Here is a 57,671-nt window from a genome sequence, read left to right as displayed (position 1 = left end):
CGGGTTTGAAACCGTAACAGAAACCGTTGGCGATGTAGCAAAAAATGTAAGCAGTTCGGTATCTGACGCTGTAAAACATGTAGATTTTGAAAAACAAGGCAATAAAATAAAATCGACTTCAAAAGGTTTTTTTGATACTATTGGAAACATTATTATGTTCTTCTTTAAGGTATTTGCCAAGTTTATTGGTGTTATACTCATTTTGGTAGGTGCCACTTCGCTTATAGCATTAATAGTTGGTTTGTTTTCTGTTGGTGCAGTTAACTTTATTCACATACCTGGTTTAGATATGATTGATGTTGTTAATTCTGGCAACACTCCAGTTTGGTTAGTATCGTTACTTGCTTTTCTTACCGCTGGTATTCCTTTGTTTTTTATTTTTTACTTAGGTCTTAAAATACTTATTAACAATTTAAAATCTATTGGTAACATTGCCAAGTATAGCCTATTCGGTCTTTGGATTATGTCTATTATTGGTTTATTTATTATAGGTATAAGGCAAGCTAGCGAGCACGCTTTTAACGAGTCTGTTGTAGAGAAAAACGAACTTTATATTACAAAAAACGATACCTTAAAAATAAAAATGATAGGCAGCGATTTGTATAGAAAAAATAAATATGGACACCGAGACTCTTTTAAAGTTATTAAAGATGATAATGGTAATAAGTCCATATACAGATCGGATGTTAGAATTATTGTTAAGTCTACCACAGACACCATTGGTAGTATAAGTATAGAAAAAAGCGCAGACGGTAGAGACCATGATAAAGCTAGAGAACGTGCAAAAAACATTAATTATAGTTACCAAATTAATAGAAATGAACTTTTACTAGACTCTTACCTAACTACTAGTGTAGACAACAAATTTAGCGATCAAGAAATTATTGTTTACCTAAACTTGCCAGAAGGCATAATAGCAAACTTTTATAAAAACACAAAATCTTACTTAAACTACTATTCTAAAAGCGGAAATATTGTACAACAGAAATACGCCAACCGTTATATTAAAATTTTAGAAGATGATATTGAGTGCTTAAATTGCCCTATTGAAGATGATGAAAACGATTTTGAACTAAAAGTGAACACTCCAAAAGTTAAAATAAACGAAGATGGTATTGAAATTAAAGCTGATGACACTAGTTTAAAGATAGATAACAACGGTTTAAAAGCTAAAGCAGAAGATGTTAAAGTAAATATTGATGCTAATGGTATTAACATAGAAACCGATTAATTACATTTCGTCATTAAAAAATAACAGGTCGGTTATTTAAGTTACTCATCAATAACATTTAATTAGATATTTGCTCTATAATTAAAAATCATCAATCAAAAAACAAACAATCATGACAACACTAACCAAAATTATAGTAACAACACTTTTAAGCTTAATGCTATGCTCTTGCAATTTTGATTTTAATCTAAATACTGGTGTAGCTGGTAACGGTAATGTTACCAAAGAAAACAGAGGCGTAACAAATACGTTTAATGCTATTAAAGCTAGCGAAGGACTTGATGTATATTTAAACCAAAGCCACAACGAAAACATTATTGTAGAGGCAGACAACAATTTGCACGAACTAATAATTACAGAGGTAGTAAATGGTGTATTAAAAATACACACAAGCAAAAACATAGGTAGGGCAACATCAAAAAAAGTAATTGTAAACTTTAAAAACATATCTAAAATTTCGTCTTCTAGTGGCAGCGATGTGTATGCTAATAAGGTTATAAATGCCAACCATTTAGAGTTGAGTACATCGAGTGGTAGCGACATGGAGTTAGAGGTTAACGCTTCTGTTATTAACTGTAAATCGTCTAGCGGAAGCGATTTACGTTTGTCTGGACAAACAGAAAAGCTTATAGCGCAAGCTAGCAGTGGTAGCGATATTAATGCAGGTAATTTAAAAGCCCAATCTAGCCAAGTAAAAGCTTCTAGCGGTGCAGACATTGTGGTAAACACATCTAAAGAATTGGTAGCTCAAGCTTCTAGTGGAGGCGATATAAAATATTATGGCAATCCTATAAAGGTTGATAAAAATAACAGCTCTTCTGGCAGTGTGAAAAAGAAATAAAAAATTTATAACAACCAAACATTTAAACCATTCAAAACTAAATTTTAAAGTTTTGGATGGTTTTTGCTTTATATTTGTTTTACAAAAACCCTTTTAATTGTATTAGTGACGTATTACCACACGCTGTGTCTAATTACTGTAACCCTAATAATTTAATCCATTACAAAAAATGAAAAAATCGCTTATCACAATTATATCATGTGTATTAGTGTTTTATAACTTATATGCTCAAAACCCTGATAAAATAAAAGGAAACAGAATAGTTTCTTTAGTTAATACAGAAGTTAGTTCTTTTCACACCATAGCGCTAGACGAAGATTTTGAAGTAGATATTATTTACAACAAAATACCATCGGTAGAAATAGAAACCGATGAGAACTTACATGAATTTATAGAGTTTATTGTAAAAGATAGCGTACTATATTTTAATAAAACTAAAAAGATAACATCAAAAAAACAACTTAGCATTAAGGTTATTTATGATGATTATTTACAACATATACATACAACAGATAAAGCCGAGTTAAATAGCCTTACCCCTATAGAAATGATTAATGGCACGTTAAAAACTAACGGATCGTCTAGAGTAGCTTTAACTCTAAAGTCTGAATATTTCGAATTTAAAGGCGCCGAAAAATCTAAGGTAAAACTTAACCTTACAGCAGATAGTTGTGCTGTAAATTTACAAGGCAACAGCAAAATAGAAGCTTTAATAAATACACCTAAACTTTATGCTGCTTTAAAAGATAAAAGTGATGCTGATATAGAAGGTAATTGCGATACTGCAAATATAGAACTGGATGATAACACATTATTTAATGGTAGAAATTTTACTATTGACACTTGCAGTATTACAGCAAACACATCGAGTGATGCTTATTTAGAGGTTATAAAAAACCTTACTATTAATGCTACCGGAACAAGCTCTATTTACCTATACCAAAATCCAAAAATTATTATTGATGGTATGACAGATACCACCAAGCTCCAGAAAAAAGTAAAATAGTAGATTTTTTTAATGCTCTTTAATTAATCTAACCATGTAGCAACTTCTTGCAATGCTATTTCTGGATTTGTTTTATTTAATGGCCAATACTCCAATCCAACATACCCATTGTATTTAGTTTTTGTAATTGCTTTAAATACTTCTTTATAATTAATTTCGCCATGTTGCAACTCGTTACGCCCAGGGTTTCCTGCAGCATGAAAATGACCTATTTTATCTATATTAGCAACTATGTTTTTAATAAGTTGCCCTTCGCTTATTTGTTGATGATAAATATCGAAAACCACTTTAATATTTGGGCTATTTACCGCTTCTATTATTTTAAAAGCCTCGTCGCTTTTTACTAAAAAATAACCTGCATGATCTATTAATTCGTTTAATGGCTCGATAACCAAAGTAATACCAGACTGCTCTAATAAAGGTGCTGCAGCTTTTAAACCTTCTACTAAAGATTGATATTGCTCTTCTCTTGGCACATCCAAAATAAAATTACCTACTTGAGATATTAAAATATTGGTATTTAATATTTTAGCAGCTTTAATAGACTCTTCTAATCCTTTTAAATATAATGCTCTTGAGTTAGAATCGACTAGACTTACAAACTTGGTACAACATGCCGAAATTTTCAAATTATTTTTAGTTTGAAACTTAACCAATTCTTCTAAATTTTTATCCCACCATCCCCAAAACTCTATACTATTAATTCCACTTTGACTAACAATTTCACAAGCTTCTTCAAATGATTTTCCTTCAAAAACAGCATCTATGCATACTGATGGTGTTAACTTTCCCATTACAAACAGTTTAAAATAAAAAACTAATGTAAAGCATATTTATCTAAAACAAACAGAATTACTTTTCCTTCTTATTCATTTTTTTATTTTTTGTAGCTTCTTTTTTTGCCTTTTTCTTTTCTTGTAAAGCTTTAAGTTCTCTTTTATGAACCTCTTTAAGTGGCCCATGCTGATTATTTTTGAAGGTATTATACTTTGGAAGTATAAGGTTTAAAGCATCGCGTTCTTCTACTAGGTCTTTTGGTACATTATCCCAATTTTTAATTTCTGGAAAGCTTATTAAATCTAAAGGATACTCTCTTACATCATACCATTTATTTAAACCGTCTTTTAAAACTTTGGCTCCTCGAATTAGCTGCAAATTATCTTTATAACCATACACCCAATCCCTATGTGTTTTCTTTTTTGTTGTTAAAAAAGGCATTAAACTCTCTCCATTAATTTCATAATCTTTTGGTATTTCAACACCTCCTATTTCTGCTACTGTTGGTAAAATATCAGACAGATTTACCAATACATCCTGTTCGCCTTTTTTTGTAAAATTAAATCCTGGACCATAAACCATAAATGGTACATGAGTTCCTTTTTGAGAATCTGGACTATTTTTACCATATTTACTAGAACCATTATCGGCACAAAAAATAATCAAAGTATTATCGTCTATATTAAGCGTTTTTAGCTTTTTTAAATACAACCATATTTGGTAGTCTAAATAATTTACATGACTGTGAATTCCGCTAGCAGATAAAGTACCATGAGTATTATACACCCCTTTTGCACCTGTAATATTTGGTTTTGTTTTAATATATCCTCCATTTTTCCAAGTAATTTTTGGTGTTTCAATCCATTTATATTCGTGCTCTTCTGGATTTAAATAATTCATAGCAGCATGACCTAAATGCGTAGTATGATATACAAAAAATGGTTGTTCGTCTTTTACTTTCCTTTCCATAAAATCAAAAATAAAATCCAATTCTACATCTGGTCCATAGGTATTTACTCCATATTCTTTTTTAGATTCTTTGGTATTAGGCCACCATTCGAATTGTTTTTTTGAAGACGGATGATTCATTAACATAACATGAGGTTTCCAATACCAGCTTGAAGAAGCATAATACGGATACCCTAAAGGCTTACCTGTATCTTGATTGTATAATTCCTTTTTTCCATTCACTTTCTTTAACTTTATAGTAAAGTTTGAATACGGGTTTTCTCCCAACTCTGTAATGTCTGATTCTCCTGGAGTAAAGACACCTTCGTCAAATCCAAACTTCTGCAAATTTCTATTTCGCATTTGGCTTTTACCAGACCACATAGTAGCATAACCACCTTTTTTAGCTACATGACCAATAGATAAAGGAGAACTTGCAAACAAAGGGTAGGTTCCTAAATTACCATCTTCGTCTGTATATTGTCCTATGGTGTTGTTTCCCCACCATTTGTGTAAATGTGGATATCTCCCCGTCATTAACATGGCTCTACTTGGCGAACAAACTACAGAGGCCCATGCTGTTTTTACATACATTCCTTCTTTTGCTAGTTTATTTAACATAGGCGTATGGGCTCTTAGTTTTAAATCTTGAGAGTCTTTATTCCCTTTAGCAGAACTCCAAGTATCTGAATTGTATATTGGGAATTCGCGCGCACTAATATCATCTGCTAAAATGACAATTATATTTGGCTTTTTTGTTTTCTGTGCCACCATCGAGAAGGTAACTAGAAATAGTAATAATATTATTTTATTCATCATACTTAAATTTAATGCTATTTTTTTTATACTTCGGAAACGGTTCCGGTTTCTCCAAACCAAAAAAACCTGTAACTTTCGTTACAGATTCTTTTCAATTTAGCTTATATTTTAATGTTATTCTTTCTTTTTAGTTTTTTTCTTTTTCCCTTTTTGTTTTGCTTTTAACGCATCCTTTTTCGCTTTTTTTAAAGCCTCTTGTTTTTCTAATTGTTTTCTGTTTTTTTCTGTTAAAGGACCATGACGCTCTGTTTTAAATGTATTAAATTGAGGTAATATATTTTTTAGCATTAGCTTTTCATCTTTTAGATGTTTAGAAACGCCACTCCAATCTTGAATTTTTGAATACGAAATTAAATTTAATGGTGTATTACTTACATCGTACCATTTATCAAACCCATCTTTTAAAACATTTTTACTTCTAATAATTTGTTGCCCATCTTTGTATGCATAAATCCACTTTCTATGTTCTTTTTGTTTAGTGGTTAAAAAAGGCCACAAGCTTACTCCATTAATTTCGTAATCTTTAGGTATAGTAACTCCTCCAATATCTGCAATGGTAGGTAATACATCTGCTAAGTTTACCAACACATCTTGTTCGCCTTTTTTAGTTAATCCTAATCCGGGAGCATAGACAATAAATGGTACATGCGTTCCTTTTTGAGACTCTGCACTATTTTTACCATAACCACTTGTACCGTTATCTGCGCAAAAAATAACAACGGTATTTTTATCAATTTTTAAATCTTTTAACTTCTTTAAATACAAAGACATTTGATAATCTAAATAATTAATATGGTTGTGAATTCCTGGTGCAGTTACCGTACCATGTGTATTATACACACCTTTATCTCCTGTTATATTGGGTTGTGTTCTTACATATTTCCCATTTTTCCATTCAACCTTTGGTGTTCCAGGCCATTTCGTTTTAGTTTTTGGGTTAAAAAAATCAAAAGCATCATGCCCCAAATGCGTGGTATGATAAACAAAAAAGGGTTTGTTTGCTTTAGTTTTACGCTCCATAAAATCGAAAATAAAATCCAATTCTACATCTGGCCCATAGGTATTTAATCCAAACTCTTTTTTAGATTTTTTAGTGTTTGGCCACCATTCAAATTGTTTTTTAGCAGATGGATGATTCATTAACATAACATGAGGTTTCCAATACCATCCAGATTGCGGATATGTTGTAGATTTTTCTCCTGTATCGTTATTAATAACCTGCTTTTTCCCATCTACTTTTTTCAACTCAACTTTAAAATCTGTGTACGGGTTTATATCTCCTCTTGTAGATTCGCCTGGTGTAAAAACACCTTCATCAAAGCCATATTTTTCGAGGTTTGGATTACGCATTTGCGATTTCCCAGCCCAAATAGATGCATAGCCTGCTTGTTTAGCAACTTCTGCAATTCCTAACGGAGAACTTTCGTAAAAAGGATATGTTACTAGTTTTCCTTCTTCATTAGTGTATTTACCTGTGGTTTTGTTTCCCCACCATTTATGTAAATGCGCATAACGCCCTGTCATCATCATAGCTCTACTAGGCGAACACACAACCGCAGCCCAAGCTGTTTTTATATATAAACCCTCTTTTGCTATTTTATTTAAAACTGGCGTGTAAGCCCTATACTTTTCTTCTTGTGTATCTCCTCCTGTTGGCAAACTCCATGTGTTAGATTTATAAATAGGAATTTCTCTTGCACTAATATCATCTGCTAAAATGACAATAATGTTTGGTTTTTTAGCTTTTTGAGAAAAACCCAATATTGTAAAAACCAACATTAAACCACTTAATATATTTTTTATCTTAATCATTTTATAAGTTTTTAATTCTTTGGAATAATTTTCTTTGGAATATCCAATCGTTTATCATCTGCACCCAAAGCAAAATTACTAATAGCATAGGCGTTAAGTTTACTCCAGTCTATTTCTACCCGACCGTCTCCTAAAACGATATTGGTTAGTTTTTTTCTAAACCATTCAGATAATTTTTGATAATCTTTTTGCAGAGCAACATTGTTTTTCTCGGTTGGATCTAATCTTAAATCGAATAAGACAGCTTCAACCTTTTCTAACGATTCATTTCTTGCCCATTCTAAACCCGTTCCTGGAGGTACTTGTTTCCCTGGTTTACTATTTTTCTCTTTTATACGCATAGAGAACGCAAAATCTTTTCCTCGAATGTAAGCTCTTGGTCCGTAAACATGATTCATTTCACCTAAAACATAATCTCGTTTTACGCCTTTGCCTTTCGCTATTTTGGTCATATCAAAACCATCTAGATGCTTATAAGCATTTTTAGAAATATCTACATTTGCAGCAGATAGTGCAGTAGCATAAATATCTACATACTCTACAAAATCTTTAGAAACTATGTTTTTAGGATATTTTGAAATGTTAGAACCTGCCAAAACCATAGCACCTCTATTTGAGGTTTCGTAAGGACCAAATTTTGTTTCTATACCTTGCTCTCCTAAATGCCAACCATGGTCGCCAACAGTTAAAATAATAACATATTCTTGATTATGTTTTTTATTGTAAGCCTTAAAATCGTTAATAGCTTTACCTATTAGCGCATCGGCATAAGCACAAAACGCATAATAATCGCTTATGGCTTGATGTTTTTCTTCGTTAGTTAACTCATCTATTTTACCTGCTTGATATAATTTTAATAACTGCGGAGGTAAACTTTTATGCTCCATTTTTTTATTAAAATCTGGCACAACATATTTTTTTGTTTTAAAGGCATCTCTAAACGATTTAGGAGGCAAAACTGGTGTATGTGGCAAATGAAAATTTAAACTTAAAAATTGTGGCTCTGTAGTTTTTGGTCCATTTACAGATCGACCAGAGTAGGTTTTAAATGTTTTATTAGGATGTTTTAAATAATTTTGAAATTCTTTTAAAATATAACCATCAAAAGTTTCAAAAGCAGGTTTTGTACTTTCGCCTCCAATAATCATATTGGTATTTTTACGTGTATACGCTCTTAAAACTTGTTGCTTATTATCAAAGTTACGTTTAGCTTCTTTCGAGGCCTTATCTTGTTTTTCTGGATAGATTCTCATTTCATCCTCTCCAGGATAAATATAGCCTTCGTAAGACACTGGTTTTTCACCTTTCTTATACTCATTGCCTTTAGAAAAATCTGTAAACCCCTTAAGAGCTAAATCTTTTTTAGCATTTAGCTCGTGATCGTAATATCCAGGACTATCAAAAGTTGGCACTTTCTTTTTATCGTTCCAAGCCATTAAACGGTAACCAAACTTACCATATATAGACGTACCGTAACCTACTTTTTTTAAAGCTTCAGGTAATAAATCTTTATTTTGAGAATTACGGTTATGTCCTATTTCGAAACCAACAATACCATTATGATGTGGGTATTGCCCAGTCATCATAGAAGCTCTAGATGGTGCACAAGCAGGAGAATTACAAAAGGCGTTAACAAATAAGGTACCTTCTTTAGCTAACTTATTAATGTTTGGAGAGCTTACGTAACCCAGCTTACTTTCTTTTTTACCACTTGTAGCTTTATTAAAAACCTCAACAGCATCGGCACGGTGGTCGTCTGTTATTATCCATAAAATGTTAGGCTTTTTAGTAGATTGAGCTGCTAGTTGTAAGCTAACTAAAATAATGGTACTTAATAGTAATACTTTTTTCATCTAAATAATTAAATTTTATAATCTTGAATAAACCATAATTCGAGATTATAAAATTACAAACGACATGAAAAAACGCAGGAACAGATTGATTTTTTTTGGAACGCAAATGGTCGGTACAAAAAAAAAGTGTTGTTCTAACTCTTTAAGCTAGAACAACACCATTAAACAATATAAAACACTAAAAACAAGACCATTAAACAGAAGTAAATCTTATTTTTATTATATATACTTTATATATACAAGCTTTAAATTAAAGCTATAAACGTTTTATTAGTTATTATGAAGTTTATGGTTTTCTGCTTTAATTCTTTTACGTTGCTCGCCATTTAAACCATGTTTAAAATAATGCTCTGGTTTATAGTAGGTATGCGCACGTTTCATAGCAGGATCGTTTAAATCTTGACTTAAATCGCAGTCGAATCTAGTAAGAATAGAGTGGTTTGTTTTCCATCCATTTACAGATGTAAAATGCGATATTCCCCATGTTATACCTCTACCGTCTTTAGTATCTGTAAAGGCATCTGGAATAAATGGCCCACCAGCATTTGGCATAAGTTCTGTTATTGATGCGATGTCAAAATTAATACCATCTTTGGCATATTGCACTGTATTATGCTCGTTTCCGTCTCTAATTACAAGAGCAGCAATACCTTCTTTAAAAGGAAACAAAGTGGTTTCGTGTCCAGAGTTAATTACTGGATTTTGAGCATATTTTGTAAAGGGTCCTAAAGGATTATCGGCAGTTGCTAAACCTTGCATTCTTACCCAATCGCCTTTTTTACCTGAATCTGATTTATAATATAAATATATTTTGCCTTTGTAAACTAACGGATATGGGTCGTGAATTGAGAACTGATCCCATTGTCCTTCTCCTCCATTAGGAATTACAATTTTGTTGTATGGTGTCCATGGTCCATCTGGAGAATCTGAGTATGATACAGCTACAGGACAATCGTCTCCACGTTTTCCGCTAGCTTCCATAAAGCCTTGGTAGTATAAATAGTATTTACCTTTCCATTTTAAAATATCTGTGGTAGATACAGAACGCCAACCTACATTAGGTTTTTCTGGTCTTGGCACTGCTACGCCTTGCTCTTCCCAGGTAAAACCATCTGTACTTGTAGCATACCAAATGTCGCATAAATCCCAATCGCTTGAAGGAATTTCTTCTGTACTTTTATCTGCTCCTTGTGGTGGTGTTTTTGTATGTCTGTAGGTATACCAAACGTAATATTTACCGTTTTCAAATATTACTTTTGATGGGTCTCTACGCGTTATAGTACCATCATGGTTACTGTAATCTAATCCTTTTAATGGTGTATATTTAAACTGAGAATACAGCTCGTTATACTTTGGCTGTACACCCATGTAAGCATCGTAATTACGCTCTAATGCATGACTAAGTTTAATATTTGGTTTTTCGTGAGGCATTACCATTGGAAAACCTTTGCTTGGTTTCTCTTCGCTTTTTTCTTGTTGGCTTTCTACTTTAGAACCACAGGATACAAAAAAAGCTATAAAGGGAATTAATAAATATTTCATCTTTAATTTAAAAGTTTAGTTATAATGAGTTTCAAATATAAAACAATTCTCATATTTGGACACGTCGTTTTTATTAAATTTATAATATAGTTTTTAATAAAAACATATGTTTAATGCAATAAACACCATTATTGGTTAGCGCGTTAACGATTGATGCGTCATCCTTTTTTATGTACAACTGCTTTTAAATAAAAGACTAAATTTAATATTTTAATGCTAACTTTATTGGCATAATTAGCATAAAAAAGATATAGCAGAAAGCGTGTTAAAACGCCCAAAATGATAATGTTAAAATAAATACGTATATTTGCCGACTGAAACCCGAAAATAGTCGGGTTAGATTCCTCAGAGAGAGGATGTGTTACTAGAAGTTTAAGGTTAAGTATGTCGATTCGCTTCTTTATGTAACACTACATAACATAATCGAATACTTATACAAGAATGAGCACATTCCAAGAATTGGGTCTTAATGATGACCTATTACAAGCAATTACAGATTTAGGTTTTGAAAAACCAAGTGAGGTACAAGAAAAAGCAATACCTATTTTATTAGAAACCGAAACAGACTTAGTGGCTTTAGCCCAAACAGGTACTGGTAAAACAGCTGCTTTTGGTTTCCCTATGTTAGAAAAAATTGATGTAAATAGCAGAACTACACAAGGTTTAATTTTATCGCCTACTAGAGAGCTTTGTTTACAAATTACTAACGAAATGAAACAATACGGTAAGTATTGTAAAGGTTTAAATGTTGTTGCTATTTATGGTGGCTCTAGCATTACAGACCAAGCTAGAGCTGTAAAAAGAGGCGCACAAATTATAGTGGCTACGCCTGGACGTATGAAAGATATGATTAGCAGACGTTTAGTAGACATCTCTAAAATTCAATATTCTGTTTTAGATGAGGCCGATGAGATGTTAAACATGGGCTTTAAAGAAGATATATCTGATATTCTTTCGCATACTCCAGAAGACAAAAACACATGGTTATTTTCTGCAACTATGCCTAGAGAGGTTGCTGCTATAGCAAAAAACTACATGCACAACCCTCAAGAAATTACGGTTGGACATAAAAATGAAGGTAGCAAAAACGTATCGCACGAGTATTATTTAGTTAATGCCAGAGACCGTTACCAAGCGTTAAAACGTTTGGCAGATGCTAACCCAGATATTTTTTCTGTTATTTTTTGTAGAACTAAACGCGACACTCAAAAAGTAGCAGAACTACTTATAGAAGATGGGTATAGCGCTGGTGCTTTACATGGCGATTTAAGCCAAAACCAACGTGATTTAGTAATGACATCGTTTAGAAAAAAACAAATACAAATGCTTGTAGCTACAGATGTTGCTGCTCGTGGTATTGATGTTGACGATATTACACACGTAATAAACTACCAATTACCAGACGAAATTGAAACATACACACACCGTTCTGGACGTACAGGACGTGCTGGTAAAACAGGTGTTTCTATGGTTATAGTATCTAAGAGTGAGGTTAGAAAAATAAAAAGTATAGAACGTATTATTAAAAAGCAGTTTGATAAAAAAGAAATTCCTGACGGAATGGAAATTTGCGAAGTGCAATTAATGTCGCTTGCCAATAAAATTCATAATACAGAGGTAAATCATGAAATTGATAAATACCTTACAAGCATTAACGAAATGTTTGAAGATACTACTAAAGACGAATTAATTAAAAAATTCTTCTCTGTAGAGTTTACACGTTTCTATAACTATTACCAAAAATCTAAAAACTTAAATGTATCGGCCGATTCTAGAGATAGAGATGGTGGACGCGATTTTAGTAAAAACTCTGATTCTGCCCGTTACTTTATTAACGTTGGTAGCAAAGATGGTTTTGATTGGATGAAGCTTAAAGATTTCTTAAAAGAAGTGTTAGAGCTTGGTAGAGATGATGTATTTAAAGTAGAAGTAAAAGATAGTTTCTCTTTCTTTAATACTGAAAAAGAACAACAAGAAAAAGTATTAGCATTCTTTACAGATTATAAGCACGAAGGGCGTTTTGTAAATGTTGAAATATCTGAAAACCGCGGAGGTGGCGGAAGACGTAACGACAGACGCGGAGGTGGCGGAAGAAGACGTGACGATAAACGCGGTGGCGGAAAACGTGATGATAGACGTGGTGGATTTGGAAATAGAAGCGAAAGACGTAGCGGTGGAGATTCATTCTCTAAATCTAGACGTTCTGAGTCTGGATCGGGATCTTCTAGACCTAGACGTTCTAGACGCTAATAAAAACATTGACACCTAGTATTTTAAAAGTTTATATAAAATAGATTCTTGTTGTACAAGAATCTATTTTTTTGTTAATTTTAAGTCAAAAAAAAGTATTAAAGCTTTTATTGGCGTAATGTTTAGTATTTTTATAGACTAATAAAAAGTATTCACTTTAGTATGATGAAAAAAATTATAATCCTTTTTACCTTATTACTTACGTGCTTTGCAACTTATGCACAAGATAACGAAAGTGTATTAGGGGTTATAATAAACTCGTCTGACGATAAGCCACTAGAAAGTGTAAACATTGTTAACCTTAACCAAGTTATAGGAACCTCTACAAACAGTAAAGGTGAGTTTGAAATATCTGCAAAGGTTAACGACACGTTACACCTATCTTATTTAGGGTTTAAATCTATAAAAGTTAGAGTTACTAACGACTGGTTAAAATTTGGAAGTTCTAAAATAGAACTTACAGAATTAGCTTTGGCTCTAGAAGAAATTGTTATAAACGATTTAAGACTTACGGGTTATTTAGAAGTAGATATAAAACAAGTACCTGTTAACAACAATAATGCTAGATATAGTATTTCTGGATTACCAAGTTCTGGTTACGAAGCAGGAAAACCTACTGCCATTAATAAAATATTAGGCTCTATTTTTAACCCTGCAGATTTTTTACACCGTATGTTTGGCAAAAAACCCAACGAGTTAAAGAAACTAAAAAAGATGAAGCAGGATGATGAAATTAGAAATTTATTAGCATCTCGCTTTGATAGAGAAATGCTAACAGCCCTATTAAATGTAGATAGAGTTGATTTAGACGAAATGGTAAGCCAATGTAACTACTCTAAAGGTTTTATACAAACTGCTAACGATTTACAAATACTAGATGCCATTAGCGAATGCTATGAAGAATACAAACTTATAAGTAGAGGCAGAAAAAGTAGAATTTAATTCCTTTTGATTTTTACCACTCCCACAAAAAAATTATTACTATTATAAAAGACTAACTACAAGCTATTTTTCATGGTAACATGGCTGTACTTGGCATTTATTACAATAGTTTTATTGGTGTTTGAAGCAGTTTTTGAAAAAGAATTAGATGCATCGTCTGTAGTTTTTTCTGGGTGACTAAAATGAGTAGCCTTACCATTGTAATGTAAATTATATTCTACTTCTGGTAAACGAATAACTGTATCGCTATTTTCTAAAATGATGCTTAAATGATTAAAATCATCATCTATCTTATCTATATTTAAATTACCAATACTACCATTTACCACTGCACTAGTGCTAAGATTTTTAATATCTATATTTGATGCGTTAGAGTTTAAAACCAATTGTTTAACATCGCTTAATTGCGCCTGATCTACATAATTTAAATTTAGTTCGCCCAAATTCCAGTGCTTAACTGCTACAGGAGAATAGGAAGCATTAATGGAAGTAGAACTCCCACTAATGCTATAAGCTTTAAATTTGGCATGCGATAAATTGGCTTCTAGATTACTAATATTCGAAGCTAATTTTAATTCGCCATATTTTACATTAACCTTAAGGTTGGCATCTTTAGGTATTTTAATTATAATGGTTTTCTTTATTTTAGAATCTAATTCATCTCCAATAAACTCACCTATTTTAACACGTCGTTTTTCTAGTAATTTTTTTCTGTTTTTTATTTGCTCTGCTCGTGCTTCAGCTTGTTCTTGTATAGCGTTCATGCGTTCTGCATGTGCTTCTCTTCGCTCTGCATGTTGCTCCATTTGATGCTCAAAACGTTCGCCCCAAGCTTCCATTTTATCTTCAAATGCTTTACTATTAAAATTCTCTTCTATGCTTTTTCCCCAAGCTTCCATTTTTTTTCCAAAACTTTCTCCCCAAGTTTCCATCTTCTTTTCAAAATCTTTTCCAAACCTAGATTCAAACTGCTTTGTATACTTTTCCATATACTTTTCTCCATCTTTTCTATAAGCTTCATAATCAAAATCTATGGCACCCATTCCCTCTGGTAAAGCTGGTAATTCTGGTGCTTCTGGTAACATTGGTGCTTGTGCTTTGGGAGGTTTTGGTAAATTTGGTATTTCGTTATTAAAATCTAAATTTTCCATTATTACATCTGGTAAATCTGCTAACTCATATTTTAACTCATCTAAAACAATGGTTATTAAATCGCCATCATCGCTATTATTCGACCAAACTTTTCTCGAGCTTCCGTTAGCATTTATGGCTACTTCATTTAAAGAACCATCTACATCTACTTGCCACGATTTTATAGCTTCTTGAAGCGCTTCATTACTTACCCCTTCGCCTTCTATATAAGCCTCTATTTGTACCGAGTTTTTATTCCATGTATCGAGTACCACATTGCAATAACTTGTATTTAAATCTATAGTAATATCTTTATTAACCTTAATACTTTGCTCTAACTTAGTAAGCTTTTGTTGAGCCACTACACATGTTGTTATTAATAGGCACAGCATGCATAATTTAATTTTAAATATAATTGACGTGTTCATTTTTTGATTTTTTAAATTGATTTTGATGAATTTTTGCCTCCTTTACCTAATGTAGCTGCTTGCTCTCGTAAACGGTATAATAAGTTGAGACGCATTTTTAAATTATCAATAAGGGCATTTACCATTAATTCGTTTGGACCAGACGCTGTTAATTCTTCAGATAGGCGCTTATATTCTGTATTAAGCCCATTTAGCTGTTCTAAATAACCATCAAATAAATCTTTAGTTTCGGCAGTAGGTTTCATTTTAGCCAATTCTAAATTAATATTTGCAAGGTAATAGTCTTCAACCTTTTTTAAACCTGGAGATACATCTCCTAATGTTTTTGTTTCTATAGCTGTTACATCTGCTACTTTAACAGGTATACTATTATTTACATTTAGGTTAAAGTATTTATAAGCTCCAAAACTCAACCCAATTAACAGCAATAAACTAGCTGCAATTTGCAACCAACTAAATGTCTTTTTTTGTTGCTTTGGTAAAGCAGTATTTAACTTTTCTAAAAAACGATCTTGATGATTTACTGGCATTGTATCTTCCAACATATTATCGTTTTTAAATAAGTCTCTAATATCCTGTGCCATTTTGTTTTTGTATTAACAGTTCTTGTAATTTACTTTTCCCTCTCGATAATTGTGTTCGAGATGCTATTACAGAAATATTTAAAATCTCTGATATCTCTTGATGATCGTAACCTTCTATTAAATAAAGCATCACAACATATTGGTATTTATCGGGTAATTTATTAATCGCCTTTTTTACATCGTTTAATGTTATAGCGTCGTCTACTAACCATTTGTTATTATAATCGGTATCAATAACCTTGAGGTGTACCTCTTCTAGCTCAATAAGTTCTTGTTTTTTCGATTTGATTAAATCAATACTTTTATTAATAACAATACGTTTTAACCATGCACCAAAAGTTACTTCTGCGTTATATTGATGTAGCTTAGTAAAGGCCTTTAAAAAAGCTTCTTGCACCACATCTTCTGCATCAGCAGTATCTTTCAAAAATCGTTTAGCAACAATATACATCCCGTTGCAGTACTGGTTGTATAACTGCAATTGCGCTTTTCGATTGTTTTGTTTACATTTTTCGATAATGTCAACTTGAAACATACTTATTTTACTTTTGGTAATAGTTAGTTCTTTTTAAAAGACGATTAAAAAAACAAAGTGTTGCAAAAAGTTTATTTTTTTTTAAACCTATTATAACAAAGCTAAATAAATATACGTTTCAATCTTATAAACTAATACGAATTAAAGTATCTTTACAGCCTTAAAAAAACCTCTCTTATGAATACCTTTTTAAAGCGAACTATAACTGTTTTATTGGTTGTTGCCATTGCTATGTTTGCTTATTCTTATTTTGGAAATAACATATTTTCTAAAAGACTAAGCCCTAAAGACACAGTGGAGTTTAAATTAAATAAGCTAAAGCTTGAAGTATTTTACAACAGACCTTCTAAAAAAGGACGCGAGGTTTTTGGAGCATTAGTACCTTTTAATAAAGTTTGGAGAACAGGTGCAAACGAAGCTACAACTTTTGAAACTAATAAAGACTTAAAAATAGGAAACGACTCTTTAAAAGCTGGTAAATATACCCTTTGGACCATACCTAACGATACCAGCTGGAATGTTATTTTTAATAAAAAACAATATACTTGGGGTGTAGATTTAGAAATGAACCCTATGCGCGATCCAAAGTTTGATGCTGCTAATTTGGTAGTGCCTGTAGAGCATATTAATAATACGGTAGAACAATTTACAATTGCCTTTGATAACTCTACCGATAATTTAAGCTTAACTATGGCTTGGGATAATGTAAAAGTTACAGTGCCTTTAAAATAAATATTTATTCTTATTTTTAAGTAGCTATAAAATAATTTGTAAATTAGAATAAACATTCACGTATTTCTTTTAAAATCGTGACAGGCTATGCCGAAAACAAACAAAACTGCTTTAAATGAAAAAGAAGGTGTTTCTATCTCAGAAATTACCAACGCGTCGTCTATAAAAACAATTAAAAATAGACGTAAAAAACAAATAAATCCAGAAGACTTAGTATCTAACATATTAAAAAAAAATATAACAGCATTAAGCAGAGCTATTACTTTAGTAGAAAGTACAAGTCTGAAACATCAAGAAACAGCAAATAACATTATTAAGCAATGTTTACCACACGCCAATAAATCTATTAGAATAGGCATAACAGGTGTACCGGGAGTTGGTAAAAGCACATTTATAGAAACCTTTGGTAAACATTTAACAGCTATAGGTAAACGTATTGCTGTACTAGCCATAGACCCAAGTAGCTCTATTACTAAAGGGAGTATTTTAGGAGATAAAACTAGAATGGAAGATTTGGTAAAGGATGAAAATGCTTTTATTCGTCCATCGGCATCAGGAAGTTCTTTAGGTGGCGTTGCCAGAAAAACTCGCGAAACTATTATTTTATGTGAAGCTGCTGGTTTTGATGTCATTCTTATAGAAACTGTTGGCGTGGGTCAAAGTGAAACAACCGTACACAGCATGGTAGATTTCTTTTTACTTTTAAAACTTGCAGGTGCTGGCGACGAATTACAAGGCATTAAACGTGGCATTATAGAAATGGCAGACACTATTGTAATTAACAAAGCAGACGGAGATAACCTAAGCAAAGCTAAATTAGCTAAAGTTGAATTTAATAGAGCGTTGCACCTCTACCCTACTAAATCTTCGAACTGGCAACCAAGAGTAGCAACATGTAGCGCTTTACAAAATGAAGGTATAGATAATATTTGGAAAATTATTTTAGAGTACATAGATATTACTACTAAAAATGGTTTTTTTAAGACAAAAAGAAATGATCAAAACAAGTTTTGGCTTATTCAAACTATAGAAAATCAATTGAAATCTGATTTTTTTAATGCATTAGAAATAAAAGAAGCTTTAAAAAATCAAATTCAGCTTATAGAAAATAACCAAACAACACCGTTTGCTGCAGCCGAATTTTTATTGAATTTAAAATAAGCGCGTTAAAGCTTCTTATTTTAATCAAGCCAACAAAACACAAACACCTATTAATCAATCACTTTAAAAGTATTAAGATTTGTTTTGTCAATTTTAATACGCCTAAATTTTATTCGCTATAAAGAAAATTAATATGGGGAAAAACACCCTTTTTGGGTGGTGAATACCTTTAGAACACAAAACTAAACAGTTGATTTACAACATATAGTAGCTTTAATAAAATTCAACTACTTCTACTTTATGTAATTCATGTTAATATATCCTTTAACTTTGTAAGATAATCAACACTAACCCATTATGAAAACTAAAAAAATTTACAACATTACAATACTAACCATATTTGTAATGGTAATTGCTTTAGCATGCACCAAAAAAGAAAAAACAGCTTCTGTTAAAGAAGACAAAAAAGACAAAGACTATACTGCACCCAAAAATATTATAGATGTAGAGAAAAGTATAAATTTATATAATGCTTATAGCAAAAGCAGATCTGAATATGTAGCCCCTTATCTGCAAAAAATATATGAAAACCCAAATTTTCAAGACACTAAGTTTGTTTGGTATTCTTTAGAAGAAATGAAAGAATATATAGCCTATATAGAAAAAGTACAAAGAGAAAATCCCGCATACGACATTACAGGTATACGCTTTTATTACGGAGCATATTCTCAAAAAAGTCAATCAAAACGTTTTCCTAATCAGCAAACGTTGTTTATGGCTCCTACCATGAAGACATCTAAATCTGGTTCTAAATATCCAAACATGGACAACATTCCTTTTTACATTGAATACACCGATGAGAGCAACCCTATAAAAGGAAAATTAGTAGCAATTCCAAGCCTAATGCTAGAACAAAATCAAAAACGAACACAACCATATTTTAAAACAAACACACAAAAAGGCAGCTTTAACCTTTTTACTAGTAGTACTTTAACCACTGCTGCAGCAAGGAGAACAAGTGTAATAAAAAATGAAGGAGAAATGTCTCCACCACCATTCGAATAATGATAGATATTGAATTTATATATTTAAATTTAAGAAGCTCCATAAAGTACATAGAACTTATTACAGCAATTATTGGTACCGTTTATTTATATAAATATAAACACACCTGCCTAAAATACTTTCTTGTATTAATTTGGTATGTAGTTTTAAACGAGTTTATAGCCTATTTTTTAAAACAAAATGGCATTATAAACAACGTTATAATATATAATATTTATCATTTAATCAATTTTTCATTTTTGTTTATACTTTATAAAACCTATGTAAAAAATTCAATTCATAAAAAACTAATAAAATACTTCTGGTTTATATTTATTATTTCATTTTTTGGTAATATGTATTATCAAAACTATTTAAAACAATCCATTACCATCCCCTTTATAGTTGCAGCAGTATTACTAATACTTAGTATAGTCTTTTATTTTTCAGAAATATTAAACTCCAATAAAGTGCTTAATATCAATAAGAATTTATTATTTTGGATTAGCATAGGTTTACTATTATATCATTTTGGCAAAATTCCAACTAGAATTATGCGTAATTACTATCACGAAATCCCTAATTTTGAAAGTATCTCTATAACAGAGAGTTGTTTAAGTATAACCATGAATATTTGTTTTATAATAGGCTTTATATGGAGCGAGAAGGACAAGCAATATTAGTCGCAGTTGGTACATTAGTTTTTCTATGTATTATTGTTATTGCTTTATTTGTTATTTTTCAGAGACGTAAAAACTTACTGCTTTTAAACCAAAAAGAATCTGAAGAACGTTTTGAACAAGAAATTTCTAAAATGCAAATAGAAGTAAGGGAAGAAACCTTTAGAAACATAAGTTGGGAATTACACGATAATATTGGTCAACTTATAACCTTAGCCAAAATACAATTGCAAAGCTCTAGCGATATTAATGACGCTAAAATATCATTAGATAAAGGATTAAAAGAAATAAGAACTCTATCTAAATCCATTAATCCCGAAGCTTTAAAAAACACGACTTTAGTAGAGGCTTTAAAACTAGAAATAGATCGCTTTAATAGATTAAAATATATTGAGGCAAATTTAGAAATAAATGGAGAAAAAAAAACGATGGATTCTAAAATAGAACTTACAGTTTTTAGAATACTTCAAGAGTTTTTTTCTAACACTATAAAACATGCAAATGCAAGCAAATTAAGGGTTATAATTAACTATAACAATAAAGGGTTAAGCATTTGCGCAGCAGATAACGGTAAAGGCTTTGGTATAGAAAACAAAGCAAAATACAATGGTATAGGCTTAACAAACATAAAAAAAAGAGCTCAACTAATTAATGCAGATATTAAAATAGAATCTGAATTAAACATAGGAACAAAACTATACATATCGTACAATTATAAATAATGTAAAATGGAAACACACTCTGTAGTTATAGTTGAAGACCACCTATTGCTATCGCAGGCTATAAGCAGTCTGGTAAACTCTTTTAACCATTTTAATGTTAGCTATTTATGTAGCAATGGCCAAGAATTAATTAACAAACTAAAAGCTAATGCAAAAAAACCAGATATTGTATTAATGGACATAAATATGCCTATTATGAATGGTATAGAAACCACTTTGTTTTTAAAAAACAACTACCCAAACATAAAAGTTATAGCTCTATCTGTAGAAGAAAGCGAAGACATTATTATTAAAATGCTAAAAGCAGGAGCCAAAGGTTATTTACTAAAAGATGTAGAAAAAGACATATTAGAAACTGCCTTGTTCGATGTAATAAATAAAGGCTTTTACCATACCCAAAACGTAACAAACATACTTATAAACTCGCTAAATCCAGAATATAAAAACAACCAGAATAACCTAAAAGAAAGAGAAATAGAGTTTATAAAACATGTATGCACAGAACTAACCTATAAAGAAATTGCAGAAAAAATGTTTTTAAGTCCTAAAACTATAGATGGCTATAGAGACAGTTTATTTTATAAATTACAAGTTAAAAATAGAATTGGTTTAGTTATTTATGCCATAAAAAATAAAATTTATAACATTTAATTTTAGCAAAATAATACATTAATCTTTTATGTATTTTTTTAAAAGATACTTAGCTAGCTTATAAAACGCAAAACCAGAAAGTGCGCCAAAGGTCATACCACAAACAATATCTAGAGGGTAATGCTTACCAACATAAATTCTGCTGTAAGCTACAACCGAGCTCCAAAAAACTAATAAAAACACTAAGTTTTTATAATATGGCCTAAGCATTAAACCAGCAAAAACTCCAGCTGCCATAGAGTTTGATGCATGCCCAGAAAAGAAACCATACTTACCACAATACGAGGTTACCATACGCATATGCTCCATAACACCTGGTTCTCCGCATGGTCTCATGCGCTCAAAACCACGCTTAAAAACATTTGTTATTTGGTCTGTAAAAGTTATCATGCAGGCTACAACCAATACAAAAATCAACATAGATTTTGCGCCATATTTTTTATAAAGTAAGAACAAAAGCAACACATATAATGGTATAAAAGTAAATTTACTGGTAATAACTAACCATAGGGTATCCCATGTTTCAGACCCTAGATTATTTAAAAACAAAAATAATTCGATATCGTATTGTACTAACTCTTCTATCATATTAAATATTTTGGGCGTTTCCCTTTGGGTCGGGCTTTACATTACAAGTCCTCGCTCGTACCTCTCTGTGGGCTTTTCATTGCAATCCCTAACGCAAATTATTCGTCGTATTTAGCTATTTCACTATCATAAAAATCGGTAGCCTCCTTAATAGCATTTTCTGTTTCGGTTTCCAATTCAGCTTTATCATCTGCACTAAAATCTTCAAACCACTCAACCTCATCATTTTCCAAATTAATAATAAACCTTGGAAAATCTGTATGTATCACATATATAGCATTAGGGTATTCTGTATTATCTCCTAATATAAATTTTGGTAAACTCATTTAATATCTTTTTTATTGTCCACTATTTCTCGCTAGACAAAATTAATCTTTTAGTTAAATAATTAAATCTAATATATAATAAAACTGAAGCAGTAGTAAGTCCCGCTAGTAAACCTAACCAAATACCAAAACTACCATACGCCTCTTCTTTACCTAAAAACCAACTTACTGGAAAACCAACAATCCAATAAGACACAAACACTAAAACCATAGGTATTTTAACATCTTGCAAACCACGTAAAGCTCCTAAAACCAGTACTTGTATACTATCACTTATTTGAAATATAGCTGCCACAAGTAGTAATTTAGACGCAATAGCCATCACTTCCTTATTATCTATTGCATTTTCTATATCATCAGAGTCTAAGTAGAGTTTTGGCAACTCTTTATTAAAAAGAAAAAACAAAATAGCAAAACCAATAGCAAGAATAACACCAAATAAAAATATTGAAAAAGCAATTCTGCGCAATTCAAAATACTGCTTTAAGCCTTTTTGGTTTCCTACCCTAACCATAGCAGCAACACTTAAGCCCATGGCAACCATAAACGCCATAGAACTCAAGTTAAGCGCTATTTGGTTAGCTGCCTGTGCATTTTTACCTAGTAAACCACTTAACCAAATAGCAGCAGTAAAAATAGCAACCTCAAAAAACATTTGCATAGCACTAGGAAAACCAAGGCTTAGCAACTTTTTAAGCATCAATTTATCTAAAACAAAAAACTTAATATTTGTAACAAATGCTTTAGATTTTTCTTTACCCTTTAAAACAAACCATAAATGAGCAACCATAACCAGTCTAGAAACAAGTGTACCATAAGCAGCACCTACAATACCAAGTTCAGGAAAACCAAATTTCCCGAAAATAAGAACATAATTAAGCCCAACGTTTATAACATTAGCCAATATAGTAGCATACATAGGCGCCTTAGTCATAGACATACCATCGCTAAACTGCTTAATACCTTGAAAAACAACTAAAGGAATTAACGAAAAAGCAACCAAATCTAAATACGGTATAGCCAACTCTACAACCTCTATAGGTTGCTCCATTAAATACATTAATGGTTTAGCTAATAGTATTAATGAAAATAGTAAAATCCCTAAAACAGTACATAGAAACAAGCCATGCTTAAAAACAGATTTGCCTTTTGCAAAATCTTCGGCTGTATCTGCCTCTGCAATTAGTGGCGTAATAGCTGTAGAAAAACCAATACCTAAAGACATGGCTATAAACATAAAACTATTGCCCAAAGACACCGCAGCTAGTTGTGCTGTGCCCAATTGACCTACCATTATATTATCTACAAAACTAACAAATGTATGTCCCAGCATCCCTAACATAACAGGAGAAGCCAATTGCCAATTGTATTTAAATTCTTTTGTATAATCCTTTAATTGCATCGTGCAAAAATAGTTTATAACTATAACATTTTACTGCTATTCAATTTTTCTTTTTTAATCATTTTAAAAAGAAAAATAATTAACATACCTATCGGTTCAATATTAAATTAAATCTGAATCGTAAACCACAACTTTACGCCATAATTTACTAGACTCTTCAATAAATTTTAAATGAGCAGGCTCGTCTTGATATTTATCTTGATCTTCTTTAGACAAGAAACTAACAGACAAACAATAAGTATAAGTTGCATCTATAACCGCTCTGTTGGTTTTAGCAGGAACGCCTATATGTTTATTTTGAACATATTTAGAGCTTTCTATAAAACGTTTTAACGATGCTTCAAAAGCACTTCTATAGGTTTGGTTTTCTGGCTCTTTTAACCAAAAAAGTACGGTATGCCTAAAATTTTCTTTATTCATTTTTATATATCATATTATAAGTTAGACATATCCATTTTAGCCTTTTCAAATTCAACCACAACATCTTCTATAATTTGAGCTACTGGTTTTATATCGTGAATTAAACCAGATACTTGACCTATTTCTAATTCACCATGCTCTAAATCGCCTTCAAACATACCTTTTTTTGCACGAGCTCTACCTAATAAAATCTTTAATTCGTCTATCGTTGGCGATGTTTTATAAAGCTCTTGTATGTCGTTGTAAAATTTATTTTTAACCAGTCTTACTGGCGCCAATTCTTTTAAAGTTAATTGCGTATCTCCTTCTTTTGCTTTAACAACAACTTCTTTAAAAGCGGTATGAGCAGAACTTTCTGTACTAGCGACAAACCTAGATCCCATTTGTACACCATCGGCACCTAAAATCATGGTTGCTAACATAGCTTTACCAGTAGCTATACCTCCTGCTGCTATTAACGGAATTTTAATATGCTCTTTAACTATGGGTATAAGTGTTAAAGTTGTTGTTTCGTCTCTTCCGTTATGTCCGCCAGCTTCAAAGCCTTCTGCAACAACAGCATCTACACCTGCTTCTTGGGCTTTTAAAGCAAATTTTAAACTACTAACAACATGTACAACCGTAACACCACGTTCTTTTAACCAAGTAGTCCAAGTTTTGGGGTTTCCAGCAGAAGTAAAAACAATACTTACCTCTTCTTCTATTATAATATCCATTACCTCTTGAATATTAGGATATAGCATAGGTACATTAACACCAAACGGTTTGTTTGTTGCTTTTTTACATTTTTGAATATGCTCGCGTAACACCTTTGGATACATAGAACCAGCACCTATTAACCCTAAAGCACCTGCATTACTTGCTGCAGAGGCTAAACGCCAACCACTATTCCAAATCATTCCGCCTTGAATAATAGGGTATTTAATTTTAAATAACTCAGTAATTCTATTTCCCATTAATCTTTTATAAACTTTAAAGTGATTGATTTTTTTGAAGATTCTATTTTCACAATATACAACCCCAAAGAGAGATTTAAAACATCTATTTTATTCAATTCTTGATTTACAGTATGGTTAAGAACCAGTTTGCCTAAAACATCATAAAAACGAATATTAGCTTCTGCTTTTAAATTGGGCAAATCAATAAAAACAAACTCTTGCGAGGGGTTAGGATATAATTTAACATTATCTATAACATCTGTTGCGTCTGTGCTAGACAATGCAGAACTTAGCGCTTTATCTAAATCTGGAATACCATACCCTAATTGATAATTTGGTGTGGTATATAACGAAGCAGAAGCCTTAACTAACTCCATAATTTCTGCATTGGTGCTATTTGGAAGCGCTTGCATTAAACAGGCAATACCTCCAGCCAGAATAGGAGAACTAAAAGATGTACCATTTGCTGTAGTAATTACATCGTTTTCTGTTATAACATAACTTGCTTGGCCTTGCGCTACCACATCTGGTTTTTGCGAAGGTTGAATTGCACTTCCTACAGAACTAAAAGTAGCGTAATCGCCTGAAGCTTTTACAGCTCCAATAGATAAAACGTATTGAGAATCGGCAGGTGCACCTACTCCATCGTTTCCAGAATTACCTGCAGATACAACCAACATTATACCTTTTTCAAAAGCTATATTTGCTCCTTTTGTTATATAAGCAGTCTTTCCATCTAATTCTGAATCGGAATACGTATAACTAGAATATGTTGGTCCATAATCTTTATAGCCTAAAGATGTGTTAATAATATCTACTCCTAAACTATCGGCACGCTCTGCTGCTTCAACCCAATAACTTTCTTCTACAGGGTTTTCTGAGGTTGCATCTTCCGTAATAAACAAATAATAAGATGCGTTTGGAGCAGTACCAACAAACTGATTTTCTATGTATGCTGCCATATCGCTTAACACCAAAGTACCATGATTACTTGTTGTGTTTGTGTAAACGTCGTTATCTCTATTTACAAAATCGTAATCGTTTAAAAGGCGCCCTTCATTTCGTAACTTGGCAAAAGCAGACATGGTATTTACTTTAGGAAAACCTGCGTCTAAAACTGCAACTGTAACGCCTGTACCGGTATAATTTAAAGCATGCAGTTTGTCTCCATTAAACATTTCTATTTGATTTAAAGCATTACCGTAATTATAAGTAGTAGATACCGATTCTAATTTTGAAATTGCCTTGTCTTTAAAAGGCTTACTTGTATTAATACTTTTGTCTGCAAACTCTATTTGATTAACAAAAGCTAAATTAATAAGTGCTTTTATATTAGTCTCGCTACCACGAACATGTACAGCATTAAACCATTTAGATTTAGCATAAACTGTTATACCTGTTTGCATTTTTAACTGTGCAATATAGCTTTCGTTTACAGGCACATCTCTAGCATCTATAGTAATATTATGACGCGACTTTCTATCTATTGCTTTTTGAGTAAGTATAGTTGTAGGGTTAGCTATAGATGCGGAAACATTAGGTTTATCTATAAAATAAACCCAAGCATCTTGTTGGGCGTAAGTATAAAAATGAAAACAAAGAACTGTTAAAAACAAAAAGTACTTTTTCATAATCTAGTCTACTAGCTAATTTCGACTAAAGTTACGAAATAACTCCAGAACCAACTAATTCGTCTTCTAGATACCAAGCTGCAAATTGTCCTTCTGCAATAGCAGATTGCGGATTTTCGAACTCAATATATAAACCAGATTCTACCTTGTATAATGTTGCTTTTTCTAGAGTTTGGCGGTATCGTATTCTTGCCATTACTTGCATACTATTACCATTTTCTAGCTTTAAATCTGGCCTTACCCAATGCAACTCTTCATTATCTATAAACAATGCAGTTTTATATATTCCTGGATGTGCTTTACCTTGCCCTGTATAAATAATATTATCGTCTACATTTGTATCGATAACAAAAAGAGGCTCTACTGTGCCTCCAACACCTAGGCCTTTACGTTGTCCTTTTGTAAAATAATGAGCGCCTTGATGTTTACCTACTACTTTTCCATCTTCTTCTGTAAAATTCATTTTTCGAGATAAATATACCAGCTCTTCTTCTTTAGAATTAAACTGTATATCTTCCTTATTGAATTTAGAATTATTTTTAGACACCTCCACAATAACACCTTCTTTAGGTTTTAATTGTTGCTGTAAAAAATCGGGCAATTTTACTTTACCAATAAAACACAAGCCTTGAGAATCTTTTTTATCTGCAGTAACTAAATCTAATTTTGCAGCAATTTCTCTTACTTCTGGCTTTGTTAATTCGCCTATTGGAAATAAAGATTTTGCTAACTGGTCTTGAGATAACTGACATAAAAAGTAAGACTGATCTTTATTTCCATCTACTCCTGCTAATAATTGATAAACCTCTTCTCCATTTTTATTAACCGTTCCTTTTCTGCAATAATGACCTGTAGCAACGTAATCTGCACCAAGCTCTAATGCTATCTTCATAAATACATCAAACTTAATTTCTCTATTACAAAGCACATCAGGGTTTGGAGTTCTTCCTTTTTCATATTCGTTAAACATGTAATCTACAATACGCTCTTTATATTGCTCGCTTAAATCTACCGTTTGAAACGGAATACCTAATTTATCTGCAACAAGCATAGCATCGTTACTATCGTCCAACCAAGGACATTCATCTGAAATGGTTACAGAATCGTCATGCCAATTCTTCATAAACAAACCAATAACCTCATACCCCTGCTCCTTTAAAATATAGGCAGCAACACTTGAATCTACACCTCCAGAAAGTCCTATTATTACGCGTTTCATACTTTTAAAATTAGCATACAAAGATACATATATTTAAAGATATAATTAACCAAGCATCTATCTTAGTAAAATGTTAAAAATATTTTTGTTTAAATTTTTATCAAAAACATCAAACAAAATTTATTATATTTGTTTAATATAAATACATATTCATTAAACAAAACTTAAAATCATGAAAACATTAACAGCTTTAAAAAGTCTTTGTCTATTATCGTTTGTCTCTATATTTCTGCACTCATGTAGCAATGACGATGATAATAATGACCAAATTACTATTGATCCTTCTAAATTTACCATAGTTGAAAACGCTATTGCCACTCCCAGCCTTTCTTTGTTAGTAGAAGCCTTACAAGCTGCAGACGGTAACTTAGTTAATGTATTAAGTGGCACAGGTCCATTTACCGTATTAGCACCTACTAATGATGCTTTTCAAGATTTACTAGATAGTAATTCTAACTGGAATACTATTAATGATATAGATACTGCTGTTTTACAACAAGTGTTATTAAACCATGTTATTTCTGGTGATGTTAAATCTACAGACTTAACATCTCTAGGAAGTGGATACACAAAAACAAATGCAGATGGCGCAGATGGTAATAAACTTAGTTTATACTTTAGCACGAGTAATGGTGTTATGTTTAACGGAATCTCTACGGTAGTATCGGGCGGAGCAGATTTAATTAGCTCGAACGGTACAGTACATGTTGTAGACAAAGTAATTACACTACCAACAGTGGTAGATCATGCTATTGCAAACCCAGAATTTGGTAGTCTTGTTTCTGCTCTTGGTGCTGCCGATGGCGATTTAGTAAGTGTATTAAGTGGAAACGGACCGTTTACAGTATTGGCTCCAGACAACAATGCCTTTACCTCCTTTTTAAATGGAGCTGCTTTAGCAGATGTAGATACTAGTATGCTGTCTCAAATATTACTAAACCATGTAATGTCTGGTACTACTTTATCTACAGACTTGATTAATTTGGGCACAGGGTACTCTAACACTAGTGCTACTGGAGCAGGAGGCAATGCTATGAGTATATATATTAATGCTACCGATGGTGTAATGTTTAATGGCATATCTACTGTACAAGTAGCAGACATTGTTGCTACAAATGGTGTTATTCATGCTATTAATAATGTTATAGACTTACCAAATGTTGTAGACTTTGCCTTAGCAGACCCCGAATTTTCGACACTAGTAACTGCGCTTACAAGAGATGATTTAACAACTAATTTTGTACAAGTTTTATCGACTGAAGACGGTACATCTCCTGCGCCTTTTACTGTTTTTGCACCTACAAACATGGCTTTTGCTAATTTATTAAACGAGTTAAACACCACGTTAGCTGATATAGACGAGCCTACATTAAAAGCAACTTTAAACCATCATGTAGTTGGCGGATTAAATGTGGTTTCTACAGATTTAACAGATAATTTTACAGTACCAACCCTAGGAGGCAACATTACTGCAAATGTTACTGGAGGAGCAACGTTAACAGATACGAATAACAGAGTAAGTAACATTATTGCTGTTGATGTACAAGCTTCAAACGGTGTTATTCATGCTATAGATAAAGTTGTATTGCCTAGTTTACAATAATGTTTTTGTTTATTTGATTGTTATTTTTTGCAAATTAGCATATAGCGAGAAAGCTCCTTAAAATTAAGGAGCTTTCTTTTTGTATTTACTTTTATAACTAAAGTCTTTTTTATCTATAAGTTTTCCTTCTTTAAAATAAGACCATACACCATCTTTTTTTCCATTCTTATAACGTCCTTGTGTTATTAAATCTCCTTTAGGGTTAAAGTATTTTGAAACACCGTGTAATTGCCCAAGGCTATAAATTAAACGTTTAAGTACTACCCCGTTTTCGGCATAAGATATAGACTCACCATCTAACTTTCCTTTTACATAATGAGATTGCTCTGATATTTGTCCGTTTTTATAATAAATAAAACGATCTCCTATTAAGTTTCCAGACATATCATAATGTTCTAATATTAATAAGTCGTTAGCATTTTTTTGATAATATTTCCATTCGCCAATGTAAATTTTACCACGCATTTGACCTTCGCTTATTGTTTTTCCTCTAGAAGTAAAAAATTTAACATAAGCTATATTATCTGTTTCGTTAAATTGCTTGCTAGCAGATAAAACAGGTTTATTATCTATCTTTTTATAAAATTTAAAAAGCCCAACTTATTTACCATGATTAAAAGTCCCTTCGTACCTTAAAACTTTAGTATTTTCAAAATTCTTTTTCCATACTCCGTGGCGTTTACCTTGAGCATCAAATTGATTAATATTTTGTGCAGAAACAGAACATATCGACACTAAAAACAAAACTATAAACTGATTTAAAAACTTCATCTTTTAACTTTTAATAATACTCTTTTTCTCTTAAAAACAGATAAGGAACGATAAAAATAACTCTAAATTGTATATAACAAAAAAGCTGCCAAAATTATTTTGACAGCTTTTTTAATATCTTTATTTAAACAGAAAACTACTTTTTCTTATTTTGCTGTGCTTGCTTTTGTTGCTCTGCTTGCTCCATCATTTCTTTCATCTTCTTTTGGAACTTGCTTTCTTTTTTAGGTTTCTTTTTATTCTCTTGCATTTGTGCATGAATTTTATCTTCATCAAGAATAAAATTCTTAATTACCAATATAATTCCAATACTAATTAAGTTAGATATAAAGTAATATAAACTTAATCCTGATGCATAATTATTAAAGAAAAACAGCATCATTAAAGGAGAGAAATACATCATATATTTCATCATTTTTGCCATATCTGGCATACCTTCTTGTTGTGGTTGTGCTTGCACATTTTGCCCGGTTGTTAATCGCATATAAAAGAATATAGCTACAGATGCTAATATTGGAAATAAACTTACATGATCGCCATAAAAAGGTATATGGAACGGAAGCTCTGCAATAACATCATAAGACGATAAATCTTTTACCCAAAGAAAACTTTTTTGACGTAAATCGAAGGCCGAAGGAAAAAATTGAAACAACGCATAAAATACAGGTAGCTGTATTAAAGCTGGCAAACAACCTGCCATAGGGCTTGCTCCTGCTTTTGTTTGCAACGCCATAGTTTCTTGCTGCGCTTTCATTTTGTTATCTTTATACTTCTCTCGAATGGCATCCAATTCTGGCTTTAAAATTTTCATTTTAGCTTGAGACAAGAATTGTTTGTATTGTACAAACGACATTATTAGTTTTATTAAAACTGTCATTACAATAATAGCAATTCCGTAAGGTAAAAACCCGCCTAAAAGGGCAAATAAAGGAATAAACAAATAACGGTTAATCCAACCAAAAATACCCCAACCTAGTGGTACTATTTCGTCAAGATTTCTACCATAGGCATCTAAAATTTTATAGTCGCTTGGCCCATAATACCAATCCATAGATTTGTTTAATTCACCACCAGCAAGCTCTAAAGGTAATTTGGCTTGAAATGTTTTTGTGTAAACTGTATCTATTTCTTCGTTTTGAACTAAGTTTCTAGAAAATAATTCAGCTGTTTTAAATGGAGCATCTGCCAATAAAACCGATGTGAAAAAGTGCTGTTTAAAAGCAACATAGGTTACCTCTTCTGCAGTATCATCTGTTAATTCTTGTTGTCCTAAATAATCATCTTTACCATCTTCGTATTCGTAAACAACCTCTGTATATCTATTTTCGTAGCTTATACTTTTAGCATGGCGATAGGTTTTTAGTTTCCAATCTAAATTAATAGCTTGAGAACTATTAATAACATCGCTTAAACCTTGAGAACGAATACTAAAATCAATCATATAATCGTTAGGTTTCAACTCGTAACGGTATTCTAAAAATTTAGATTCAGACACTTTAAGTTTCATAGAAACTACTGTGTTTTTGCCATTTTTAGATATGCTAGGTTGAAAGTATAAATCTTGTGTATTTAAAATACGACTATCTGTTGTTCCAAAATTAATATTAAAAGCTGCATTGTTATCTTTTACAATGTAGATAGGCTTATCATTAAAATCTACAAACTTTTTAAGTTTAACCTCAGATAAATATCCCCCTTTACTATTAAATTTTAATGAGAACAAGTCTGTTTCTACTGCTGTTTCCTTATCAGAAGCTACAGTTGCAGAATAAGCAAAAGCACCTAATTTATTTTTAAGTTGAATTAATTGAAGAGAATCTGCTGTACCAACTGTATAATCTTGTGCGGTTGTTTCTATTGTTTGGCTATCTAGCTTTGCTTTTTTCTCTGCCTCTACCTGCTCTTGTTTAGCTTTTTCTTGTTCTGCTAATTCTTCTGGCGTAGGTTGGTTTTGCCATAGCATATAGGCCAATATTCCAAAAATAAGAACAAATCCTATAATCGAATTAATATCTAACTTCTTTTCTTCCATGTAATTCAAATTTTAGACCTGACAAGTTTTATACACCTATCAGGCCTTTACTATAATTATTTAGCTTTAGTCAAAAAGCTATCCAAATTTAATTTTATGCCACACTGACACTTTATTTTTTTCTATGATAACTTAATACCGCTTTTACAAAGGCTACAAATAATGGGTGCGGATTAGAAACCGTACTCTTATATTCTGGGTGATATTGCACGCCAACAAACCATGGATGCTCAGGAATTTCCACTATTTCTACCAAACCTGTATCTGGGTTTAAACCAGAAGCTATCATACCTGCTGCTTCCATTTGTGGTTTAAAATTGCTATTAAACTCGTAACGGTGTCTATGGCGCTCGCTTATAACATCAGATTTATAAACTTTACCAGCAATACTATCTTCTTTTAATTGACACTTCCAAGATCCTAATCGCATTGTACCTCCTTTGTCTGTAATGGTTTTTTGCTCTTCCATTAAATCGATAACCGGATTTGGAGTTTCTGGGTTCATTTCTGTAGAATTGGCATTAGATATACCAATAACATTACGTGCAAATTCTATAACTGCCATTTGCATACCTAAACAAATACCTAAAAATGGAATGTTGTTTTCGCGCACAAATTTTACCGCTGTTATTTTACCTTCTATACCTCTTTCTCCAAAACCTGGAGCTACTAAAACACCATCTAAATGTCCTAGTTTTAATTTAATATTATCGTCGTTTAAGTATTCTGAATGCACAGACTCTATAACAACCTTAACCTCATTTTCTGCCCCTGCATGAATAAAGGCCTCAAGAATAGATTTATAAGAATCTTGTAACTCTACATATTTACCAATTAAGCCAATAGTAACTTCGCTTCTTGGATTTTTATGCCTGTGTACAAATTTGTTCCAATTTGCTATATCTGGAACCGAACTCTTTAAACCTAACTTTTTAAGTACAACCTTATCTAAGCCTTCTTCTAGCATTAAATTTGGCACATCGTAAATGGTCGAAGCATCTATAGATTGTATTACTGCATCTTCTTTTACGTTACAAAATAAGGCTAACTTTCTGCGCAAATCCTTTGGTAGGTCGTGCTCTGTTCTACAAACCAAAATATCGGCTTGCACTCCACTTTCCATTAACGTTTTTACACTATGTTGAGTTGGTTTTGTTTTTAATTCTCCTGCAGCAGATAAGTATGGTACTAAAGTTAAATGAATAACAATACCGTTATCTTCTCCTAAATCCCAACGTAATTGACGTACAGCTTCTATATATGGTAAAGACTCTATATCTCCTACGGTACCACCAATTTCTGTAATTACAATATCGTAATCACCAGACTGCCCAAGTAACTGCACACGCCTTTTAATCTCGTCTGTAATATGTGGTACAACCTGCACAGTTTTACCTAAAAACTCGCCACGACGTTCTTTTTGTATAACGCTTTGGTATATTCTACCAGTAGTAACGTTATTGGCTTGGCTGGTTGGTACGTTTAAAAAACGTTCGTAGTGCCCTAAATCTAAATCTGTTTCTGCTCCATCCTCGGTAACATAACACTCACCATGTTCGTACGGGTTTAAAGTTCCTGGATCTACATTAATATAAGGATCTAATTTTTGAATGGTCACTCTATAACCTTGACCTTGTAATAGCTTTGCTAAAGATGCAGCTATAATTCCTTTTCCTAGAGATGATGTAACCCCACCGGTTACAAATATGTATTTTGTCTTACCTGTCATGTTGCGCTTATAAACGCAGGCAAATTTACAAAATTTAAATAGTTATTTAAGAATTGTTTTTTAGTTATTTCGAGATGAGTTGTTAACAGCTAATTTTAGGTGTTTTTAGTAAAATTTAAACCCTTTAAAACAAAGAGGCTTTTGCCTAAAAAGACATATACTCAAACTAATTAAACATAAAAAAATGTTAAAAGCTTTTTTATTTCTAACCAATCGTTTAGTTTTGCATTGTAATTAATTAGTATTTCGCTTTCGCGGAAAGTAAACATGGCTAGAACAAAACAATATAACGAAACTGAAGTGGTCGAAAAAGCAATGAATCTTTTTTGGAAAAATGGCTATGAAACCACATCTATGCAAATGCTTGAAAAAGAAATGGGCATTAACAAGTTTTCTATATATTCTAGTTTTGGTAACAAACATGGTTTGTTTTTAGAAAGTTTAAAACTATATAAAGCTAAAGTTAGTAATGTACTAGATAAGCTTAAAAAAGGAAATAACGGAATTGAAGATATTAAACAATTTTTTTATGACTCTGTAAACTCAAGTTTTAAAAGCGACAAAAACAAAGGTTGCTTTCTTACTAACACATATAATGAGTTTTCTGAAAAAGAAGATGAATGCATTCAAAAGCAAATGAATAGTTTTATGGATAATTTAAAAGCCATAATTATTGAAAAGCTAGAAATGGATACTTCAAAAAACGAAGAAACTATAACAAAACAAGCTAACTATTTATTGCTAGCAAAACACGGTTTAGCAGCAGCATCTAGAGTTAACACAAAAGAAGAGATTGAAGATTATATAGAAATGGTCTTCAAAAACTTATAAACATTTTTTTTACACAATAACTAAACGAACGTTTAGAAAAGATTAACAGAATATTAAAATAAAAACAAGAAATTATGACAACTTTAAAAATTCACAACATCGAAACTGCACCAGAAGGTAGCAAAGCATTATTAGAAAGCTCTCAAAAAGCATACGGAATGATTCCTGGTTTACACGGCGTTTTAGCAGCTTCACCACAAATTTTAGAAGGCTACCAAAAATTACACGAGTTATTTACACAATCATCTTTTAACGAAGAGGAATTAACTGTAGTTTGGCAAGCCATTAACGTAGAGCATGCTTGTCATTACTGTGTTCCTGCACATACAGGAATTGCAAACATGATGAAAATAGATGAAGATATTACTGAAGCTTTACGTAACGAAACTCCTTTAGCAGATTCTAAACTTGAAGCTTTACGTACTATGACGTTAAGTATTGTTAGAAATCGTGGTAATGTTTCTCAAGCAGATTTAGATGCTTTTTACGCAGCTGGATACGAAGAAAAACACATTTTAGATATCATCTTAGGTTTATCTCAAAAAACAATTAGTAACTATACTAATCATATAGCAAATACACCTGTTGATGCAGCTTTTTCAAAGTTTGCATGGGCTAAAAAATAATATGGTTTCAAATCCCTAGAAACCATTGAGTTGATTGATAGCTGTAAACCTTCCTCCTTTTGTGAGGAAGGTTTATTAATCTAAAAACAAAAAAACATGATAAAAGTATCAGTAATGTATCCAAACAGTAAAGATGTACAGTTTGATGCAGATTATTACAAAAACACGCACTTACCAATGGTATCCAAATTAGTTGGTAGCGCCTTAAAAGATTTAGAATTAGACTTAGGTATAGCGAGTAGAACTCCAGGTGAGTATGCTCCTTATGTAGCTATAGCGCATTTAAAGTTTGATAGTATTGAAGCTTTCCAAGAATCTTTTGGACCTCATGCAGAAACCTTTGCTGCAGATGTAAAAAACTATAGTAATATTCAAGCTGAGCTTCAAATTAGTGAATTAATAACATTTTAATTATGGCAGATAAATTAAAAATAGATATTGTTTCAGACGTTGTGTGTCCTTGGTGTACCATTGGCTACAAACGTTTAGAAAAAGCAATACAAGAATTAGGTGTTGCTGATAAAATTGACATAGAATGGCAACCGTTTGAATTGAACCCAAATATGCCTGCCGAAGGCCAGAATGTTATTGAACATATAGCCGAAAAGTATGGCTCTACATTAGAGCAACAAAAACAATCGCAACAAATGATGACTGATGCTGGTGAAGAACTAGGTTTTAAATTCGATTATTTTGATGAGATGCGAATGGCTAACACTTTTGATGCTCACGTTTTATTAGAATATGCTAAGGATTTTGGTAAGCAAACCGAATTAAAAATGACTTTAACAAAAGCCTTTTTTAGCGATAGAAAAGATGTGTCTAAAAAAGACATTTTAAAAGAAGCCCTTTTAGAAGTTGGTTTAAATGCAGATGAAGCTTTAGCGAAATTAGATAGCGATGAAGCACGATTGGAAGTAAGAAACAAACAAAACTATTGGAAAAACATGGGTGTAAACTCGGTACCAACTATAGTTTTTAATCGTAAAAGTGCAGTAACAGGAGCGCAACCTGTAGATACTTTTAAACAAGTATTAACCGAGTTAATTGCTGAACAACAAGCAGTTTAATTTTATAATTTTTCAAAAGAAAAGAAAGGTATGAGTTCTAATAAAAAAGGTAAATTAGATGCTAAACTAGACGAAATACGTCAAGCAAGTGCAGTAAAATTTACAGACGAAAAGAAAAGAATATATGCAGATGGAATTTCTAGTGTACAAAACTCTGGAGTTTTAGATTCGGCTTTAAAAGTTGGCGACAAAGCGCCTAATTTCACTTTAAAAAATGCCTTAAACGAATCGGTTAGTTTATACAACGAATTAAAAAACGGACCAGTAGTTTTAACTTGGTACAGAGGTGGTTGGTGTCCATATTGCAATATTACTTTGCACGCTTTACAAGAAAAATTACCAGAATTTAAACAAGAAGGTGCTACGCTTTTGGCTTTAACGCCAGAATTGCCAGATAACTCGTTAAGTACATCAGAAAAACACAGTTTAGAATTTACAGTTTTAAGTGATGTTGAAAACCTAATTGGTAAACAATATGGTGTAGTTTACACCTTAACCGATGGTGTTGCAAGTATCTACAATGCTGGTTTTGGACTAAACGAAGTTAATGGAGACACAAGTAATGAATTACCGTTAGCTGCAACGTACGTTATAGATACCAACGGAATAATTACTTATGCTTTTCTAGATGCAGATTATACACAACGTGCAGAACCTTCGGAAATATTATCAGCTTTAAAACAATTGAAATAACATTTTTAAAATGAAAAAATCAGTTAGAATTCTAACAGGAATCTTAGGTTTCATAATCTTTGTTCCAGGTTTAGCAAAATTTAGAGAACCTTTTAAAACATTTATTTACAAACACCTAACAGGTATTGGTTTTCCGTTACCAAATGTTATGCAATATGTTGTGAAATTTAGCGAAATTGGTGTTGGTTTGGCTCTACTTTTTTTAGCATTTAAAGGCAATAGCCTAAGCAAAAACCTGAGAGAAAAAATATTCTACTTAGGCAATTTAACAATAATTATAATGATGGTAGTTGCTGTGTACACGCATTTGCATCCAGATATTCCTGCAGATCTATTACCATTAGAATTTAAACCACCTGTAATGCCTATTTCTTATATAGTATTGGTATTTTTAAACCTCTATTTGTATAAAAAATCAAATTCGTAAATTATGAAAACATTCTACTATATTCTTGTTCTTTCAATATTGTTTATTTCTTGTAAAGACAAAACACAAAGCAAAACAGAATCTGTTGAAATTACAGAGCAAACCGAAACACCTAAAGTAACCCAAATAACTGCCTTTAAAGGGCAACAAGTTACTGGTATTTCTGTGAGTAACAGTGGTCGCATTTTTGTTAATTTTCCAAGATGGAGAAAAGGTGTAAATAATGCTGTAGTAGAAATAAAAAATGACACGATTTCACCTTTTCCAAACAAAGCATGGAACTCATGGGAAATTGGAGATGAAGCAGAAGAAAACAAATTTGTTGGTGTACAATCTGTTGTGGTTTACGACAATCTTATTTATGTTTTGGATACCAGAAGCGCGTTGTTTCAAGAAGTTTTAGATGCACCAAGAATTTTTGTTTTTAACATAAATACTAAAAATTTAGAGCATACTTATATTTTAAATGAAGAGGCTTATCACCCAAATTCTTATATAAACGATTTACGTCTAGATAAAAAGAATAACAAAATCTACTTTACAGATTCTGGAAATTCCGGATTAGTAATTTTAGATTTAAAATCTGAAAAATTCACACGCGTTTTAGATAATCATTCTTCTACTGAAGCTGACGCTAAATTTTTAACCTTTGGAACAAACAGGTTTGAAAAACAAATACATTCTGATGGCATTGCTTTAGATACTAAAAATGATAAATTATATTATCATGCACTTACAGGTTACAATTTACATAGCATATCTACAGAAGCATTAAATAAAAATAACACTGAAGCCATTGAAAAAGCAGTTACTTTTGAGACTAAAACGTCTGCTCCAGATGGTATGATTATGGACGAAAACGGTAATTTATATTTTGGCGATTTAGAACATAATAAAATTAATTATAGAAAACCAGATGGTAGCATACACACTTTAGTTGAAGGCGACATTATAAAATGGGCAGATACTTTTAGCATTTATAATGGCTATTTATACTTTACAAATGCTAGAATTAATGAAGCAGGTGAAGATATTTCTAACATGGAATTTACCGTTAATAAAATTGCTTTAGCTAATTAGTTTTTTTTAATCGTACACAACACTTTTTTTAACAACATGAGCAACATAAAACCTAAAGTAATTTTCTTTGATGTAAACGAAACACTTTTAGATCTAACCGTTATGAAAAAACAGGTTGGAGATGCTTTAGGAGGTAAAGACAATTTACTGTCTTTGTGGTTTACAACCATGCTGCAATACTCGTTAGTGGTTTCGGCAAGCGGACAATACAAACCGTTTGGACATATTGGTGCAGCTGCTTTACAAATGGTTGCTGCTAATAATGGTATTACAATTACCGAAGAAGAAGCAAGAGATATTGTTGTAAATGCTTTACAAGATTTGCCACCACATCCTGAAGTTAAAGACGCATTACAGGCATTAAAAAATGAAGGTTTTACGCTTGTGGCTTTAACCAATTCTAACAATGAAAGTCTTAAAACTAAAATTGAAAAAGCTGGTTTAACCCAATATTTCGATGATTTATTAAGTATAGAATCGGTTGGAAAGTTTAAACCTTTTAAAGATGTTTATAATTGGGCATCAAACAAAATGAATGTAAAACCAGAAGATTGCATGCTTATTGCTGCACATGGCTGGGATGTTGCAGGAGCACTTTGGGCTGGTTGGCGTGCTGCTTTTGTAAGCAGACCTGGACAACAAACGTTTCCGTTGGCACCAAAAACTGAAATTAATGAAAGTGATTTACAAAAGGTGGCAGATATTCTTATAACATATGAATAAAAAGAGAGTGACTAATTTAAATACTCTTAACTAATTGGGAGACCCAAAAGGGTTAACCAATTAGTTTTTTTTTATTAAACCAAAAACACATTACAAAGTATAGTTATATCTCTATTTAGGATACTTACGCTGTATATTACGTATTAAATCTTCTAGGCCATTTAATTTAAGCTCGTAAACCTGCTTAAGCATATCACCTAATTTACCCTTAGGAAACCCTTTATTATGATACCAAACCACATAATATTCTGGTAAATCGATTAAATAACGGTCTTTATATTTTCCAAAGGGCATTTTTGTATGCGCCAATGTAATTAAGAAGTTTTTATCGGGCATCATAAGTTTTTAATCTACAGATTTATATTGAGCTAATTTAGCAAGCTCTTCTTTAATAAAAAGGTGCCATTTTAATTCTTCTTCTTTATTTATAGAATGGTTAGAATGTTCGTCAAAAAGATCCTGCAAGGCTTTTAATTCGTCATTAATAATCTTATTCAGTGTTTTTAACGTGTTTTTTATTTCGTTATCAGGCTCAAGCATTTCTATTTGCTGCCTAAACTTACGCGCATATAATTCGGTTATATCAAAATGCAATTGTTCGTGTTTAAGAATATGATTATTTGCTAATTCCTTTTTATACCAAGATTTTTGAGGATAAAAATTTGCAAAAACCTCTGTTGTAAAACTAACAACATTATTGTTTTTAACTTTAACAGAATAACCAAACGAAATTCCTGAGGTTGTAACAGCTGCAGAGCCTACATTATAGTTTGCTTTACCTTTAAAGTCTTCCCAAGTAAGTTTATAATTCTCAGACCAAGTTCTTACTTCTTTATCATTTTGAAAACTCAAAAAACAACATATAGCTAAGAAAACTTTTATCAACCTACTTTTATTTTAAATCCTAATTATAAAATATGTAAACTATTACTCTACTTCAACAATACTTAAATCGTCATACTTTACTAAGTACACAGTATCGTTATAATAACCGCCAAAAAGTTTCTTTTTATATGCAAACTTATTCTCTACATATTCTGTTAGCGGTGCCTCGTTTACAGACATATATAAATCTGATGATGTTACTAACCTTAAAACTGTATCCATAGTTAAATCGTAACCTAATACAGCACGACTATTAGGTGTTTCTTTATAGGCTTTGGTGTATTGTTTTATAAATAAATCATCATCCTCTTCTTTAGATTCTTTAGACGCTGTTGCAAAATGAAATTGAAGATTAGATAAATGCTCGTTAGAAATTTCGTCGCCTTCAAAAGCCTTGTTTTTATTAGTTGTAGCTAAAACAATAGAGATTTCTTTTAACTTTTCTTGAGAATTTTCAACTTGAATTAAAGAATTTAAAATGCTTGTTACATTTGAAGCAAATCCTTCATTCTTTGTTTCAAGAAAAACAATATTCTTTCCTGGTTTTAACACATTTTTAATATCATCTACAACCACATAATTTTCGTCTTGCCCTTCTTTGTTTTTACGAGAATACACTATTGTTGCTCTATTAAACTCACGTTTTAACTCGTTGGCTACTGCAGTATGTTTTACATCAGAAATAATAATAATATTATTTACAAGAGTATCTGCTTTTACAAAATTTATAATTCTGCTTTTAATTAAACCATCGGCTGGTTTAGATTGAAAAACATTATCGTGTAATTTTAAATTATTACCAATAGGCGAAATAACTGGTATATGCAAAGGTTTTAAATTTACTGCAGCTCTTTGAAACGTTTTAGCAATTAATGGCCCTATAACTGCATCAACCGTTTCAAAATTATTGTTTTTTATAATATAATCGACTTCGCTAACTTGATTTTTAGTATCGTAAACATCAACTTTTAAAGAAACGCCTAATGCTTTTAACTGGTCTACAGCCATTAAAACACCCGAATGAAAATCTAAAGATGCACGTAAATAAGGGTCTCTTGTTATACTGTTTTTAGTACCAGAAATAGAATCAAAATCTACTCTATTTAACCTAAAAGGTAACATTACTGCAATGTGTTTGGTAGAAAAATCGGTTATAGAGGTTGCTAAATCTACATTTTCTTTTCTATCTTCTGTAGCAGCCACAGCTTTGTTAAAAGGAATTTTTAAAATCGTCCCTGCTTTTAAACCACTTTCTTTTAAACCTGGGTTTAACTTTTCTAATTCTGCTTGCTCGATACCTAATTTCAGTTTTAATCTATAAAAACCTTCTTTGGGTAGTACTTTGTAATAACTATACTTCTCGTCTACTGTCTTTTCTTTTGCAGCATCTATATTTGGTACATTTATTTTTTGCCCAGGTTGTAAAACCTCTCCCATATCTGGGTTAAGTTCTTCTAACTCTTTAACGGTTATTCCAAATTTATATGCAACACGCCATTTACCTTCTTTTGGTAAAACAGTATATGTTTTATTGGTTTTTACCTCTTCGACAACTTCTGTTATTTTAAAAATTGGAATTTGAATTTTATCGTTTTTACGTAATGGATTTGCGTATAAAAATTTATTATATTTCTTAATATCTTCTTCTAAAACATTATATTTTTTAGATAAGCTATATAAGGTCTCTTTACGTTTAGTTTTATGCTCTTTAAACCCCTGCAATTCCTTTATCTCTGTAACCTTTGGCTGTGGTGTTTTAGATTTAGGAATAATTAAGATAGTATTAGGCTTTAAACCCTCTTTAGCATCTGGGTTATAACTGTAAATTTGAGAAAGAGACACGTTATATCGTTTTGCTAAAGCCTCTATAGTTTCTCCTTTTTTTACTTGATGTGTGCTAAAATTTTGAGCTTGAACTGTACTTATGTTTAATAAATAAATTAAACAAAAAACGGAAAAGATTTTAACCATGTAATTAATTTTTAATAGCTTTTTAAGCAAAGTAACTAGCCAAATAAACAGCATAAATTACTTTTGTTAACGTTATCTATACATTTAGTGTGCCAAAATACTCTAAACTTAAAGAAACGTTGTTTATGTAATTGTTTACTTATATACGCAAAATGCAGTTATAAGAGATGACATTAATAAAATAAATTATTAGAGAGAGGTTAACCATACACTATAGCTACTAGAAATAGTTATTTTACATAGTTAACCTCTTTTTAACGTAAGACACAAAGCGCAAGCTTTAGTCACCTTTATTTACTCCCACTCTATTGTTGCTGGTGGTTTAGAACTAATATCGTAAACTACTCTATTAACGCCTTTTACTTTATTTATTATATCGTTTGATGTTTTTTGTAGAAACTCATAAGGTAAATTTACCCAATCGGCAGTCATTCCATCTGTACTTTCTACAGCACGAAGCGCAACACATTTTTCGTAAGTACGCTCGTCTCCCATTACACCTACACTATTAACTGGTAATAACATAGCTCCTGCTTGCCATACTTTATCGTATAGTCCCCATTCTTTTAATCCATTAATAAAAATAGCATCAACTTCTTGTAACATCCTTACTTTTTCTGCGGTAATATCGCCTAAAATACGAATACCTAAACCTGGACCAGGAAAAGGGTGACGTCCTAATAACTCTGGATCTATACCCAATGTTGCACCTACACGTCTTACCTCATCTTTAAAAATAGCACGAAGAGGTTCTACAATTTTAAGTTTCATAAAATCTGGTAAACCGCCTACGTTATGATGACTTTTAATTGTTGCAGATGGTCCTCCTGTTGCCGATACACTTTCTATAACATCTGGATAAATAGTGCCTTGAGCTAACCACTTAACATCTTCTAATTTGTTAGCCTCGTCATCAAAAACTTCAATAAACGCATTACCTATGGCTTTACGTTTTTTCTCTGGGTCTTCAACACCTGCTAAAGCTGCTAAAAAACGCTCTGAAGCATCTACACCTTTAACATTAAGTCCCATACCTTCGTATTGCTTTAATACACTTTCGAATTCGTTTTTACGTAGCAATCCGTTATTAACAAAAATGCAATATAAATTCTTACCAATAGCTTTGTTTAATAAAACTGCTGCTACAGTAGAATCTACACCTCCAGAAAGTCCTAAAACAACTTTATCGTTTCCTACTTTATCTTGTATAGCTTCAACAGTTTCTTCTACAAAAGAATCTGGTGTCCAATCTTGATTAACACCAGCTATACCAACTAAAAAGTTTTCTAAAAGTTGTTTCCCGTCTGTAGAGTGATATACTTCTGGGTGAAATTGAATAGCATAAGTTGTTTCTCCTTCAATTTTATAAGCTGCATTTTTAACATCATTAGTACTTGCTAATAACACACCACTTTGTGGTAAGCTTTTAATGGTGTCACTATGACTCATCCAAACTTGGCTACCTTCGTTTATATTTTTAAAAAAAGCTTCATCATTTTTAATAAATGATAAATTTGCTCGTCCGTATTCTCTAGTATTAGAAGGCGCTACCTCGCCACCAGAAAAATGCGCTAAATATTGCGCCCCATAACAAACTGCTAACATGGGTTTTAAACCACGTATCTTAGATAAATCTGGGTGTAAAGCATCCTCGCCTCTTACCGAGTTTGGACTACCAGAAAGCACTACAGCTTTGTAGTCTTCTACGTTTGTTGGAATTTTATTGAATGGATGTATTTCGGAGTAAATGTTGAGTTCTCTAACTCTACGGGCAATAAGCTGTGTATATTGCGATCCGAAGTCTAAAATTAATACCTTGTCGTGTTGCATGCGCAAAAATAACAATTGATTTTATAATGACGAATTCAAGATTAATCTTTTTTCATTTTTTTATTTCATCGAATCCAAAATCATTTGAATATCCTTTTTGGTCGTATCTGGATTAATAAAGCAGAAACGCGAAACCGTTTCGTAGCTATCTCCATTTTTCCATTTTGTTGGTGTTACCAATGCAAACCCTTTTCTATGGTTTTCGTAAGTCCAATGCGTATAATCTTCTGGCTGCCAACCTATTCTTCTGTACAAAACACAAGATAAACTAGGTGCTCTTACCAACTCTACATTAGGATCTGCTTCAATAAGTTTACCTGCTATTTGTGCTAGCTCTAAACCACGCTCTACCGCTTCTTTATAGCGGTCTGTACCATGTGCAGCTAAAGAAAACCATAAAGGCAAACCTCTTACTCGGCGTGTTAGTTGTATTTGGTAATCTGTAGGATTAAAACCGTGTGCACCTTCATCTTTAAAAATATCTAAATAAGATCCTTGTTGCGAATGTGCATTTTTTGCCAATTGCGGATCTTTATAAATTACTGCTCCACAATCGTAAGGAGAAAACATCCATTTATGCGGATCGATAGTTATACTATCTGCCTTTTCTATACCATTAAATAAATGCCTAACAGAATCGGCAGCCAAAGCTCCACCACCATAAGCTGCATCAATGTGATACCAAAGGTTTTCTTTTTTACAAACGTTGGCAACGCCATCCAAATCATCAATAATACCAGCATTAGTTGTTCCGCCAGTAGCAACTACAGCAAACAAACGCTTGCGCTCATCCTTAGATAGATTGTCTATTGTTTTTTGCAACTCCGTTTCGTGTAAAACATCTTCAGACTCCACCAATAAAACATCAACATCTATTACTTTAGCCATCGATTTAATTGATGAATGCGCTCCAATAGAGGTTATAATCAATCCTTTTTCTCCTCTAAACTCCTCATGTTCTCTCCAATGTTCTCGTGCTGTAACCATAGCCGATAAGTTGGCTGCTGTACCACCACTAGTAAACACTCCAAAAGCACCTTTAGGCAAACCGGTTAAAGACACAATCCATTTCATGGCTTCGTTTTCGCAAAAAATACCTCCTGCGCCTTCCATCCAATACGCTCCATGTATACTTGATGCCGAGGTTACCAAATCGAACATAATTGCTGTTCTGGTTGGAGATGCTGGTACAAAGGCTAAATTTCTAGGATGATCTACTGGTACATTTGCCTTAGATAAATGTTTTTTCCATAAATTAAAAGCATACTCACCACCAATTCCTTTTTCTGTAACTGTTTCGCCTACTAACTCCCTAAGTTCTTCTTCTTTTTTAGGTTTGCCAATTTTTATTTTTGATGATGATATTCTGTCAATGGTATATTTCATAACATCTAATGTCATTTCAACCAAATCCATATCAATTTTGTGCATACTTTGCATTCTTATAAGCTTAAAATTAAAAACGCCCCTTTTAAGGGTTCTAATGTTGCTACTAAGTTAGGAATTAATTGACTGCCATGCTCTAAATAAAATTCAGAAAAATTAGTATTTCTTTCTTGAAGACTTTGACGCGGAAATAACTCATTCTGAATCTCTGTCATTCTAAAAACTTGATCAGATAATTTCTTTTTTTGAGCTTTAAGCAAACGCTTTTCAAGGTTATCTAATCCTTTTAATTGTTTTATTTCTTGAGATTTTACTGCTCCTAAAAACGACTTATCTGTTTGTTCTGCAATCTTATACATTTCTACAAACTGTTGCTCTAAATGTTTTTTCTGATTTGAAAAGTCGATATCTATATTAGAAATTTCTCGTACTTTTTTATTGATAAAAGAGTTGCGGTTTAAAAAGATATCTTCTTTTGATATTTTTAAATTCTGAAGCTTTTTTTGCTGACTTTTTGTTTGAATTAAAACTGAATTACGCAACAATAGTATAGGAAACGGAATATTTACAGTATTAAAATATTTTTTTAACTGAAACCAATACGCTATTTCTCCGCCTCCACCTATATAACATAAGTTTGGTAAAATAACTTCTTGATATAAAGGGCGCATTATAACATTTGGAGAAAAGCGCTCTGGCATATCTTCTAAATGTTCCAGTATTTCGTTTTTAGTCCAACTAATATCTGTGTTATTTACTTTATAAACATCATTTTCAAAAATAATGCGTTCTCGTAAATTTTTGGTGATGTAAAAAAGATTTATCTCGCGAGGATTTACTTGAATACTATACGACTCTTCAAGTAAACTATTTGTTTTGGTAACAGTTTTAAAAGATGTTTCGTTTAATAATTCGTCTTTTATAATAGGTATAAACTCTCTTTTTAACTCGCGCTCATTGGCATCAACAATAATAAGTCCGTAATTTTTAAACAACTCATTTGCTAAAAATCGAGTAGCATCAGCTAAATTATCATGCTCTAAATAACTCTTTTTAAACAGTGTTTTTAAAAATTCTGCATTATCTGTTTGACCTAATTGACTAGAAAAAGCTTCAAAAACATCATCTAACCCTTCGGTTGACAATTCGCCTACAGCTCCAGATGCTTCTCTATTTAGCTGTATTTTTTTGCCTTTAAAATTAAAATAATTAATTTCCTCGAAATCGTGATCTTCTGTTGCCATCCAGTAAACAGGCACAAAATTAAACTCCGGATAATTTTGTTTTAATGCTTTGGCCAAATTAATAGCCGATGTAATTTTATATAAAAAGTAAAGAGGCCCAGTAAATAAATTAAGTTGATGCCCTGTAGTAATTGTAAATGTATTTTCTAAACTTAAATACTCTATGTTTTGCAGTGTTAACTCAGAGGCTTCTACTCCTTTATATTGTTTTTTTAAAACAGAAACCAGCGTTTCTCTAGACGCTAAAGTAAACGTATTCGTCTTTTCTTCAATTTGATTTTTGAAGTTATCAATATTAGGAAAACGATTATAAAATGTTTTTACACTTTGATTCTCGTCTAGATAATCGCACATTAATTTAGAGAAATAACCCGTATTACGAAACGGAATATGATCTTGTTGCATACTTTAATTTAAATAAGTGTGTAAATATAAGGCTATTCAAATTTTATAAATCTAAAAATTTCGTTAAGAGTTTTATACTATTAGTAAAACTACTTCCACAAAACATCGCGTTTAAACTACTTATTTAGAACTATTATAAACATTAACACCCCATTAACCTAAATAACTTTTAAATAACTCTAAGATAATAAAACAACCTTACTAGCTTAACAAGATTTGAATGGTCTAGCTCTAATTTTGACAAAAATTAATGATTAAAATTAAATAACTAACAAAATGAAAAAAACAGTACAACTCTTATTATTACTTCTTGCTTTTACAGCAACAACCTCTCTTTTAACAAGTTGCGAATATGAAGATGGAAAAGACGGTATTAATGGAGTAGACGGAAAAGATGGAGAAGATGGACAAGATGGTGAAGATGGCGAAGATGGTACTGATGCATCAGTATATTTAACTGCCTCAAAAACACCTTCTTTAGTTAAAGTAACAAGTGATTTTTCTAACTTAAAAATTACACCAATTATTTCTTCTGAAGATATTATACCTAACTCACCTGATTTTGTATATGGTTCTATGGCAGATGGTGCTGGTTTATTAGCTGAAGCTGACGGAACTTTTACATTAATTAATAACATTGAAGCAGATTACTCTATTGCTAGAATTAAATTAACTGAAGATTTAAAACCTTACTACGGTGAGTACATTTTAAATGCTGCTGCAACAGGATCTACAGCTCAATGTTCTGGCTCTATGGTTACTCCAGAAGAACACGGTTTTGGACCTTTATACCTATCTGGAGGAGAATGGGGAGGAGCTTCTAAAGGAGTTTTTGCTACAGACCCTTACAAATCTGCTGACGATGCAGGAACTGCTAAATTATTACCTGCTTTAGGACAGTGGTCTACAGAAAATGCAGTAGTATTAAATAAAAACGCTTACCCAAACAACACTGTTGTTGTTATTGGTGATGATGATAGCGGTGGAGATGTGCCTCAAGGACATTTAGGGGTTTACGTTGGTAGCCAAGGCGATTTAGAAGGTGGTAAATTATACACTATTAAAGTAACTTCTCCTGGTATAACTTACGAAGTTGATATGGTTGAAGGTACAGAATATGATGTTGAGTTTGTAGAATTAACAGAAAAATCTAGTGTTGAAGATTTAAATGCTGATGCCAAAGCCAAAGGCGCAATGGGATTTGTTAGAGTTGAAGATATAGATTGGAAAAAAGGTACAGCTACTGATAATAGAGAAATTTATTTCTGTGCAACAGGAAGAGACAAAGCTGAGTTTGTAGATAAAGGAACTGTTTCTGGACGTATTTACAAATTAGTTTTTAACGAAAACGATCCAATTGGTTCTGCTAAAATCACTTGTGTATTAGATGGTGATGTTGTTGGTGGTAAAGCTGAAGGTTTCTTATCTCCAGATAATATTTTAGTAACAGAAAACTATGCTTACATCCAAGAAGATCCAGCTATTGGTAATGATGTAAATGGTAGCGCACCAAAAGATCACTACGCAAGATTATACCAATACAACTTAAATACAGGAGATTTAAAAGTTGTTTTAGAGTGTAACCAAGTTTATGCAGAAAAATTAGGATACGGTTCTGCTAGTTCTAGATGGGAAATTACTGGAATGATTGACGTTACAGATATAGTAAACAACGGTAAGAACTCTTTCTTATTAATTACTCAAAACCACGGATGGAAACCTGCAGATGGTACCCACTTTACAGATCCGTTAGCTAACGCAACATCTACTAGAGCCGATGGTTCAACTTTATACTCAATTACAGGGTTAGATAGATAGTTTATGAATACATACATATTAAAAAAAGCTAAGGCATACACATTTTGTGTATGTCTTTTGCTTATTATAAGTTGTAATACAAAAACAAAAAATGTAGAGCCTGTTTCTATAAACGAGCAAGTTCTTAAACTATATGTTAACAACTTATCGCAGGCCATAAATAGCTTAGATGCTATAATTACAGCTAAAACTACAAAAGAAAAAAAGAGTAACTATATAAAAGCCAGAAAACACTTTAAACTCGCAGAGCCTATTTTAGCTTATGTTGACAATAACAACTTTAAAAGCTTAAACGCTCCAAATATTTTAATAATTGCAGGCGAAGAAAGTTTTGACACACGTGTAATGAATCCTTTTGGTTTTCAAGTGGTAGAAGAAGCCCTTTATAGCGATATTATAGACCGTGAGCTTTTAAATAATGTAACCAATACCACTAGCAATCGTTTAAAGCTTTTAAAAACAAACGCCCATTTACAATTAAAAAAGCATAACACTATTTGGTTGTTAAGAAATCAAATTACAAGAATAGCCACTACTGGCATTACTGGTTTTGATTCTCCTGCTTTAAATCAATCTTTAGTAGAAAGTGCCTATACCTACCAAACTATTATCGAGTTAATAAAATTAAACGAAGCACATTTTAAATCTAAAGAACTATTATTAGAATTTGTAGCGTCTATAGAGCAAGCTCAAAAAATACTAAACCACGATTTTGACACCTTCGATAGATTCGATTTTATTAAAACTAATATTAACGAACAATTAAAATTATTAGTTAAAATTCAAGAAGATTGGAACGTAGATTTTCCTTTTGAAATGGCTTTATCTAATAACATGAATACGCTTTTTTCTCAAAAAACAATAAATCAAACTTATTTAATGGATAATTTGAGCGACACTACTCAAATTAATAAAAAAATAGCTTTTGGTAAAGCCTTGTTTAACGATAAATCGCTTTCTAAAGATTATAGTATGGCTTGCGCAAGCTGTCACATTAAAGAGTTAGCATTTACAGATGGTAAAAAAGTGTTTAACAAAAACCAAACACGCAACTCGCCTACTCTTACTTATGCTGCTTACCAAAACGATTTTTTCTTAGACTCTAGAACAGGTAGTTTAGAAGGTCAAGTTATTGGTGTTGTAAATAACCATAACGAGTTTAATATGACTATGGACTCTATTGTGCAACGCGTAGTAAACAACCCCTTCTATAAAAACCAAATAGATAGCTTGTACAACAATAAAAGAACGAGTTACAATATAAGACACGCTATTGCTTCGTACATTAGAACCTTAAATACTTTCGATTCTAAATTCGACAAAAATATTAGAGGCGAAGAAAACACACTTACAACGCAAGAGAAAAAAGGGTTTAATCTATTTATGGGCAAAGCCTTATGCGCCACATGCCATTTTGCACCTATATTTAATGGTACAGTTCCTCCTCGATTTAAAGATACCGAGCTAGAAGCCATAGGCGTTCCGCATACTACAGACACTATTAACCCTATATTATCTAAAGACTTAGGACGCTACAATGTTTATAAAACAGAAGCTAGAAAACACTTTTTTAAAACACCAACCATACGTAACATTGCACTAACTGCGCCTTATATGCATAATGGTGTTTATCAAACTCTAGAAGAAGTTGTAGATTTTTATAATAAAGGTGGTGGTGTTGGCCTAGGCATCGACTTACCAAACCAAACATTACCTTTTGATAATTTAAATTTATCTGGAGACGAGCAACAAGCACTTATTGCTTTTATGAAAACGCTAACAGATGCACATTTAGTAAGTTATTAATTATATAAAGTGCATAAAAAACAATAAAATTTATTAAAAAAACACTAAGGACTAGACGATTACATGTTTTTTTTGTATCTTATAGATGTATTACACTTCTAAACCAAAAAGCCATGAGAACTCCTTTTTTAATATTTTCTTCCATCCTTTGTGTTTTTTTAATGTTTACCCCTAAAAAAATAGATGCACAAAACTTACCCACCTACAAAGAATTAAAAGGTAAGGTTATAGATGCCAAAACCAATAAAACACTTTCTTTTTCAGATCTTATAGTAGATGGATCTAATATAAGCACCATTACTAATAGTGATGGCGAGTTTCTCTTAAAGGTTAATTCTAACTTGCTAGATAGAGATATTGTAATAACACACTTGGGTTACGAAAAGAAAAACATTAAAATTTCAGAATTAAATCACCATACAAAAATCTTATTAATACCTGCTGTTACAGAGTTAAATGCCATTAGCATAAACCCTAAAAAAGAAAATGCGAGAAGTATGGTTTTAGAGGTTTTAAAAAATAAAAGCATGCATAATACAGACGGAAAGATTATGACTGCTTTTTATAGAGAAACCATAAAAAAGCGTCGTAAAAATGCGTCGCTTTCAGAGGCTGTTGTTCAAATACACAAACAACCCATTAACAGTTTAAAACGAGAAGGCATAGACCTTATTAAAGCCAGAAAAAGTACAGATTACTCTAAGTTAGACACTCTAGCCTTAAAACTGCAAGGTGGACCATTTAGCAATTTATATACAGATGTTGTTAAGTACACAGATTATGTTTTTAACAAAGAAAACATGGATATGTATACCTTTAGTTTTGATGCTCCTACAAAAATAAATAACAATACCGTTTATGTTATAAATTTTAAACAAACCAGTTTTATTAAAACACCTCTTTATTACGGAAAATTGTATGTAGACGCTAAAACCCTGGCTCTTACTAGTGCCATTTTTAGCTTAAATGTTAGTAATAAAGAGCTATCTAGTAAAATGTATATTAGAAGAAAACCCAAAAAAGTTGATGTATACCCTACAAAAGCAAGTTACAGGGTAAACTATAGGACACAAAATGGAAAATGGCATTATGCATACAGTAATATTTTATTAACCTTTAAAGTAAATTGGAAAGGCAAACTGTTTAATAGTACGTATACCCTAAATAGCGAAATGGCAATAACAGATTGGAAACATAGCAATGCTAAATACGCTAAAACAAAAAACACCATGTTGCGCCCTACCACCATACTTACAGATAAAGCTTCTGGTTTTTCAGATCCAGAATTTTGGGGCAAATACAATATCATAGAACCAGAAAAATCTATAGAAACTGCTATAGCCAAAATTAAGCGTCAATTAAAGCGCACATAAAAAAGTGGTTTTATATATTTTAACTAGTTAATTCTAACTGTAAAAACAGTATTAGCTCCAATAAATAATACCCTTTTTTGATTAAAAAATACTAATCACTTCTTTCTTAATAACAAAATAGATTATTTTTAAGTCAAAATACAAAACTTTACAAAAATGTTAATTATCTATTTTTGACCTAATTAAAGCCCTTGATAAGGAGTCTTTAATTTTAATGGCGAAATATTTAATTATACAACATGAAAAAAAGCGAAATTCAAGATCCTTTTGAAACTGCACGTTTAGAAAAAGGTTATGGCAAAATGAACGATCAAAACGATCCTGTAACCATGCTTTTACGCCATAAAGATGTACGCAAAACAGCTCATAACTGGAAAACATTTCAATCTGGAGCAAAACCAGGAAGAATTGTTGTGCCATCAGAAGTCAATATAAGAGACACACGACAAATTCCTTTTGAAGTAGACCCTCCAGAACATGGAGATTTTCGTTCTTTGGTAGAACCTTGGTTTAAACGCCCTTTGGAAGAAACATATACAAAAATACTAACCAAGCAAATTGAAAATATTATAGACGAAGCTTTAACAAAAGACACTATAGAAGTGGTTGAAGCTTTTGCTTTAAAACTACAATCTCGCGCTTTAACCTTATTACTTAACACACCTTTTGAAGAATCTGAAACTTGGATATCTTGGGGAACTCACGTATTTAGAAGTGAAGGAGAAGCTTTAGATGGAGATAAAGCAAATATTTTATACGACTATATTGATAATCGTATTACTGAAGCTATAGAAAATCCGGGCGAAGATTTATATTCTATGCTATTAGCATCAAAAATTAATGGAAAAAAGCTAACACGAGAAGAAGTAAAAGGGGTAATGATTTTAACTTTTGCTGGTGGTCGAGATACTGTAATTAATGCAATAACAAACACTATAGCCTATTTTGCAGAGCATCCAGAATCGTTACAACGTTTACAAGACGAACCAGAAATAACAACTCGTGCAGTAGAAGAACTGGTTAGGTATTTTTCGCCATTAACCCATATGGGGCGCGTAGTAACAGAAGACACTATGGTATGCGAGCATGCTGCAAAAGCAGATACTCGTGTTTCGCTATGTTGGGCATCAGCAAATAGAGATGCTAGAGTATTCGAAAATGCTAACGAGGTAGTTCTAGACCGTAAAGTAAATCCACATGTTGGTTTTGGCTTCAGTCACCACAATTGTTTAGGAGCCACACATGCCCGTCAAATTTTACGTATATTACTTAAAACATTATCTAACAAAGTAAAATCTATCGACATTATAGATTTTAAAGAAAACATTGAAGATTTAGAACAGTTTAAACGTAAAGTTGGATACGACAACATTACGGTAAAATTTAATGCTAAAAACTAAAAAACAAAGCTATGGCTAAAATAACATTTGTAACAAGTAACAATGAATCTATTACAGTAGAAGGGCAATCTGGATCTGTAATGGAACTAGCAAAACAAAATAACATAAAAGGTATAGATGGCGATTGCGGAGGCGTATGCTCTTGTGCCACATGCCACGTTTTTGTAGCACCAGAACATATAGAAAAAACAGGTAGAGCTAGCGAAATAGAAGAAGACATGCTAGAACTAGACGACAATGCTAACGAGTACAGTCGTTTATGTTGCCAATTAGATATTAGCGATAGTTTAGATGGTGTTATTTTACAAGTTGCAAAATAAGCACTAATTATATTTTTTTAAGTTAATTTTTTATGTCTAAAAATTTAAACACCAATAAAACTTGTGTAATTATTGGAGCAAGTCATGCTGGAGTAAATTTAGCTTTTTACCTTCGTAATGAAGGTTGGGAAGGTAAAATTATACTTATAGATAGCGACCCTACGCTACCTTACCATAGACCTCCCCTATCTAAAGCGTATTTAACAAGCAACGATAGCATAGAAAAGAATCTTTTAAAATCGGCAGAAAATTACAAAGTAGAAAACATCGATTTACAATTAAATGTTCGAGTACTAAGTATAGATCGAGCTAAGCAAAGCATAACGCTTAATAATGGTTCTACTCAAAACTACGACAAACTAGTATTAGCCACTGGAGCAAGGCCAATTATACCGCCTATTCAAGGTATTAAAAACGCTAACAACCTTTTTACTCTAAGAACAGCTAAAGATGTAAACAATATTCGTACAGCTTTTAATACAAGTAAAACAAAACGTGTTGTTATTATAGGAGGTGGCTATATTGGCCTAGAAACAGCTGCGTCTTTAAAAAAATTAGGAGGTCAGGTTGTTGTTTTAGAACGCGAAGACCGCATATTAAAACGAGTTACAGCTCCAGAAATGTCGACCTTTTTTATGGAGCTTCATAACAAAAACAATGTTTCTATATTAACAAATAAAAACGTGGTTTCAATAGAGCCTAATGCCCAAAGCAATACTATAGTTTGTGCAGATGGCTCAAAATTTGACGCAGATATTATAATTGTTGGCGTAGGTATTCATGTTAATTTAGAGTTAGCCCTAGAAGCTGGTTTGAGTATAGAAAATGGCATAAAAGTAAACTATACCACACAAACAAGCGACGAAAACATCTATGCCATTGGCGATTGTACATTTCATTACAACCCACATTACAAACGCAATATTAGGTTAGAGTCTGTACAGAACGCTTTAGATCAAGCTAAAATTGCAGCTACTTGCATTTCTGGAAAAGAAGCAGTTTATAACAGTATTCCTTGGTTTTGGTCAGACCAATACAACGTAAAATTACAAATGGTAGGCTTATCTACTGGTTACAATCAAGTATTAACCAGAACAGAAACAGGCGCAGAAAACAAACTATCGTTCTGGTACTTTAAAGACGATGAATTACTCGCTGTTGATGCTGTAAACAATGCTAAAGCTTATGTATATGGCACTAAGTTTATAAAAAGCGGAGAAAAAATTGATAAAAACAAACTAGTAGACTCATCTGTTATTTTTAAACCCGTTAATTTACTAGCTTAAAAATATACAAATCCTCTTTCATAATTATTTTGAAAGAGGATTCTTTTTTTTTTAAGAAGTATAGAAATGTATTTATATTTACTTAAAAAAAACACCAAAAAAATCAAACCTAAATGAAAAACCTATTTTTTAAATTCATTACACTTCTATGCATCGTCAATTTATCCTGTAATAGTAATGATGACAATACACCTTCTGATATTGAATACCCAATTACACTTAATTTTTCTATGGTAGAAGAGAACTTTACTTTTTACGAAAATGGAGCAGAAACTCAAGTAACCGAAGCTGTTTTATCTGAATATTACACAAACTATAACAACGCCCATAATAAAGTAGATATAGAGGAAGCAAATAAAGGTGACTATTTTAAATTTTTAAATGATTCGCAAGTTGAATTAGTTGAAGGCGACTATAAAACCACTGCCAATTACGTATTTAAAGACGGTTATTTTTATATTCTTTCTGCAGATAGTGAGGCCATGTTTTTATATGGTAAAGGAGATATGTCTAGACTAGAGTACCTATATTCTTCTATTATTTCTAAAGCAGGAAATGCAACAAGCAGCTCTTCTGACGCTTATGAAGATGAGCAAGACATCCCATATTTTCCAACAACATTTAATAACTCTATAGATTTTCACGATTACGAAAAAATAGAAGATATTCAAGGCAATGCGTATTTATTAATACATAATTTATCTAATATTTTTGTAAAAAAATAAATACCTAACACATACAAAAAAAAGCTCAAGATAAATCTTGAGCTTTTTTTATTCCTAAAAATATTTCTTTTTAACAATTAATTTACAACCTCTGCATACAAATCAAAATCTTCTGCTTCAATAACTTTAACCGTTGCAAACTCTCCAGTTTTAAGGTAAGTTTTAGTGGCATCAATTAAAACTTCGTTATCTACATCTGGCGAATCAAATTCAGTACGTCCAATAAAAAAGTTACCTTCTTTTCTATCTATAACCACCTTATAAGTATAACCTATTTTAGCTTGATTCAATTCCCAAGAAATTTGAGATTGAATTTCCATAATCTCATTAGCTCGGTCTTGCTTTACCTCTTGTGGCACATCATCTTCTAAATTAAACGCATGTGTATTTTCTTCATGAGAATATGTAAAGCACCCTAAACGCTCAAAACGCATATCTTTAACCCACTGCTTAAGTGTTTGGTAATCTTCTTCTGTTTCTCCAGGGTAACCTACAATAAGCGTAGTTCTAATAGTCATTTCTGGCACTGCTGCTCTAAACTCTTTTAATAATTTTGTCGTTTTCTCTTTTGTTGTACCACGACGCATACTTTTTAAAATAGAATCTGAAATGTGCTGTAAAGGAATGTCTAAATAATTACAAACTTTAGGTTCTCTGTTCATCACATCTAAAACATCCATAGGAAAACCTGTAGGGAATGCATAATGTAAACGAATCCACTCTATACCTTCAACTTTTACTAAAGCTTCAAGAAGCTCTGCTAAGTTTCTTTTCTTATATAAATCTAATCCGTAGTATGTTAAATCTTGCGCTATTAAAATTAACTCTTTAACACCTTTTGCAGCAAGTTTTTCTGCTTCTATTATAATCTCTTCTATTGGTGTAGATTTATGCTTACCACGCATTAAAGGGATAGCACAAAAGCTACATGGCCTATCGCAACCTTCTGCTATTTTTAAATATGCATAGTTTTTTGGTGTAGTAGTTAATCGCTCTCCTATAAGTTCGTGTTTATAATCGGCACCTAAAGCTTTTAATAACCCAGGTAATTCTGTTGTTCCAAAATACTGATCTACATCAGGAATTTCTTTTACTAAATCTGGCTTATAGCGCTCACTTAAACAACCTGTAACAAACACTTTGTCTACTTCGCCACCTTCTTTTTTTTGCACATACTCTAAAATAGTATTTACACTTTCTTCTTTTGCGTTGTTAATAAATCCGCAGGTATTAATCACAACAATATTACCATCCTCTTCGTGTGCAACCTCTTTACCATTGGCTTTAAGTTGTCCCATTAACACTTCGCTGTCGTAAACATTTTTGCTACAACCTAGAGTTACTACATTTATCTTGTTTTTTTTAAGAGTTTTTGTGCGCATAATTTCTATAAATCAGGGCGCAAAGATACGAATGAATAATGATTTTAAGATTGAAACTGCTACTTTATTAAACCTTTTATATATTTAAACGTCTTAAAATGA

The 57,671-nt window shown here is 32.0% G+C and carries 52 protein-coding genes (1 of these 52 running past the window's edge); 26 read left to right on the top strand and 26 right to left on the bottom strand.

Features of this window, described 5'->3' with window-relative positions; translation table 11 throughout:
• The 3 genes from ABD715_RS17305 to ABD715_RS17295 all read left to right on the top strand — a co-directional run.
• A protein-coding gene (locus tag ABD715_RS17305; RefSeq protein ID WP_344789600.1) for a PspC domain-containing protein crosses the window boundary here: on the top strand, positions 1-1,231 show its 3' portion. It extends 569 nt beyond the left edge of the window; 1,231 of the gene's 1,800 nt are visible here — the last part of the coding sequence; the start codon falls outside the window, past its left edge; its stop codon occupies positions 1,229-1,231.
• Positions 1,232-1,343: 112 nt separating this feature from the next.
• Positions 1,344-2,072 (top strand): head GIN domain-containing protein, encoded by a 729-nt coding sequence (locus ABD715_RS17300; RefSeq protein ID WP_344789599.1) that lies wholly within the window; start codon positions 1,344-1,346, stop codon positions 2,070-2,072.
• A gap of 169 nt (positions 2,073-2,241) precedes the next feature.
• The gene (locus ABD715_RS17295; protein ID WP_344789598.1) at positions 2,242-3,078 is read left to right on the top strand and encodes a GIN domain-containing protein; all 837 of its coding nucleotides are present in this window, start codon (positions 2,242-2,244) and stop codon (positions 3,076-3,078) included.
• A gap of 23 nt (positions 3,079-3,101) precedes the next feature.
• Here ABD715_RS17295 and ABD715_RS17290 read toward each other — a convergent pair whose 3' ends face one another.
• From ABD715_RS17290 to ABD715_RS17270, 5 genes are all read right to left on the bottom strand, one after another.
• Entirely contained in the window at positions 3,102-3,872 is a 771-nt protein-coding gene (locus ABD715_RS17290; RefSeq protein ID WP_344789597.1) for a TIM barrel protein, read from the bottom strand.
• 58 nt (positions 3,873-3,930) lie between these two features.
• A complete protein-coding gene (locus tag ABD715_RS17285) occupies positions 3,931-5,622 on the bottom strand; it encodes a sulfatase-like hydrolase/transferase (protein WP_344789596.1) in 1,692 nt (563 codons plus the stop codon).
• A gap of 114 nt (positions 5,623-5,736) precedes the next feature.
• Positions 5,737-7,434, bottom strand: coding sequence for a sulfatase-like hydrolase/transferase (locus ABD715_RS17280; RefSeq protein ID WP_344789595.1), 1,698 nt, complete (start codon positions 7,432-7,434; stop codon positions 5,737-5,739).
• Between the two features lie 11 nt (positions 7,435-7,445).
• Positions 7,446-9,287 carry a sulfatase-like hydrolase/transferase gene (locus ABD715_RS17275; protein WP_344789594.1) on the bottom strand — a complete coding sequence of 614 codons (1,842 nt, stop codon included), beginning with the start codon at positions 9,285-9,287 and terminating at the stop codon, positions 7,446-7,448.
• Positions 9,288-9,557: 270 nt separating this feature from the next.
• Complete coding sequence (locus tag ABD715_RS17270) at positions 9,558-10,829, bottom strand: glycoside hydrolase family 117 protein (protein ID WP_344789593.1); 1,272 nt, start codon at positions 10,827-10,829, stop codon at positions 9,558-9,560.
• Positions 10,830-11,270: 441 nt separating this feature from the next.
• On the opposite strand from ABD715_RS17270, the gene ABD715_RS17265 reads away from it, so the two are divergent.
• Together ABD715_RS17265 and ABD715_RS17260 are read left to right on the top strand one after the other, a co-directional pair.
• Positions 11,271-13,079, top strand: a complete 1,809-nt coding sequence (locus tag ABD715_RS17265; RefSeq protein WP_344789592.1) for a DEAD/DEAH box helicase — start codon at positions 11,271-11,273, stop codon at positions 13,077-13,079.
• 165 nt (positions 13,080-13,244) lie between these two features.
• Positions 13,245-14,021, top strand: a complete 777-nt coding sequence (locus tag ABD715_RS17260) for a carboxypeptidase-like regulatory domain-containing protein (protein ID WP_344789635.1) — start codon at positions 13,245-13,247, stop codon at positions 14,019-14,021.
• A 56-nt stretch (positions 14,022-14,077) separates the two neighbouring features.
• Here the strand turns inward: ABD715_RS17260 and ABD715_RS17255 are convergent, their stop codons facing one another.
• The 3 genes from ABD715_RS17255 to ABD715_RS17245 form a co-directional block, all read right to left on the bottom strand.
• Entirely contained in the window at positions 14,078-15,514 is a 1,437-nt protein-coding gene (locus tag ABD715_RS17255) for a DUF2884 family protein (protein ID WP_344789591.1), read from the bottom strand.
• 77 nt (positions 15,515-15,591) lie between these two features.
• Positions 15,592-16,164: a hypothetical protein gene (locus ABD715_RS17250; protein WP_344789590.1), complete on the bottom strand. Its 573-nt coding sequence runs from the start codon at positions 16,162-16,164 to the stop codon at positions 15,592-15,594.
• Positions 16,148-16,699 carry an RNA polymerase sigma factor gene (locus tag ABD715_RS17245; RefSeq protein ID WP_344789589.1) on the bottom strand — a complete coding sequence of 184 codons (552 nt, stop codon included), beginning with the start codon at positions 16,697-16,699 and terminating at the stop codon, positions 16,148-16,150. The genes ABD715_RS17250 and ABD715_RS17245 overlap by 17 nt, the downstream gene beginning before the upstream one ends.
• Before the next feature lie 177 nt (positions 16,700-16,876).
• Between ABD715_RS17245 and ABD715_RS17240 the strand changes: the two genes are divergently transcribed.
• The 5 genes from ABD715_RS17240 to ABD715_RS17220 all read left to right on the top strand — a co-directional run bounded on the left by ABD715_RS17240 (position 16,877) and on the right by ABD715_RS17220 (position 21,629).
• Positions 16,877-17,431, top strand: coding sequence for a DUF2911 domain-containing protein (locus ABD715_RS17240; protein WP_344789588.1), 555 nt, complete (start codon positions 16,877-16,879; stop codon positions 17,429-17,431).
• An 87-nt stretch (positions 17,432-17,518) separates the two neighbouring features.
• A complete protein-coding gene (gene meaB, locus ABD715_RS17235) occupies positions 17,519-18,592 on the top strand; it encodes a methylmalonyl Co-A mutase-associated GTPase MeaB (protein WP_344789587.1) in 1,074 nt (357 codons plus the stop codon).
• A gap of 297 nt (positions 18,593-18,889) precedes the next feature.
• The gene (locus ABD715_RS17230; protein WP_344789586.1) at positions 18,890-19,597 is read left to right on the top strand and encodes a hypothetical protein; all 708 of its coding nucleotides are present in this window, start codon (positions 18,890-18,892) and stop codon (positions 19,595-19,597) included.
• Positions 19,598-20,231: 634 nt separating this feature from the next.
• Positions 20,232-20,978: a sensor histidine kinase gene (locus tag ABD715_RS17225; RefSeq protein WP_344789585.1), complete on the top strand. Its 747-nt coding sequence runs from the start codon at positions 20,232-20,234 to the stop codon at positions 20,976-20,978.
• 6 nt (positions 20,979-20,984) lie between these two features.
• Positions 20,985-21,629 carry a response regulator gene (locus ABD715_RS17220; RefSeq protein ID WP_344789584.1) on the top strand — a complete coding sequence of 215 codons (645 nt, stop codon included), beginning with the start codon at positions 20,985-20,987 and terminating at the stop codon, positions 21,627-21,629.
• A gap of 18 nt (positions 21,630-21,647) precedes the next feature.
• Here ABD715_RS17220 and ABD715_RS17215 read toward each other — a convergent pair whose 3' ends face one another.
• The 7 genes from ABD715_RS17215 to mnmA all read right to left on the bottom strand — a co-directional run bounded on the left by ABD715_RS17215 (position 21,648) and on the right by mnmA (position 28,153).
• The gene (locus ABD715_RS17215) at positions 21,648-22,217 is read right to left on the bottom strand and encodes a phosphatase PAP2 family protein (RefSeq protein ID WP_344789583.1); all 570 of its coding nucleotides are present in this window, start codon (positions 22,215-22,217) and stop codon (positions 21,648-21,650) included.
• 98 nt (positions 22,218-22,315) lie between these two features.
• Entirely contained in the window at positions 22,316-22,543 is a 228-nt protein-coding gene (locus ABD715_RS17210) for a hypothetical protein (RefSeq protein ID WP_344789582.1), read from the bottom strand.
• 22 nt (positions 22,544-22,565) lie between these two features.
• Positions 22,566-23,945: an MATE family efflux transporter gene (locus tag ABD715_RS17205; protein WP_344789581.1), complete on the bottom strand. Its 1,380-nt coding sequence runs from the start codon at positions 23,943-23,945 to the stop codon at positions 22,566-22,568.
• A 102-nt stretch (positions 23,946-24,047) separates the two neighbouring features.
• Positions 24,048-24,365 (bottom strand): Dabb family protein, encoded by a 318-nt coding sequence (locus ABD715_RS17200; RefSeq protein WP_344789580.1) that lies wholly within the window; start codon positions 24,363-24,365, stop codon positions 24,048-24,050.
• Between the two features lie 14 nt (positions 24,366-24,379).
• Entirely contained in the window at positions 24,380-25,321 is a 942-nt protein-coding gene (locus ABD715_RS17195; protein WP_344789579.1) for an NAD(P)H-dependent flavin oxidoreductase, read from the bottom strand.
• A complete protein-coding gene (locus tag ABD715_RS17190) occupies positions 25,321-26,934 on the bottom strand; it encodes a S8 family serine peptidase (protein WP_344789578.1) in 1,614 nt (537 codons plus the stop codon). Before ABD715_RS17190 ends, ABD715_RS17195 begins: the two co-directional genes overlap by 1 nt.
• Positions 26,935-26,965: 31 nt before the next feature.
• The gene (gene mnmA, locus ABD715_RS17185) at positions 26,966-28,153 is read right to left on the bottom strand and encodes a tRNA 2-thiouridine(34) synthase MnmA (protein WP_344789577.1); all 1,188 of its coding nucleotides are present in this window, start codon (positions 28,151-28,153) and stop codon (positions 26,966-26,968) included.
• A gap of 172 nt (positions 28,154-28,325) precedes the next feature.
• Between mnmA and ABD715_RS17180 the strand changes: the two genes are divergently transcribed.
• The gene (locus tag ABD715_RS17180; RefSeq protein WP_344789576.1) at positions 28,326-29,756 is read left to right on the top strand and encodes a fasciclin domain-containing protein; all 1,431 of its coding nucleotides are present in this window, start codon (positions 28,326-28,328) and stop codon (positions 29,754-29,756) included.
• Positions 29,757-29,819: 63 nt separating this feature from the next.
• Here the strand turns inward: ABD715_RS17180 and ABD715_RS17175 are convergent, their stop codons facing one another.
• From ABD715_RS17175 to pyrG, 4 genes are all read right to left on the bottom strand, one after another.
• On the bottom strand, positions 29,820-30,221 hold the full coding sequence (locus ABD715_RS17175) for a toxin-antitoxin system YwqK family antitoxin (RefSeq protein WP_344789575.1): 402 nt from the start codon (positions 30,219-30,221) through the stop codon (positions 29,820-29,822).
• 135 nt (positions 30,222-30,356) lie between these two features.
• Positions 30,357-30,527 carry a hypothetical protein gene (locus ABD715_RS17170; protein ID WP_344789574.1) on the bottom strand — a complete coding sequence of 57 codons (171 nt, stop codon included), beginning with the start codon at positions 30,525-30,527 and terminating at the stop codon, positions 30,357-30,359.
• Positions 30,528-30,663: 136 nt separating this feature from the next.
• Positions 30,664-32,559 (bottom strand): membrane protein insertase YidC, encoded by a 1,896-nt coding sequence (yidC, locus tag ABD715_RS17165; protein ID WP_344789573.1) that lies wholly within the window; start codon positions 32,557-32,559, stop codon positions 30,664-30,666.
• A gap of 112 nt (positions 32,560-32,671) precedes the next feature.
• Positions 32,672-34,288: a CTP synthase gene (pyrG, locus tag ABD715_RS17160; protein WP_344789572.1), complete on the bottom strand. Its 1,617-nt coding sequence runs from the start codon at positions 34,286-34,288 to the stop codon at positions 32,672-32,674.
• Positions 34,289-34,555: 267 nt separating this feature from the next.
• Here pyrG and ABD715_RS17155 point away from each other — a divergent pair, with 267 nt between their 5' ends.
• From ABD715_RS17155 to ABD715_RS17120, 8 genes are all read left to right on the top strand, one after another.
• On the top strand, positions 34,556-35,119 hold the full coding sequence (locus ABD715_RS17155) for a TetR/AcrR family transcriptional regulator (protein WP_344789571.1): 564 nt from the start codon (positions 34,556-34,558) through the stop codon (positions 35,117-35,119).
• Positions 35,120-35,193: 74 nt separating this feature from the next.
• Positions 35,194-35,745 (top strand): carboxymuconolactone decarboxylase family protein, encoded by a 552-nt coding sequence (locus ABD715_RS17150; protein ID WP_344789570.1) that lies wholly within the window; start codon positions 35,194-35,196, stop codon positions 35,743-35,745.
• 96 nt (positions 35,746-35,841) lie between these two features.
• Positions 35,842-36,156, top strand: a complete 315-nt coding sequence (locus ABD715_RS17145) for an EthD family reductase (protein WP_344789569.1) — start codon at positions 35,842-35,844, stop codon at positions 36,154-36,156.
• A 2-nt stretch (positions 36,157-36,158) separates the two neighbouring features.
• Positions 36,159-36,815: a DsbA family oxidoreductase gene (locus ABD715_RS17140; protein WP_344789568.1), complete on the top strand. Its 657-nt coding sequence runs from the start codon at positions 36,159-36,161 to the stop codon at positions 36,813-36,815.
• Positions 36,816-36,845: 30 nt separating this feature from the next.
• On the top strand, positions 36,846-37,508 hold the full coding sequence (locus ABD715_RS17135; RefSeq protein ID WP_344789567.1) for a peroxiredoxin-like family protein: 663 nt from the start codon (positions 36,846-36,848) through the stop codon (positions 37,506-37,508).
• Positions 37,509-37,518: 10 nt separating this feature from the next.
• Positions 37,519-37,935 (top strand): hypothetical protein, encoded by a 417-nt coding sequence (locus ABD715_RS17130; protein WP_344789566.1) that lies wholly within the window; start codon positions 37,519-37,521, stop codon positions 37,933-37,935.
• A 3-nt stretch (positions 37,936-37,938) separates the two neighbouring features.
• Positions 37,939-39,015, top strand: a complete 1,077-nt coding sequence (locus ABD715_RS17125) for an L-dopachrome tautomerase-related protein (protein ID WP_344789565.1) — start codon at positions 37,939-37,941, stop codon at positions 39,013-39,015.
• A gap of 36 nt (positions 39,016-39,051) precedes the next feature.
• Entirely contained in the window at positions 39,052-39,738 is a 687-nt protein-coding gene (locus tag ABD715_RS17120) for a haloacid dehalogenase type II (RefSeq protein WP_344789564.1), read from the top strand.
• 111 nt (positions 39,739-39,849) lie between these two features.
• On the opposite strand, the gene ABD715_RS17115 is transcribed toward ABD715_RS17120, so the two are convergent.
• The 6 genes from ABD715_RS17115 to bshC form a co-directional block, all read right to left on the bottom strand.
• Entirely contained in the window at positions 39,850-40,077 is a 228-nt protein-coding gene (locus ABD715_RS17115; RefSeq protein WP_344789563.1) for a DUF3820 family protein, read from the bottom strand.
• Positions 40,078-40,083: 6 nt separating this feature from the next.
• Positions 40,084-40,590: a DUF922 domain-containing protein gene (locus ABD715_RS17110; protein ID WP_344789562.1), complete on the bottom strand. Its 507-nt coding sequence runs from the start codon at positions 40,588-40,590 to the stop codon at positions 40,084-40,086.
• Positions 40,591-40,665: 75 nt separating this feature from the next.
• Entirely contained in the window at positions 40,666-42,594 is a 1,929-nt protein-coding gene (locus ABD715_RS17105) for a PBP1 and LysM peptidoglycan-binding domain-containing protein (RefSeq protein WP_344789561.1), read from the bottom strand.
• Positions 42,595-42,888: 294 nt separating this feature from the next.
• Positions 42,889-44,424 carry a glutamine-hydrolyzing GMP synthase gene (guaA, locus tag ABD715_RS17100; RefSeq protein ID WP_344789560.1) on the bottom strand — a complete coding sequence of 512 codons (1,536 nt, stop codon included), beginning with the start codon at positions 44,422-44,424 and terminating at the stop codon, positions 42,889-42,891.
• A gap of 60 nt (positions 44,425-44,484) precedes the next feature.
• Positions 44,485-45,855, bottom strand: a complete 1,371-nt coding sequence (locus ABD715_RS17095; protein ID WP_344789559.1) for a pyridoxal phosphate-dependent decarboxylase family protein — start codon at positions 45,853-45,855, stop codon at positions 44,485-44,487.
• Between the two features lie 11 nt (positions 45,856-45,866).
• Positions 45,867-47,459, bottom strand: coding sequence for a bacillithiol biosynthesis cysteine-adding enzyme BshC (bshC, locus tag ABD715_RS17090; RefSeq protein WP_344789558.1), 1,593 nt, complete (start codon positions 47,457-47,459; stop codon positions 45,867-45,869).
• Between the two features lie 276 nt (positions 47,460-47,735).
• Here bshC and ABD715_RS17085 point away from each other — a divergent pair, with 276 nt between their 5' ends.
• The 7 genes from ABD715_RS17085 to ABD715_RS17055 all read left to right on the top strand — a co-directional run bounded on the left by ABD715_RS17085 (position 47,736) and on the right by ABD715_RS17055 (position 56,187).
• On the top strand, positions 47,736-49,277 hold the full coding sequence (locus ABD715_RS17085; protein WP_344789557.1) for an alkaline phosphatase PhoX: 1,542 nt from the start codon (positions 47,736-47,738) through the stop codon (positions 49,275-49,277).
• 3 nt (positions 49,278-49,280) lie between these two features.
• On the top strand, positions 49,281-51,083 hold the full coding sequence (locus ABD715_RS17080; RefSeq protein ID WP_344789556.1) for a cytochrome-c peroxidase: 1,803 nt from the start codon (positions 49,281-49,283) through the stop codon (positions 51,081-51,083).
• A gap of 113 nt (positions 51,084-51,196) precedes the next feature.
• The gene (locus ABD715_RS17075; RefSeq protein WP_344789555.1) at positions 51,197-52,456 is read left to right on the top strand and encodes a carboxypeptidase-like regulatory domain-containing protein; all 1,260 of its coding nucleotides are present in this window, start codon (positions 51,197-51,199) and stop codon (positions 52,454-52,456) included.
• A 239-nt stretch (positions 52,457-52,695) separates the two neighbouring features.
• Positions 52,696-53,856: a cytochrome P450 gene (locus ABD715_RS17070; protein ID WP_344789554.1), complete on the top strand. Its 1,161-nt coding sequence runs from the start codon at positions 52,696-52,698 to the stop codon at positions 53,854-53,856.
• An 11-nt stretch (positions 53,857-53,867) separates the two neighbouring features.
• Positions 53,868-54,176, top strand: a complete 309-nt coding sequence (locus ABD715_RS17065) for a 2Fe-2S iron-sulfur cluster-binding protein (protein WP_344789553.1) — start codon at positions 53,868-53,870, stop codon at positions 54,174-54,176.
• 32 nt (positions 54,177-54,208) lie between these two features.
• The gene (locus ABD715_RS17060) at positions 54,209-55,462 is read left to right on the top strand and encodes an NAD(P)/FAD-dependent oxidoreductase (protein ID WP_344789552.1); all 1,254 of its coding nucleotides are present in this window, start codon (positions 54,209-54,211) and stop codon (positions 55,460-55,462) included.
• A 113-nt stretch (positions 55,463-55,575) separates the two neighbouring features.
• Positions 55,576-56,187 (top strand): hypothetical protein, encoded by a 612-nt coding sequence (locus ABD715_RS17055; RefSeq protein WP_344789551.1) that lies wholly within the window; start codon positions 55,576-55,578, stop codon positions 56,185-56,187.
• Between the two features lie 77 nt (positions 56,188-56,264).
• On the opposite strand, the gene rimO is transcribed toward ABD715_RS17055, so the two are convergent.
• Positions 56,265-57,569 (bottom strand): 30S ribosomal protein S12 methylthiotransferase RimO, encoded by a 1,305-nt coding sequence (gene rimO / locus ABD715_RS17050; protein ID WP_344789550.1) that lies wholly within the window; start codon positions 57,567-57,569, stop codon positions 56,265-56,267.
• Positions 57,570-57,671: the final 102 nt, after the last annotated feature.

Source organism: Postechiella marina (genome assembly GCF_039538365.1).
GTDB classification, from domain to species: Bacteria; Bacteroidota; Bacteroidia; order Flavobacteriales; family Flavobacteriaceae; genus Postechiella; species Postechiella marina.
This window is presented reverse-complemented; position numbering and strand designations above follow the sequence as displayed.

What these genes read in the sequence shown, in the direction of transcription:
- ABD715_RS17300 (WP_344789599.1), top strand. Translation starts at nt 1,344, where the DNA reads ATGACAACACTAACCAAAATTATAGTAACAACACTTTTAAGCTTAATG.
- ABD715_RS17295 (WP_344789598.1), top strand. Translation starts at nt 2,242, where the DNA reads ATGAAAAAATCGCTTATCACAATTATATCATGTGTATTAGTGTTTTAT.
- ABD715_RS17290 (WP_344789597.1), bottom strand. Translation starts at nt 3,872, where the DNA reads ATGGGAAAGTTAACACCATCAGTATGCATAGATGCTGTTTTTGAAGGA.
- ABD715_RS17285 (WP_344789596.1), bottom strand. Translation starts at nt 5,622, where the DNA reads ATGATGAATAAAATAATATTATTACTATTTCTAGTTACCTTCTCGATG.
- ABD715_RS17280 (WP_344789595.1), bottom strand. Translation starts at nt 7,434, where the DNA reads ATGATTAAGATAAAAAATATATTAAGTGGTTTAATGTTGGTTTTTACA.
- ABD715_RS17275 (WP_344789594.1), bottom strand. Translation starts at nt 9,287, where the DNA reads ATGAAAAAAGTATTACTATTAAGTACCATTATTTTAGTTAGCTTACAA.
- ABD715_RS17270 (WP_344789593.1), bottom strand. Translation starts at nt 10,829, where the DNA reads ATGAAATATTTATTAATTCCCTTTATAGCTTTTTTTGTATCCTGTGGT.
- ABD715_RS17265 (WP_344789592.1), top strand. Translation starts at nt 11,271, where the DNA reads ATGAGCACATTCCAAGAATTGGGTCTTAATGATGACCTATTACAAGCA.
- ABD715_RS17260 (WP_344789635.1), top strand. Translation starts at nt 13,245, where the DNA reads ATGAAAAAAATTATAATCCTTTTTACCTTATTACTTACGTGCTTTGCA.
- ABD715_RS17250 (WP_344789590.1), bottom strand. Translation starts at nt 16,164, where the DNA reads ATGGCACAGGATATTAGAGACTTATTTAAAAACGATAATATGTTGGAA.
- ABD715_RS17245 (WP_344789589.1), bottom strand. Translation starts at nt 16,699, where the DNA reads ATGTTTCAAGTTGACATTATCGAAAAATGTAAACAAAACAATCGAAAA.
- ABD715_RS17240 (WP_344789588.1), top strand. Translation starts at nt 16,877, where the DNA reads ATGAATACCTTTTTAAAGCGAACTATAACTGTTTTATTGGTTGTTGCC.
- meaB (WP_344789587.1), top strand. Translation starts at nt 17,519, where the DNA reads ATGCCGAAAACAAACAAAACTGCTTTAAATGAAAAAGAAGGTGTTTCT.
- ABD715_RS17230 (WP_344789586.1), top strand. Translation starts at nt 18,890, where the DNA reads ATGAAAACTAAAAAAATTTACAACATTACAATACTAACCATATTTGTA.
- ABD715_RS17225 (WP_344789585.1), top strand. Translation starts at nt 20,232, where the DNA reads ATGGAGCGAGAAGGACAAGCAATATTAGTCGCAGTTGGTACATTAGTT.
- ABD715_RS17220 (WP_344789584.1), top strand. Translation starts at nt 20,985, where the DNA reads ATGGAAACACACTCTGTAGTTATAGTTGAAGACCACCTATTGCTATCG.
- ABD715_RS17215 (WP_344789583.1), bottom strand. Translation starts at nt 22,217, where the DNA reads ATGATAGAAGAGTTAGTACAATACGATATCGAATTATTTTTGTTTTTA.
- ABD715_RS17210 (WP_344789582.1), bottom strand. Translation starts at nt 22,543, where the DNA reads ATGAGTTTACCAAAATTTATATTAGGAGATAATACAGAATACCCTAAT.
- ABD715_RS17205 (WP_344789581.1), bottom strand. Translation starts at nt 23,945, where the DNA reads ATGCAATTAAAGGATTATACAAAAGAATTTAAATACAATTGGCAATTG.
- ABD715_RS17200 (WP_344789580.1), bottom strand. Translation starts at nt 24,365, where the DNA reads ATGAATAAAGAAAATTTTAGGCATACCGTACTTTTTTGGTTAAAAGAG.
- ABD715_RS17195 (WP_344789579.1), bottom strand. Translation starts at nt 25,321, where the DNA reads ATGGGAAATAGAATTACTGAGTTATTTAAAATTAAATACCCTATTATT.
- ABD715_RS17190 (WP_344789578.1), bottom strand. Translation starts at nt 26,934, where the DNA reads ATGAAAAAGTACTTTTTGTTTTTAACAGTTCTTTGTTTTCATTTTTAT.
- mnmA (WP_344789577.1), bottom strand. Translation starts at nt 28,153, where the DNA reads ATGAAACGCGTAATAATAGGACTTTCTGGAGGTGTAGATTCAAGTGTT.
- ABD715_RS17180 (WP_344789576.1), top strand. Translation starts at nt 28,326, where the DNA reads ATGAAAACATTAACAGCTTTAAAAAGTCTTTGTCTATTATCGTTTGTC.
- ABD715_RS17175 (WP_344789575.1), bottom strand. Translation starts at nt 30,221, where the DNA reads ATGCGTGGTAAAATTTACATTGGCGAATGGAAATATTATCAAAAAAAT.
- ABD715_RS17170 (WP_344789574.1), bottom strand. Translation starts at nt 30,527, where the DNA reads ATGAAGTTTTTAAATCAGTTTATAGTTTTGTTTTTAGTGTCGATATGT.
- yidC (WP_344789573.1), bottom strand. Translation starts at nt 32,559, where the DNA reads ATGGAAGAAAAGAAGTTAGATATTAATTCGATTATAGGATTTGTTCTT.
- pyrG (WP_344789572.1), bottom strand. Translation starts at nt 34,288, where the DNA reads ATGACAGGTAAGACAAAATACATATTTGTAACCGGTGGGGTTACATCA.
- ABD715_RS17155 (WP_344789571.1), top strand. Translation starts at nt 34,556, where the DNA reads ATGGCTAGAACAAAACAATATAACGAAACTGAAGTGGTCGAAAAAGCA.
- ABD715_RS17150 (WP_344789570.1), top strand. Translation starts at nt 35,194, where the DNA reads ATGACAACTTTAAAAATTCACAACATCGAAACTGCACCAGAAGGTAGC.
- ABD715_RS17145 (WP_344789569.1), top strand. Translation starts at nt 35,842, where the DNA reads ATGATAAAAGTATCAGTAATGTATCCAAACAGTAAAGATGTACAGTTT.
- ABD715_RS17140 (WP_344789568.1), top strand. Translation starts at nt 36,159, where the DNA reads ATGGCAGATAAATTAAAAATAGATATTGTTTCAGACGTTGTGTGTCCT.
- ABD715_RS17135 (WP_344789567.1), top strand. Translation starts at nt 36,846, where the DNA reads ATGAGTTCTAATAAAAAAGGTAAATTAGATGCTAAACTAGACGAAATA.
- ABD715_RS17130 (WP_344789566.1), top strand. Translation starts at nt 37,519, where the DNA reads ATGAAAAAATCAGTTAGAATTCTAACAGGAATCTTAGGTTTCATAATC.
- ABD715_RS17125 (WP_344789565.1), top strand. Translation starts at nt 37,939, where the DNA reads ATGAAAACATTCTACTATATTCTTGTTCTTTCAATATTGTTTATTTCT.
- ABD715_RS17120 (WP_344789564.1), top strand. Translation starts at nt 39,052, where the DNA reads ATGAGCAACATAAAACCTAAAGTAATTTTCTTTGATGTAAACGAAACA.
- ABD715_RS17115 (WP_344789563.1), bottom strand. Translation starts at nt 40,077, where the DNA reads ATGATGCCCGATAAAAACTTCTTAATTACATTGGCGCATACAAAAATG.
- ABD715_RS17105 (WP_344789561.1), bottom strand. Translation starts at nt 42,594, where the DNA reads ATGGTTAAAATCTTTTCCGTTTTTTGTTTAATTTATTTATTAAACATA.
- guaA (WP_344789560.1), bottom strand. Translation starts at nt 44,424, where the DNA reads ATGCAACACGACAAGGTATTAATTTTAGACTTCGGATCGCAATATACA.
- ABD715_RS17095 (WP_344789559.1), bottom strand. Translation starts at nt 45,855, where the DNA reads ATGCACAAAATTGATATGGATTTGGTTGAAATGACATTAGATGTTATG.
- bshC (WP_344789558.1), bottom strand. Translation starts at nt 47,459, where the DNA reads ATGCAACAAGATCATATTCCGTTTCGTAATACGGGTTATTTCTCTAAA.
- ABD715_RS17085 (WP_344789557.1), top strand. Translation starts at nt 47,736, where the DNA reads ATGAAAAAAACAGTACAACTCTTATTATTACTTCTTGCTTTTACAGCA.
- ABD715_RS17080 (WP_344789556.1), top strand. Translation starts at nt 49,281, where the DNA reads ATGAATACATACATATTAAAAAAAGCTAAGGCATACACATTTTGTGTA.
- ABD715_RS17075 (WP_344789555.1), top strand. Translation starts at nt 51,197, where the DNA reads ATGAGAACTCCTTTTTTAATATTTTCTTCCATCCTTTGTGTTTTTTTA.
- ABD715_RS17070 (WP_344789554.1), top strand. Translation starts at nt 52,696, where the DNA reads ATGAAAAAAAGCGAAATTCAAGATCCTTTTGAAACTGCACGTTTAGAA.
- ABD715_RS17065 (WP_344789553.1), top strand. Translation starts at nt 53,868, where the DNA reads ATGGCTAAAATAACATTTGTAACAAGTAACAATGAATCTATTACAGTA.
- ABD715_RS17060 (WP_344789552.1), top strand. Translation starts at nt 54,209, where the DNA reads ATGTCTAAAAATTTAAACACCAATAAAACTTGTGTAATTATTGGAGCA.
- ABD715_RS17055 (WP_344789551.1), top strand. Translation starts at nt 55,576, where the DNA reads ATGAAAAACCTATTTTTTAAATTCATTACACTTCTATGCATCGTCAAT.
- rimO (WP_344789550.1), bottom strand. Translation starts at nt 57,569, where the DNA reads ATGCGCACAAAAACTCTTAAAAAAAACAAGATAAATGTAGTAACTCTA.